45 protein-coding genes are annotated in these 43,011 nt (G+C 34.0%); 32 read left to right on the forward strand and 13 right to left on the reverse strand.

The genetic code is table 11. From position 1 onward, the window contains the following. Window positions 1-260 precede the first annotated feature (260 nt). The 19 genes from ABJF52_RS12030 to ABJF52_RS12120 all read left to right on the forward strand — a co-directional run bounded on the left by ABJF52_RS12030 (window position 261) and on the right by ABJF52_RS12120 (window position 17,858). A complete protein-coding gene (locus ABJF52_RS12030; protein ID WP_348150425.1) occupies window positions 261-1,316 on the forward strand; it encodes an ATP-grasp domain-containing protein in 1,056 nt (351 codons plus the stop codon). Between the two features lie 410 nt (window positions 1,317-1,726). Beyond that, window positions 1,727-1,870 carry a pyridoxal-phosphate dependent enzyme gene (locus ABJF52_RS12035; protein ID WP_348150428.1) on the forward strand — a complete coding sequence of 48 codons (144 nt, stop codon included), beginning with the start codon at window positions 1,727-1,729 and terminating at the stop codon, window positions 1,868-1,870. Window positions 1,871-2,291: 421 nt separating this feature from the next. Further along, on the forward strand, window positions 2,292-3,245 hold the full coding sequence (locus tag ABJF52_RS12040) for a 2OG-Fe(II) oxygenase (RefSeq protein WP_348150431.1): 954 nt from the start codon (window positions 2,292-2,294) through the stop codon (window positions 3,243-3,245). Further along, the gene (locus ABJF52_RS12045; RefSeq protein ID WP_348150434.1) at window positions 3,200-3,433 is read left to right on the forward strand and encodes a hypothetical protein; all 234 of its coding nucleotides are present in this window, start codon (window positions 3,200-3,202) and stop codon (window positions 3,431-3,433) included. The genes ABJF52_RS12040 and ABJF52_RS12045 overlap by 46 nt, the downstream gene beginning before the upstream one ends. Further along, the gene (locus ABJF52_RS12050; protein ID WP_348150437.1) at window positions 3,430-3,672 is read left to right on the forward strand and encodes a hypothetical protein; all 243 of its coding nucleotides are present in this window, start codon (window positions 3,430-3,432) and stop codon (window positions 3,670-3,672) included. Before ABJF52_RS12045 ends, ABJF52_RS12050 begins: the two co-directional genes overlap by 4 nt. A 755-nt stretch (window positions 3,673-4,427) precedes the next feature. Further along, window positions 4,428-5,264 (forward strand): class D beta-lactamase, encoded by an 837-nt coding sequence (gene blaOXA, locus ABJF52_RS12055; protein WP_348150439.1) that lies wholly within the window; start codon window positions 4,428-4,430, stop codon window positions 5,262-5,264. A gap of 277 nt (window positions 5,265-5,541) precedes the next feature. Beyond that, window positions 5,542-6,507 (forward strand): DUF5829 family protein, encoded by a 966-nt coding sequence (locus tag ABJF52_RS12060; protein ID WP_348150441.1) that lies wholly within the window; start codon window positions 5,542-5,544, stop codon window positions 6,505-6,507. A gap of 250 nt (window positions 6,508-6,757) precedes the next feature. Further along, a complete protein-coding gene (locus tag ABJF52_RS12065; protein WP_348150443.1) occupies window positions 6,758-7,504 on the forward strand; it encodes a YoaP domain-containing protein in 747 nt (248 codons plus the stop codon). 570 nt (window positions 7,505-8,074) lie between these two features. Further along, window positions 8,075-8,854, forward strand: coding sequence for a DUF3050 domain-containing protein (locus tag ABJF52_RS12070; RefSeq protein ID WP_348150445.1), 780 nt, complete (start codon window positions 8,075-8,077; stop codon window positions 8,852-8,854). Between the two features lie 421 nt (window positions 8,855-9,275). Beyond that, window positions 9,276-9,878, forward strand: a complete 603-nt coding sequence (locus ABJF52_RS12075) for a gamma carbonic anhydrase family protein (protein WP_348150446.1) — start codon at window positions 9,276-9,278, stop codon at window positions 9,876-9,878. Window positions 9,879-9,913: 35 nt separating this feature from the next. Next, entirely contained in the window at window positions 9,914-11,443 is a 1,530-nt protein-coding gene (locus ABJF52_RS12080; protein WP_348150448.1) for an alpha/beta hydrolase-fold protein, read from the forward strand. Between the two features lie 69 nt (window positions 11,444-11,512). Continuing rightward, entirely contained in the window at window positions 11,513-12,118 is a 606-nt protein-coding gene (locus ABJF52_RS12085) for a class I SAM-dependent methyltransferase (RefSeq protein ID WP_348150450.1), read from the forward strand. 79 nt (window positions 12,119-12,197) lie between these two features. Next, window positions 12,198-13,784, forward strand: coding sequence for a serine hydrolase (locus ABJF52_RS12090; protein ID WP_348150452.1), 1,587 nt, complete (start codon window positions 12,198-12,200; stop codon window positions 13,782-13,784). A gap of 198 nt (window positions 13,785-13,982) precedes the next feature. Then, window positions 13,983-14,816, forward strand: coding sequence for a leucine-rich repeat domain-containing protein (locus ABJF52_RS12095; RefSeq protein ID WP_348150454.1), 834 nt, complete (start codon window positions 13,983-13,985; stop codon window positions 14,814-14,816). 87 nt (window positions 14,817-14,903) lie between these two features. Further along, entirely contained in the window at window positions 14,904-15,338 is a 435-nt protein-coding gene (locus ABJF52_RS12100) for a DUF1801 domain-containing protein (RefSeq protein ID WP_348150456.1), read from the forward strand. Between the two features lie 12 nt (window positions 15,339-15,350). After that, on the forward strand, window positions 15,351-16,007 hold the full coding sequence (locus tag ABJF52_RS12105) for a hypothetical protein (RefSeq protein ID WP_348150458.1): 657 nt from the start codon (window positions 15,351-15,353) through the stop codon (window positions 16,005-16,007). A gap of 110 nt (window positions 16,008-16,117) precedes the next feature. Beyond that, on the forward strand, window positions 16,118-16,558 hold the full coding sequence (locus ABJF52_RS12110) for a thioesterase family protein (protein WP_348150460.1): 441 nt from the start codon (window positions 16,118-16,120) through the stop codon (window positions 16,556-16,558). A 121-nt stretch (window positions 16,559-16,679) separates the two neighbouring features. Next, window positions 16,680-17,336: a peroxiredoxin-like family protein gene (locus tag ABJF52_RS12115; protein ID WP_348150461.1), complete on the forward strand. Its 657-nt coding sequence runs from the start codon at window positions 16,680-16,682 to the stop codon at window positions 17,334-17,336. Window positions 17,337-17,369: 33 nt separating this feature from the next. Continuing rightward, window positions 17,370-17,858, forward strand: a complete 489-nt coding sequence (locus tag ABJF52_RS12120) for a GNAT family N-acetyltransferase (RefSeq protein WP_348150463.1) — start codon at window positions 17,370-17,372, stop codon at window positions 17,856-17,858. A 72-nt stretch (window positions 17,859-17,930) separates the two neighbouring features. Here the strand turns inward: ABJF52_RS12120 and ABJF52_RS12125 are convergent, their stop codons facing one another. Continuing rightward, window positions 17,931-18,365, reverse strand: a complete 435-nt coding sequence (locus tag ABJF52_RS12125; protein ID WP_348150465.1) for a cupin domain-containing protein — start codon at window positions 18,363-18,365, stop codon at window positions 17,931-17,933. Between the two features lie 72 nt (window positions 18,366-18,437). On the opposite strand from ABJF52_RS12125, the gene ABJF52_RS12130 reads away from it, so the two are divergent. From ABJF52_RS12130 to ABJF52_RS12160, 7 genes are all read left to right on the forward strand, one after another. Next, window positions 18,438-19,031, forward strand: coding sequence for a TetR/AcrR family transcriptional regulator (locus ABJF52_RS12130; protein WP_348150466.1), 594 nt, complete (start codon window positions 18,438-18,440; stop codon window positions 19,029-19,031). A gap of 16 nt (window positions 19,032-19,047) precedes the next feature. Then, the gene (locus ABJF52_RS12135) at window positions 19,048-19,587 is read left to right on the forward strand and encodes a GNAT family N-acetyltransferase (protein WP_348150468.1); all 540 of its coding nucleotides are present in this window, start codon (window positions 19,048-19,050) and stop codon (window positions 19,585-19,587) included. A gap of 107 nt (window positions 19,588-19,694) precedes the next feature. Beyond that, window positions 19,695-20,027 carry an antibiotic biosynthesis monooxygenase gene (locus tag ABJF52_RS12140; protein WP_348150471.1) on the forward strand — a complete coding sequence of 111 codons (333 nt, stop codon included), beginning with the start codon at window positions 19,695-19,697 and terminating at the stop codon, window positions 20,025-20,027. A 119-nt stretch (window positions 20,028-20,146) separates the two neighbouring features. Beyond that, entirely contained in the window at window positions 20,147-20,716 is a 570-nt protein-coding gene (locus ABJF52_RS12145) for a Crp/Fnr family transcriptional regulator (protein ID WP_348150474.1), read from the forward strand. 71 nt (window positions 20,717-20,787) lie between these two features. Continuing rightward, a complete protein-coding gene (locus ABJF52_RS12150; protein ID WP_348150477.1) occupies window positions 20,788-21,369 on the forward strand; it encodes a hypothetical protein in 582 nt (193 codons plus the stop codon). A gap of 212 nt (window positions 21,370-21,581) precedes the next feature. Further along, window positions 21,582-23,054 (forward strand): serine hydrolase, encoded by a 1,473-nt coding sequence (locus tag ABJF52_RS12155; protein WP_348150479.1) that lies wholly within the window; start codon window positions 21,582-21,584, stop codon window positions 23,052-23,054. A 236-nt stretch (window positions 23,055-23,290) separates the two neighbouring features. Beyond that, entirely contained in the window at window positions 23,291-24,517 is a 1,227-nt protein-coding gene (locus tag ABJF52_RS12160) for an adenylate/guanylate cyclase domain-containing protein (protein ID WP_348150481.1), read from the forward strand. A 73-nt stretch (window positions 24,518-24,590) separates the two neighbouring features. Here ABJF52_RS12160 and ABJF52_RS12165 read toward each other — a convergent pair whose 3' ends face one another. The 9 genes from ABJF52_RS12165 to crtI form a co-directional block, all read right to left on the reverse strand. Next, window positions 24,591-25,595, reverse strand: coding sequence for a DUF4056 domain-containing protein (locus ABJF52_RS12165; protein ID WP_348150483.1), 1,005 nt, complete (start codon window positions 25,593-25,595; stop codon window positions 24,591-24,593). Window positions 25,596-25,694: 99 nt separating this feature from the next. Next, window positions 25,695-26,453 carry a tetratricopeptide repeat protein gene (locus tag ABJF52_RS12170; protein ID WP_348150485.1) on the reverse strand — a complete coding sequence of 253 codons (759 nt, stop codon included), beginning with the start codon at window positions 26,451-26,453 and terminating at the stop codon, window positions 25,695-25,697. Continuing rightward, the gene (locus tag ABJF52_RS12175; RefSeq protein ID WP_348150487.1) at window positions 26,423-27,523 is read right to left on the reverse strand and encodes a glycosyltransferase; all 1,101 of its coding nucleotides are present in this window, start codon (window positions 27,521-27,523) and stop codon (window positions 26,423-26,425) included. The genes ABJF52_RS12170 and ABJF52_RS12175 overlap by 31 nt, the downstream gene beginning before the upstream one ends. Next, a complete protein-coding gene (locus tag ABJF52_RS12180) occupies window positions 27,520-28,113 on the reverse strand; it encodes a 1-acyl-sn-glycerol-3-phosphate acyltransferase (protein ID WP_348150489.1) in 594 nt (197 codons plus the stop codon). Before ABJF52_RS12180 ends, ABJF52_RS12175 begins: the two co-directional genes overlap by 4 nt. 23 nt (window positions 28,114-28,136) lie before the next feature. Beyond that, the gene (locus tag ABJF52_RS12185) at window positions 28,137-28,796 is read right to left on the reverse strand and encodes a carotenoid biosynthesis protein (RefSeq protein WP_348150491.1); all 660 of its coding nucleotides are present in this window, start codon (window positions 28,794-28,796) and stop codon (window positions 28,137-28,139) included. Beyond that, entirely contained in the window at window positions 28,797-30,257 is a 1,461-nt protein-coding gene (gene crtD / locus ABJF52_RS12190; protein WP_348150494.1) for a 1-hydroxycarotenoid 3,4-desaturase CrtD, read from the reverse strand. Continuing rightward, the gene (locus ABJF52_RS12195; protein ID WP_348150497.1) at window positions 30,254-30,952 is read right to left on the reverse strand and encodes a lycopene cyclase domain-containing protein; all 699 of its coding nucleotides are present in this window, start codon (window positions 30,950-30,952) and stop codon (window positions 30,254-30,256) included. The genes crtD and ABJF52_RS12195 overlap by 4 nt, the downstream gene beginning before the upstream one ends. A gap of 21 nt (window positions 30,953-30,973) precedes the next feature. After that, a complete protein-coding gene (locus tag ABJF52_RS12200) occupies window positions 30,974-31,810 on the reverse strand; it encodes a phytoene/squalene synthase family protein (protein ID WP_348150500.1) in 837 nt (278 codons plus the stop codon). Further along, entirely contained in the window at window positions 31,810-33,276 is a 1,467-nt protein-coding gene (gene crtI / locus ABJF52_RS12205) for a phytoene desaturase family protein (RefSeq protein WP_348150502.1), read from the reverse strand. Before crtI ends, ABJF52_RS12200 begins: the two co-directional genes overlap by 1 nt. Window positions 33,277-33,875: 599 nt before the next feature. Between crtI and ABJF52_RS12210 the strand changes: the two genes are divergently transcribed. The 4 genes from ABJF52_RS12210 (at window position 33,876) to ABJF52_RS12225 (ending at window position 37,816) form a co-directional block, all read left to right on the forward strand. Next, window positions 33,876-34,706 carry a hypothetical protein gene (locus ABJF52_RS12210; protein ID WP_348150505.1) on the forward strand — a complete coding sequence of 277 codons (831 nt, stop codon included), beginning with the start codon at window positions 33,876-33,878 and terminating at the stop codon, window positions 34,704-34,706. Between the two features lie 2 nt (window positions 34,707-34,708). Beyond that, window positions 34,709-35,632 carry a hypothetical protein gene (locus ABJF52_RS12215; RefSeq protein ID WP_348150508.1) on the forward strand — a complete coding sequence of 308 codons (924 nt, stop codon included), beginning with the start codon at window positions 34,709-34,711 and terminating at the stop codon, window positions 35,630-35,632. A 73-nt stretch (window positions 35,633-35,705) separates the two neighbouring features. After that, complete coding sequence (locus ABJF52_RS12220; protein ID WP_348150511.1) at window positions 35,706-36,530, forward strand: toll/interleukin-1 receptor domain-containing protein; 825 nt, start codon at window positions 35,706-35,708, stop codon at window positions 36,528-36,530. A 431-nt stretch (window positions 36,531-36,961) separates the two neighbouring features. Further along, a complete protein-coding gene (locus ABJF52_RS12225) occupies window positions 36,962-37,816 on the forward strand; it encodes a type II CAAX endopeptidase family protein (protein WP_348150514.1) in 855 nt (284 codons plus the stop codon). Between the two features lie 199 nt (window positions 37,817-38,015). Here the strand turns inward: ABJF52_RS12225 and ABJF52_RS12230 are convergent, their stop codons facing one another. Further along, window positions 38,016-39,032, reverse strand: coding sequence for an aldehyde reductase (locus tag ABJF52_RS12230; RefSeq protein ID WP_348150517.1), 1,017 nt, complete (start codon window positions 39,030-39,032; stop codon window positions 38,016-38,018). A gap of 134 nt (window positions 39,033-39,166) precedes the next feature. On the opposite strand from ABJF52_RS12230, the gene ABJF52_RS12235 reads away from it, so the two are divergent. Both ABJF52_RS12235 and ABJF52_RS12240 read left to right on the forward strand, forming a co-directional pair. Beyond that, the gene (locus ABJF52_RS12235; RefSeq protein ID WP_348150520.1) at window positions 39,167-39,604 is read left to right on the forward strand and encodes a helix-turn-helix domain-containing protein; all 438 of its coding nucleotides are present in this window, start codon (window positions 39,167-39,169) and stop codon (window positions 39,602-39,604) included. Window positions 39,605-39,745: 141 nt separating this feature from the next. Further along, a complete protein-coding gene (locus ABJF52_RS12240) occupies window positions 39,746-41,050 on the forward strand; it encodes an APC family permease (RefSeq protein WP_348150522.1) in 1,305 nt (434 codons plus the stop codon). A gap of 298 nt (window positions 41,051-41,348) precedes the next feature. Here ABJF52_RS12240 and ABJF52_RS12245 read toward each other — a convergent pair whose 3' ends face one another. Further along, the gene (locus ABJF52_RS12245; RefSeq protein WP_348150525.1) at window positions 41,349-42,095 is read right to left on the reverse strand and encodes a LytTR family DNA-binding domain-containing protein; all 747 of its coding nucleotides are present in this window, start codon (window positions 42,093-42,095) and stop codon (window positions 41,349-41,351) included. A 7-nt stretch (window positions 42,096-42,102) separates the two neighbouring features. Further along, window positions 42,103-43,011 (reverse strand): histidine kinase (locus ABJF52_RS12250; protein ID WP_348150528.1); only part of this gene is annotated, 909 nt, incomplete at its 5' end.

Genomic DNA, 43,011 nt, shown 5'->3' on the forward strand with positions numbered 1-43,011 from the left:
ATACGCCGCTACGGCTTATCAACGCTACATATCAAGTCGCTATACGCAATCCGGTTGTCGTTTTTTTATTCTCAATACCGTAAAATCCACAAGTCACGCCCCGTAGAAAAAACGGGGCTACTTGATAAACGATGAAATCGGAATCCATATTCATAATTAGTACTATTCCCGTTACATCGTTGATGGATTTTACTATATTTCCATAAAAAAAAGACCAACTGCCCATAGCGCTGCGTTACCTGCAAGCTGAACAGAACGAAATGAACAAATTAGCAATATTATGCCAAGCTCAACTTCCACCTGTAAAAGATGGAGTCCAAAAACCAATGAAACCAGGAGGTTATTCTGACAGCGGAGCAGATATTGCATTTGAACTACTGGAAAATAATATTGATGTAGTTACACCTGTTAAAAATCCAAATCAAAATAATGATAAAGATTGGGTTTTTCCTGATACAATAAAGGGGATTGAGCTGGCATTACATAAAGGTGCAAAAATCTTTTGGTTAAATACAGTTCTATATCAACACCATACCATAGAAAGTTATCTTGACAAAGAATTGGAAATAGTTGGACAAACACCTGAAATGGTTGATGTATTTGATGATAAAATGTTTACTAATAGTTTATTGAAATCTAATAATATTCCCATTCCAAAAAACGAGCTTATCACTATTGAAAATTACAAAAAATTATCCCTAGAATTGGCGTTTCCATTAGTTCTTAAACCCATTAGAGGAAGAGGAAGTCAAGGCGTTACTAAAATTGACAATCGAAATGACCTCAAAGAAAATTTGACCAAGATTTTTTCAGAAAAAAGTTACGGAAATGCAGCTTATGTTGAACAATATTTAAAAGGACAGGAAATTACAATTACAGTAATGCCTCAAGGAAATTATATAATTAATAACAACGAAGAATATTTTAATAGACCTTGGTGCTTACCCGCGGTTAAACGATTTAATCACAATGATGGGATCGCACCTTACAACGGAATAGTAGCTGTGATGGAAAATAGTGAGGTTTTGAGCGATTATGAGTTACAGACAAAAGAAATTCAAGAAGTATATGAACATTGTGTCAAATCAGCAGAGCTAATTAGAATTAAAGCACCAATTAGAATAGATTGTAGGGCAAACGAACAAGGAAAATACTTTTTATTTGACCTAAATATGAAACCGAATATGACTGGACCATCGAGACCTCATAGAAAAAAACAAGATAGCCTGTCCTTACTTTCTGCAAGAAAAATCGGGTGGGATTATTTTGATTTATTAAATAATATATTGAATCAAAAATGGAAAGCCAGCAGGTAACAATGTATTAAAATAATAGCGGTTTAATAGCTAAAACAAAAGTAAGTGAATACAAAAAAGGTCTGTGTTTAACCGAAAAGTTGGTGCGTGTAAATCCGCTACTATTCTTATACTAGACCGATGATGTAGCATTATTCATATCATTTTTATTGTTTTTAAAAGTATTCATATGTTCGCTGCGCTTGGAACGCTTGCATCGACCAAAATCCCTTCATCTCGTTTTTCCCCCGCTCCTACTCGCACACTGTTCACGCAGCTATCTCTAGGTCTTTTGGAAATGCTATGGCATCGCAACCTCGAAGTTTTATTCCCTATATAGTCCAAAGCCAAAATAGGTTTTCACTATATTTCCATATAAAACCGACGAATTATCTTTAGCGCTACGTTGCACGTAATTTGAGAAAACAAAAATGGAAGGAATTGGAAATACGCCCCTTGTCAAACTAAAACACCTTACAGGTGCTAATGCTGCTGAAATTTATGTGAAGGTTGAAGGAGCGAATCCTACTGGTAGTATGAAAGACAGAATGGCACTAGCTATGATTCAGGGTTGAAATACTTGAACGGAGATTTATATAAGTAAGAACTGCACATAATATGTGTACAAAACTGTGCTAAATAAATTTGAAGAATATGTAACGGAAACATTGTGCCTAACTCCCAAAGGGCCTATACTAAATTGAGTGTTACTTTAGGAATGTTATTTGGCATTATTCTAGGTGGTCTTATTGGTTCACGTTTGAGAGGTCATTAGGAATTTCTTTGGCAGTTCGCTGCTGTGTTTATTGGTCATTGGATGGATGCTCAAGATTAAGAGGTCGGGAAAGTCCTTTCATTAAGTTATTATAGTATCTCTTTTTGTTTTTGATGTAAAAGCTAGCCAAATCTTCGTTTTTTACTAAAACTTCCGTTTTTATTACCTAACGGCTACCATTCGCTAGTTCTACCTTTACACCATAATTAAAACATAAAAAAATGATACATAATAACACACTCGCACAAATTCGTGCAATCACCCCACCTTCTCGCGAAGCCATGTTAAATCGTGAAGCGTCAGTCACCCAATTTTGGAACAACAACCGAAAATCACTGGAAGAGGCATGGGCAGAATGGGAAATGGAAAACAAGAATGAATTACTAATTCCGGACGAAACACTTCTTGACCCACGTCTGCGACAAGCTGTTAACGACGCTTGGGAAAACCCAGAAAAAGAAAATGCTGTTGCAGATTTATGGGAAGAAATAATTCCTGGTGTTTATGCAATACAATTTTTTGACCTTGAACGTTTGGCGGAATTCCGTACCTATTTAGAAGCGGCAGCCAACTCCGGAATTCCAGCACGTCCACCATATGGTATTCAATTAAATCGTTATGGGTTTATGCTAGACCCTCGTTCTGAGGGGCATCTTGCTGCGCCTAATTTTCAAGCTTTTTATAACGATATAATGAACCGTTATATGCGTCCGGTTGCTCGTTTATTACTTGACACTTACGGTTATGACACCCAAACATTTGGATTTTCTATTCAGTACAATCCTGATAAAGACAAAGATTTGCAAGCACATACCGATGCTTCAGCTGCTACCTTAAATATCAACATAAATTTACCAGATGAAGAATTTACAGGATCACAAGTAGATTTTTATGATAAAAGCACTAGAAAAACGGTACAAACTATTTTTGAACCAGGTAAAGCAATAATCCACCGAGGTAATGTGCCACATGCTACACACCCAATTACCAGTGGACAGCGTAATAATTTGGTAGTTTGGCTATACGGTAATCGTATGCAAATACCAAGAGGTGGTAAAAGTAGTTACGGTAGTTTTGATAACCCAGCACCGACAGAAGATACTCCAGAAAATATCACTGCTCGTCAGCGTTGGAGTATACCAGAGGAACCGAAAGATACCGCTGCGCCTTTTTAAAATTTGGAATAGTTTGTACAGTTGGAACAATCGCCATTGCTCCTTTTAATGTTACCGATAAAGATTGGAAATTCTCGATTGACAACAAAATGATGGGACAGATTAACACTATAAGATTTGGAGAAGAATATGTTAATGATGGAGGTGCATTATTCTATCTTCAGGTGTACTTGCCCAACACCCAATGAAAGATGCTGGAATAGTAACTGTTGTTAATAGCGCCGTTAAAGGTGCAGTAAAAGCTTCCGCTGTTGAAAATGATAGCATTCGAATAAATATGGTTTCACCAGGTTGGGTAACAGAAACTTTAGTAATAATGAATATGGATACTGCACCTGGACTACCCGCTAAAGAGGTTGCAAAAACCTATGTTGAACTTATTACTAATAGTACTAGTGGAGAAATAGTTGTAGCAATGAAATCCTAATTTATCACTAAACAAATCAAAAAAGTACTGTTCATTAGCCTATGCTTTTGAGCAGTACTTTTTAACTTTATGTAGTTAGGTAATACATGACTCTTACAATTAAGAATAAAAAATAATTGTGAATAAACCAGCTCTGAGAGAACATCCAGTTACTACGTTTAATACCAAAATAAGTACTCATTCTTGTATGCAACTATTGTGAGCATTTAAGGCAACCTTTAATTAAAAAGTAAATCTAGTAAACAAAGACGTATCGGAGTGAAAAATAGCATTTTCCTTACTGTATTCTGAATTGTTTTTTTTCATGTTCAGATTCAAAAGATGGAGATTGGAATGACAATATAAAGCTATCTCAAAAGGAAATTCAGTTTTCTTATAAACCAAATTTTGCAGAAATAACAACTGAAGGAAGAGCTTGGTGGATTAACCAGATTTCTTTGGACGGGGAATTGAATAACTTCAGTAAAATTGAAAGAAAAAACGCCACCAAGATTTATATAGCAATGGAAGAGAACCAAACTGAATTGGAAAGGGTTTTGATAATTGGTCTTCAATCAGGAAACTATTTTGATGGCATAAAAGTTATCCAATCTGGAAATTAAAAATTATAGCGTAACTAACAAGCCAAAATTTAAATTAGCTTTAGACTTTACTTAAGTGTATTTTGTAAAATACAACAGAGTTTCGTTCAATATGGTTTCTACCATAGATTCCTAAAAAATTATGCTCCAAAACCTGAGTAACTTCATAAACAAATGAGAATATTAATAACATTGTTTATTATTCTTTGCTTCGCTTGCAAAGAGCAAAAGGAATCTTCAAATAAGGAACTAGTTGAAACGGCTAGTAATAAAGTCCACCAATCAGAATTTCAAACAATTATTGATTCCGCCAATGTTAACGGGGCAATATTAATTTATGACCTAAAAAAGGATATATATTATTCAAACGATTTTAATTGGTACAATAAAGGCAATTTACCCGCTTCTACTTTTAAAATTGTAAATACCATTATCGGACTCGAAACTGGGGTAATCGAAAGTGATAGCACTATTTTTAAATGGGATGGCAAAAAAAAGTGGTCGAAAAACTGGGAACAAGATTTAGTATTAAAAAATGCTTTCCAATTTTCCTGTGTTCCTTGTTATCAGGAAGTTGCTAAAAAAATCGGTGCCCAAAGAATGAATGAATACGTTCAAAAATTTAATTATGGCAATCTAAAGATTGACACAACAACTATTGATAAATTCTGGTTAGAAGGTGAATCTCGAATTAGTCAAATACAACAAATTGATTTTTTAAAAAGGTTTTACAACTTGGAACTCCCTATATCTGAAAGAACCCATAAAATAATGAAAAACATAATGCTCATTAATGAAACCGCACTTTATAAACTTAGTGGAAAAACCGGCTTATCAAATGAAAATGATGCATACAATGGGTGGTTTGTTGGGTATATCGAACAAAAAAATAACACCTATTTGTTTGCTACAAATTTAGAGCCAACTAAAGAATTTGATTTCAATTTATTCATTAAAAAAAGATTGGATTTAACTCTTGAAGCCTTTAAAAAGATGAATATTTTGCAATAAATAAAGGTGCAAATTAAATCCATAATTAATATGGACATCGAAGTGCAGTAAATGGAATTAAAAAACTAATGCATTGCCGAAAATATTCTAAACACCTAATCCCAAACAAAATAAAAGAATTCGACCAACTAGTTAGACGGGTTAAAAAATTGACAAAGGAAAAGCAGGAACTAAAGCAATAACTTATCCTGGTTTTATTGCTTCTGATTTCTTGCTAAATTTTCATATTGATTTTAAATGATAATTTGCCTGACTTAAAAATTGAGTTAACGAACCAATGGGCGAAAATCATGAAAATCTAGTATTGGACTATAAAACCGAACTAGCATTTAGTAGAGACAAAATTAAAAATGCCCATATCGATAATCAAAGACTTTATTCTGAATGGAAAATGAAAACTAAAATATTTCTACTAATACTATCTCTTTTTACGATAACTATGTTTGCACAAGACAATGAATTGAAGTTTAATCACATGTACTTCGTTGTCGATTCTGCATCATTTAGCAAACTTAAATACGATAAAAAATTAAATACTCTTGTCAATATAGATCAAGGTATTCCAGCTTTTAATCCGATTGATAGTGCAAGTACAACCCTTTATTTACGTGGAAAATCAACTTATGTGGAAATTATGGGTCCGGATAATAGATTTAAGGAAAAAGTAGGTGCTATTGGACTTGGTTTTTCTTGGGACACGCATGATACTATAAATAATAAAATTTCTAAAAAACTAAGAAAACCATCGAGGGAAGAATTTATTTCTTTTGATGCAAAATGGAACTTCGGCAGCAATGAAGTTAATTGGTATACCGCATTTTATACAGAGATGAAAGGATTCATCTCAACCTGGTATGCCTATTACAATCCACAATTTTTAAGCAACTTATACCAACAAGACTTTTCCATTTTTACCAGAGAATTGTTTTTGGAAAAGGCTTATGCGAAAAATAAACCTATTAATGACCTATCAGAAATTACACTCAATTGCACTGGAGATGATTTCAAAAAAATAACGACCGAATTAAGTTTATTTTTTTTTAAATCTAAAAAGATAAAAGCCAGCTCTGCCGTTTTCGATATTGGAACAGTAAAATTGAAATTGAATAAATCTATGGAAAACAAAAATTCTATTAAGCAATTAATATTTTCAACTAAAGAAGATATCAATGATGCAAGCAAAGACTTTGGTAGTATAGAACTTAGATATAAGACAGATAAAATCGAATTTAATTTCAAATAGAATTATACGAACGTCCTTCAAAATTTACACTATTACTGGCCTACTTTGTTTATGGTCCTCTTTTTTCAATCTCTGCCTATTCACCAACAATAATTCTCTTGCACACAACGAAATCATATCCGAGTAGTTGGCATAAATACCAGCAATGAATAAGATCAAAAAAAATATCGTGATTTAGATATATTCCGTTAGCTGATGATTATCATAGGAAAAAAAGCATGTCAATTTTATTTTTGACAAAACCATAAAAATGGAAATTCTAAAACTCACTGATAAAAATATTGAAGATGAACATATTTGCTGTGCAATAAGCGACAAGAAATGTAAAAGTGGATATATAAAGAAAAAAGAATGGCTAAAAAAAGAATTTAAAAACGGCTATAATTTTCAAAAGGTTGATGTTCGAGGAAAGGTGTTTATAGAATATGTACCAATAGAAAATTCTTGGCTCCCCTTAATCGGTACGAATTTTATGGTTATAAATTGCTTTTGGGTATCAGGACAATTCAAAGGAAAGGGAAACGGAGAAAAGTTATTGGAACAATGCTTATCGGATGCAAAAGGAATGGACGGAATTATCGCAATTTCGAGTGATAAGAAAAGACCGTTTATGACTGATCCAAAGTTTCTGAAACACCAAGGATTTGAAATTATTGACGAAGCAAAACCTTATTTCAAACTATGGGGATTAAAAACAAACACCAAAGTAGCATTTCCTAAAATTATGGAAAGTGCCAAATCCGGAAATTGTCCGAACACCAACGGAATTACCGCATATTATTCAAACACTTGTCCTTTTACGGAATATTACACCAATGAATTATTGAGAGCATATGCAAAAAAGAAGAATATTCCTTTAGAAATTAATCATATTAAATCTCAAAAAGAAGGTCAGAAAATGCCTATTCCATGGATTCTTAATAGCGTATTTTATAAAGGAGAATTAGTGAGTTTAGAAATGAAAGTGGAAAGACATTTAGAAAAACTAATTGGTTAAAAAATCTTCCAAAACATTTGTTATAGTTAGATTCAAGCTGGTGCTTATAGCGACAATGCAATTATACTTATAAAGGGTAGAAGTTATCCTCGATTGAAACATCTCAAAGCACAGTTTTAAAAAAGTTGATATTCGCATATATTTAGAATATTAAAGCTGGGCATGCAGCAATTAGAATGGAAGAAATACTAACCCATATGGGCGAATCTTATTTTTTATGAATAGGGGCTGCTAATTGCTCCAGCCCTTTTTAGTATAGTATTCATATTCCTGATGTTATGATAGCATTTGAACATCAAAAATCAATATATATGAAGGCAGTGTCCCAAGCTAAAAGCAAGCACATACAATTGTTAGAATTATAATTAGCAATTAACACCTATAATTAAACCAGAATATTAGGTGCAAGTGTTAAAAAATGAATAAACAATCGAAAATTTGTGAGGCTCTTCAAAGCTTTTAATTAGAAGCTTTATACCGGGTTTAATTGCTACATTTGACAACTTTAACAACATTACGATTATTACATATTCAGGCAGTTATACAATGGCCTAAAATACTCCAGCAATAATGACACAAATTCAAAAAATTGAAAATGAAATCTCATCATTAAGAAATAAATTGCAAAAGCATGAACTATATGAGAATTTAAAGTCTATTTCAGATGTAAGAACTTTTATGGAGTATCATGTTTATGCTGTTTGGGATTTTATGTCCTTATTAAAGGCTTTACAAATTGAGTTAACGAACGTTCATGTACCGTGGATTCCTGCAAAAAATGCAACCTTATCAAGATTCATTAATGAAATTGTGCATGGAGAAGAAAGTGATATTAATGAATTAGGGGAGCCTAAAAGTCATTTTGAAATGTATCTGGATGCAATGACCCAAATAGGAGCAAACACACTTGAAGTAGATAAATTTATTGAAAAAATTACATCAGGACAAAGCGTCTATTTGGCATTAAATGAATGCGAAATAAATGAAAAAGTTGTTGAATTTGTAAAGTTTTCATTTGCTATAATTGAGACCCAAAAACCTCATTTAATTGCTGCTGCATTTACCTTTGGGAGAGAAGATGTTATCCCTGATATGTTTATTGAAATATTAAAAAATGCCGACGCAGAAAATAAGCATTACAATAAACTAACCTATTACCTCGAACGACATATTGAGCTTGACGGAGATGAACACGGACCACTTTCACTGCAAATGATTGAAGAATTATGTGGTGAAGATGAAACGAAATGGAATGAAACTTTAATAGTCGCCAAACAATCTTTGGAGCAAAGGATTTTGCTTTGGGATGCTATTAATGAATTAATACAAAGGGAGGTCAGTATATTATAATGGTTGAAGTTTTACAAACTTCACTATACTATCGCTAGCTCTATAATTATTGTAAGGCTAAGGTTTTGCAATCACAAATAACTAAACACGAAGACTCGTGTAATTTCTTCCTTAAAATCAATACGATTTTTTGTTAAATTAGTGGTTTATAATACGCTACTAATATTATTCAAAAATTTTATTCATAGCACAAATCAGTTCTGAACTTACAATACGTAAAAGACTGCTTCCCCCTATCTTGTTACCTCTATTTATTAGCGCAACAGCATTGTTGGCAAGTATCAGAATAATGATTAGGCAGCAAACTAACATCTTGTATCACGCTAAAAAGTTAGTACAAAGCTGTGAACATCATTTATTTGAATAAACAAATGGTTGCTAAAAACTGTAACAGCAAAATTAAATACATAAACGAAATGCTATGCTAATTGAACATAATGGAAAAAAACCAAAAATAGACGCTTCTGCTTACATTGCACCAAACGCAACCATTTGTGGAGATGTTACCATCGGCCCTAATACCCGCATAATGTTTGGAGCCCAAATTATAGCAGAAAGCAGTTCTATTGAAATTGGTGGAAACTGTATAATTCTTGAAAACGCAGTAATTCGTGGAACAAAAGAATTGCCCGTAAAAATAGGAAACAATTGTTTGATTGGACCAAATTCGCACCTTGCAGGTTGCTGTATTGAAGAAAGCGTTTTTATAGCAACCGGAGCATCAATTTTTCACGGAGCACTAATTAAAAAAGGGGCAGAAATAAGAATAAATGGTGTTGTACATCTCAAAACAGTATTTCCTGAAAATGCTTTTCTGCCTATTGGATGGCTAGCGGTGGGAAACCCCATGAAAATGTTTCCACCTGACAAGCATGACGAAATTTGGGAAATGCAAAAAGAACTAAACTTTCCAAACTTAGTATATGGAATTGCCGAACGAGATAATTTAATGGATGTCAACAAAAAGCTCTGTACTATAATGTCAGAAAGATTAAGCGGCCACAAATCGGATCGTATACTGTAAGAAACAAAACATTAACCAACCAAAAACGAATACAAATGAAATTTAGAATTATAATATTTATTTCAGTTCTTTCATGGAACTTCTCATATGCGCAAAAGACTAGTTTTACTTTCGATGCAACTGTAGCAATACATGAATCTTTAAAAAAACAAATAAAAAGTGAAGGACGTTTATATGTATTCCTTTCTGAAAATATGGATGCGGAACCACGAACACAAATTTGGCCATCTCCAACAAAGCCTACCTATATTTTTGCAAAAAATATTAGCGGTCTTAAAGCAAGTGATAAACTAAAAATTACTAATGATGAAAATTGGATTAGCACTAGTAATTTTACTTTAGATAAGGTTCCTCATGGTGCGTATAATGTTCAAATAGTTTGGGATCAAGATTTTGAAGAATCTAGAATAGATGCTCCAGGAAACCTATATAGTGAGCCTAGAAAAATTAATAGTACTGAATCTATTTCGCTAGATTTTGAATTAAGCAATAGTATTCAAGAGCGAAAAATTACGAGCCACAACTTAGCTAAAGAAGTTGTTTTTAAGAGTGAATTACTTTCAGCTTGGTGGAAAAAACCAATAAATTTAAAAGCTTCTATTTTGCTTCCACATGGTTACGATAGTTCTAAAGCATATCCGATTCGTTATAATGTTGCAGGATATGGCGGGCGCTATACCAGGATAAAATATTTGTTACAAAATGAAGAGGCTATGAAGTGGTTAGACTCTCCAGAGTCTCCACAAATTATAAGTGTTTTTCTTGATGGAGAAGGTCCATTTGGGGATTCTTATCAATTAAACTCAGAGAACAGTGGCCCCTATGGGGATGCCTTAATTAAAGAATTTATTCCATATATCGAGTCGAAATTTAGAGGAACATCTAGTGCAGACACTCGATTTGTAGATGGCTGCTCTACAGGTGGCTGGGTGTCATTAGCCTTGCAATTATACTATCCTGATTTTTTTAATGGTGTATTTTCCTATAGTCCAGATGCGATTGATTTTGAGAACTATCAATTAATTAATATTTATCAAGACAAAAATGCTTTTACAAATGAATTTGGCTATTCGCGCCCTGTAATGAGAAGTAAATATGGTGAACCAATGTTATCCCTTAAAGATTTCATTCAGTACGAAAATGTTTTAGGATTCTCAAATACCTATCTTAATTCAGGAGGGCAATTTAGTGCACATACGGCATTATATAGTCCTAAAGGAAGCAACAATCTACCGCAACCATTATTTGATCCTTTAACCGGACAGATGGATAAAGAAGTTGCAGAACATTGGAAAAAATATGATTTAAAACTGTACACAAAAAAACACTGGAAAGAATTGGGGCCAAAATTAGCAGGTAAAATATTTATTTGGATGGGTGATATGGACGACTTTTATTTAAATCCGGCCACGAGAGAATTTTCAAACTTTTTAAACACTACGGAAAATCCCAAGTCTGACGCAGAAATAGTTTTTTCACCAATGGCAGGTCATTGTGCGGAGTATTCACATTTTGATGTATTATTAAAAATGCAAAATCGCGTAGATAGTTTACAAAAGAAATAAACTATTGGTCATAAAAATGGAGCAATTAGGTGCTAAATATTTCTTAGCATTATCATTAACACCAAGAAAATGAGCGAATTCTGGGAAGAAAATTTTATAAGCAAAAAAGAAATGTGGGGATTTGAACCCTCAAAATCTACTATTCTCACGAAAGACTTTTTTGTAAAAAAATCTGTAAAAAACATTTTAATTCCGGGAATTGGATATGGAAGAAATGCTCAAGTTTTTATAGAAAACGGCATAACAGTAACTGGAATTGAAATTTCCAAAACGGCCATTGATTTAGCTTATAAAAATTATGGGGCGGATATGGAGATTCATCATGGGTCTGTTACTGATATGCCTTTCGATACTCATAGATATGACGGCATATTTTGTTATGCATTAATTCATTTGCTTGATAAAAAAGAACGATCAAAACTGATTAGAGACTGTTATAACCAGCTGAAAACAAATGGGTATATGGTTTTTACTGCGATTTCGAAAAATGCACCAAATTATGGCAAAGGAAATAGAATTAAAAAAGATTGTTATGAATTTCACAGTGGAGCTAAACTATTTTATTACGACCAAGAATCAGTAAAAACGGAGTTTAATGACTTTGGACTCTTTGAATACGAAGAGGTGAATGAAAATCAGCCTATGTATTTAATAAAATGTAAAAAGAGCGCGTAATTTTCTGTAGACAAAAATAATTTCATAATCCCGAAATATAACCAGTTAAAGCTTTGTTTGCCAACAAAAAAATAGATTTATGAAAAATATATACTCAAAATTAACGCTCCTACTTATTCTTATATTAAGCCTGAAGCTTAGTAAGGTATCTTCTCAGGTAAGCTCACAAGAGATTGACGCTATTGTAGAGCGAGCTATGGATAATTTCACTGTAGCCGGCGCAGCCGTTGCGGTAGTAAAAGACGGTAAAATTATACATCAAAGAGGGTATGGAATACAGTCTATAGCTGGCAAACAAAAAGTAAACGAAAACACAAATTTTGGCATAGCATCCAACTCAAAAGCATTCACTACAACAGCATTGGCAATACTAGTTGAGGAGGGAAAAATATCATGGACAGATAAAGTAATTGAACATATTCCTGAATTTAAGATGTACAATGATTATGTCACTCAAAATTTCAATATACAAGATTTACTGACCCATAGAAGCGGACTAGGTTTAGGCATTGGAGATTTGATGTTTTTTCCGGATGGTTCAGACTTTACTATCGATGACATCATTAGTAGCTTTCAACATTTTAAACCAGTTTCAGCATTCAGAACAAAATTTGACTACGACAACCTCCTCTATTTGGTGGCGGGTGAAGTTATTTCAAGAGTAAGCGGTTTAACTTGGGAAGAGTTTATTAAGCAACGTATTTTTGAACCCCTTGCAATGGACAATTCTTATGCGTCTCTCACTTATATAACGGACAAAAGTAATGTTGCCTCACCCCACTTAAACAAAAACAAAGAACTATCTCTTACCAGTCCCGAAGAGTGGAATCCAAAAAAAATAAATGGAGCCGCAGGCAGTATCTATTCAAATGTTAACGATATTGCCAATTGGTTACTGGTGAACCTTAATAAAGGAAAATATGGACCTAATTTAGAAAAGCAGCTTTTTACAGAAGCCAGTCAACGAGAGCTGTGGAAAATACATACTACTACTAATGCAAATACAAATTCGCGCTACAATTCACATTTTGCTGGCTACGGATTAGGTTGGAAATTAACCGACGTAAAAGGAAATATGTTGGTGTCACATACCGGAGGCTTAATAGGAATGTTATCTAAAACAACTCTAGTTCCAGATTTAAATCTAGGAATTATTGTTTTAACCAACACCTACTTAGATGGTGTCGGAGTTTTCTCTGCAGTCACTCAAACAATTTTAGACAGATATTTAGAGTTGGATTATTTTGATTGGACAGAAACCTATGCAGAACGATTAAATAGACTAGATAATGTAGCGGATGAAGTAGTTGCTAAAATATGGGCAGTGGTAAAAAAAGCTGATAAAACTACTCTTGACCCAACAAACTATACCGGTATTTATAAGGACCCTTGGTTCGGTAAAATAGAGATTTATGAAAATGAAAAACAACTTTGGTTCAAAGCGTTACGCTCTCCAAAACTAACAGGACCTATGCACTATTACAAGGCAAACACTTTTGTAGTTAAATGGCAAGACACAAGTCTAATTGATGCAGATGCTTTTGTGATGTTTCAATTAGATGAAGAAGGTAAAGCTCAAGGTTTTAAAATGAAAGGTATATCACCAGCAATAGATTTTAGTTATGATTTTCAAGATTTAGACCTTAAAAGGATAAACGGGGACTAATTTCATATGGGAAAAAAAGGTGTAATGCTAAACAAAAGGTGAAAAATAATCCATAAAACTGTCCTCAATAAATCAATACAACAACGCATTATTGTCGCTTACAAATTAAAGCCAAGATCATATAAAAATAAATGCATATTTTGTACTTCTGTAGCAGCTGAGAATAGTCAGATTTAAAAATTTAAACTGAAAAATACTATGAGTAAAATAATATGGAACACCATCTTTTTGTTTGCATTTGTCTTTGTAGGCAGGTCGCAAACGCCTTATACCCTTACCGATTCTGATGTTACCGTAGAAAATGGAATACTTATTTCCTCAACACTTACAGACTCCCGGGGAGCTAATTATCAACCCAATATTATAATCCCGGAGAAGCTAGACGGTCAAATAATAAAAGTAATTGGGGAGGATGTTTTTCATGATAAAGGTTTAACCGATGTGGATTTGCCTGCCGGTCTTACAACTATTAAAAGAAATGCTTTTGCAACTAATAGCATAATCCGTGTGACATGGCCCACTGGCATTACAACAATTGAAGGTAGTGCGTTTAGAGATAATAGTTTAATTACAGTCGATTTGCCTGCTGGAGTAACATCCATAGGAGATTTTGCATTTCAGAATAACCGCATTATCAATTTAAATTTACCTGGCGGTCTTAAGACTATTGAAGAGAGTGCTTTCAATGTTAACTTTCTAATCAGTGTGGAATTGCCAGAAGGACTTACGACTATTGCTGCTAGTGCTTTTCGAGATAATCGTTTAATTAGTATAGTATTGCCTGCTGGTCTTAAAACTATAAGACAAAGTGCTTTTCTTGCGAATCGCCTAAGCAGTATAGACCTACCTGCTGGACTTACCTTTATTGGAGAGAATACGTTTAAAGTTAATAGTGATTTAGAAAGTTTTGCTTTACCAAAAGGTTCTAAAGCTCAGAAATGGGAAGCTAGCGATGGCACTATTTTAGATGCGGGTTATGTTGTAGTATCCGAAAATTTCGGAAAAAGCTATACGGCTATTATTTCTGAATAGGTGATCACTCATAAGTCTTGCGTAATTTAAAAAAGTCTCTAAATCTTATTCCCCGAAGTCTATTGAGACTTTTATCATAACAACAACATGGCTAAGAATAAAACAACACAAACTGAAGTCGATGTAATTGATTTTATCAATGCATATGTTGACAATGACCAAAAGAAAGCAGAAAGTTTCAAGTTAATTGAGTTAATGAAAGAATGGTCTCGTTTTGAGCCTAAAATGTGGGGGCCAACTATTATTGGTTTTGGAAGTTATCATTACAAATATAAAAGTGGACATGAAGGTGATGCTCCATTGCTTGCTTTTTCACCTCGCAAAGCACAATTTTCGCTCTACATTTATTCTAAAACAGAGCAAAGTGATGCATTACTAAAAGATTTTGGAAAATTTAAAATGGGGAAAGCCTGTATTTATATTAAAAAACTTGCGGATATTGACCTTTCAATTTTAGAAAAACTCTGTACTACTACAATTGCCTATCTCAATGAGCATCATGAATGTGCTTGCAGAAATTAAAATCGTCACCTAATGAGAATCATTTCCACCATTATTTTTATCCTAGTCATACACACCTGTGCAGTAAGTTATTCTCAAGAAGCGCATGAAACAGAAACTAAAATGACCAAAGAAGTAAAAGAGCTAATAGATTTAGGTGAAGACGCTATACTGAAGTTAGCATTAAAGTCGGTGGGTGAAAATGTATCAATTACTAATTTTACTACAAGTAGAATTACGACTAATGGCAAAGAGGTTTATGTCACTTTCAGTAATCAGTATAAGTACCTTCCGGTGAACTCCATTTTCTATTTTGATGTTGGTGTAAATTTGACCTTACAAACCACTTATAAATCGGCCATAGCAAACCCCATAGGTTATTCAGATGGAAAAAATATTCCATTTTTTCATCAAACTGAAACGATAAAGAAACATATTGACTTTGTTAAAGAGGCCATTAGCACCCATAAAAATGTAGATTTTGAAACTTTCGAAGAAGAAATGACCATTCGTGAGAATGAAGATTATTATGCCATTGAATTAGTATCAGCTAGTCAAGAATCTAGCTATAAAATTAAAAAAAGTACTGGTGAAATCCATGATGAACAACACGCACATCTCGAACCTGCTCCTATTGAAATCGACGATAGCCAATTCTTCGAAGTGGTAGACTTTTCCGAAATGAAATAAAAATTATAACACTTTTGCTTAAATCAAAAGGGAAAAATTATACATCAGGCAAAGCCATTTGAATTCAACCACTATTTAGTATTAATTTCGCTGTATACTAAAGACAATTTATGAGTACATCAAATTTGAAAAGGATCATGTATTGCGAGACTCCAATTCAGATACATAGTTATCACATAGACGGTATGAATATTGTGCACAATTCTATCTACGTGAAGTGGTTTGAAGAAATTAGAATGGTATTTCTAGACAAGTTTTTTCCATATGCGGCTATGTTAGCGGAAAACTTTTCACCGGTTATTGCTTCTACGGAACTAAGTTATAAGTATCCACTAAGGGTATTTGATAAACCTATTGGTAAGGGATGGGTAGAAAAAATAGGACGCGCTAAATGGATTTTGAATTTTGAGATTGTAACAGCTAACAAAGTTCATTGTACAGGTAGGCAAGTGGGTTATATGGTAGACCTTACTCGCTTAAAGCCAGTACCAATTCCCGAAAAACTAGTCGCTCAGTATGAACTAGAGAAAGCTGCCCAAAACGATTTGTAATTTTGTAAATTACAATTCGACTTAACTTTTTTAGTGCTAGAAATTCAGAATTAAACGAGCATATCTTTCCAGCTAATCAGCGATTTTGTGTAACGCAAATCGCATCTAAAAGAAAACTAATATGAAAACATTAAGGGAGCAAACTGACGCAAAAATTGCTGCAGGACGAAAAGCGAAACCAGACTTCATGAAAGGTGTGGATGAAATTATCGCTAAGGCGAAAGCTTTTCAACAAGGAGAAAACGCAATTAAAACAGGTCAAAAAGCACCAGATTTTAAGCTCCCAAATGCGACGGGAAATTTGGTTTCATTAGGTAGCTTACTTGCTGAGGGGATTGTTGTAATCACTTTTTATCGTGGAAGTTGGTGTCCGTATTGCAACTTACAGCTAAGAGCTTTACAAGCCAAATTACCTGAAATTGAAGCTTTGGGAGCAACTTTAGTTGCTATTAGCCCACAGGTTCCTGACGGGTCTTTAACAAAAGATGAAATCAGTGAGATGGAATTTACGGTATTATCTGACCAAGATGCCAAAGTAGCATCAGACTATGGAGTGGCTTGGGAAGTTCCAGAATTTTTACAAGATCACATGCGAGTAGATCGTGAACTTGATTTAGAAAAAATAAATAACGGTAATGATAGTATATTACCAATTCCTGCGACATTTATATTGGGTCGTGACGGTATTGTTCAATGGAACTATGTGAATGTAGATTATAGAACACGTTCTGAACCTGATGAGATTGTTGAAGTTTTAAAAAAACTTTTCCAAATCTAATTACGACCACAACTAAAAATAGCAATAGGTATTTTGAAAATTAGAAAAGCTATCGCATCTGATATAGATCAGGTTTGGGAAATATTCACTAAAGTTATTAAAACTGGAGACACCTATGTATTTCATCCGGATACACCCAAGAGTGATTTAGAAAAATATTGGTTTGCTCCGTATATGAACACATATGTAATTGAAGAAAACGGTATAATCTTCGGAACTTATATTATAAAACCGAATCAAATAGATTTAGGAAATCATATTGCGAATTGCAGTTATATGGTTAGTCCGAAAGCTCAAGGCAAAGGAATTGGCAAAAAGCTTTGCGAACATTCGCTTCAAATAGCTAAAGAAAAAGATTTTGAAGGTATTCAATTTAACATTGTTGTAAGCACCAATAAAGCCGCTATAGCCTTATGGGAAAAAAATGGTTTCACTATTATTGGAACAACACCGAGAGCCTTTAGGCATGCAAAGTTAGGTCTTGTTGACACCTATATTATGTACAAGGATTTAAAAATATAAGTATCTAATCAAAAGTGTTTAGTATTCATTATTAATATTGTCAATACTAATAAATGAAAAGAACTTAAAAACCTAACCTTTAATAATCATATCAAAATCTCCTGCAGTTTCAATCACTTTATGAATAATTTCAGGAGCTACAGATGCTTCTTGTGCATTTTCTGTTTCGTCTGATACACCCATTTTCTCAAAAAATGCTCTAAACCCTTTCGGACTATGAATATTTTCCCATTTACAATATTTATCACTTTTATTACTAAAAGTATGTGAGGTATTTGGTTGAATGTCTAAGGACTCTCCTGCTCCAAGATTTATAATTTCTCCATTAACAAAAAATTCCATCTCCCCATCTACTATTAAGAAAGATTCCTTAAAAGAATTATGTGAATGTGGTGACGGTCCTTGAACATGAGGTGGCGTTTCTGCAATCATTAAATCATAATCTCCTGAGGTATTATGAGCCGTAATTTTGTGACCTAACACCCATTTAGTGGTACTTTTTTCCATTTTATAAGATTTTTGTCTCATAAACATCATAGTTTTTTTTCTAATTTCAAAAACTTATAAGATATTTATCTCATGAGCGATAACTATATAAGTACAGGTAGAACAAATCAAAAACAAGAAACAAGAGACAGAATAATAGAAAGTGCTCAGTTTTTTCTAAAAAAGGGGATTAAATTCAACCTACATGATATCGCGAATAAAACAGGAGTATCAAGAGCAACAGTTTATAGATATTACTCAAATGTTCAAATACTGGCCGAAGAAGCCAGCTTGGATATAAATACACTGCATCCCGAAATAATTATCGAAAAACTAAAAGGTAAAAATTTTGAAAATCAAGTTCTAGGAATTCAGGACTATTTTAATACACTAGCCATAGAAAACGAGAATGCATTTCGAAAATATTTAAGTGTTGTTATTTCATCGAACCCAATAGAAATAAAAAGAGGTGCTAGACGTAAAAAAGCAATGGAATTAGCCCTTGAAAACACAAAATTAACACCGAAAGAAAAAAAAGATTTAACCAACCTCCTAATAATATTAATGGGAATTGAACCGCTGATAATAACAAAAGATATTTCGGGCTTAAATAATAAGGAGTCGATGAAATTGATGAATTGGGGAATACAATTAATTCTCAAAGGTTTTAATGCTTCTAAAAAATAAGTAATTAAAAAACTCTATGGATTTTAAATTTAGAAAAGCAAATTTTAAAGACATCGATGAACTTGAAAAGTTGATTGAAATATCCGCAAAATCAATTAATTCTTCCTATTATTCAGAACTTGAAATCAATGCTGCACTTGGAAATGCGTGGACAGTAGATAAACAACTTATTTTAGATGAAACTTATTGGGTTGTTGAAACTCAAAATGGAAAGCTAATTGGATGTGGAGGATGGAGCAAACGAAGATTATTATTCGGAAAATCTGAATCATTAAACTTTTCAGAATCTAAATTAAATCCAGATATTGAACCTGCAAGAATTAGAGCATTTTTTGTTCATCCTACGTATACCCGCATGGGTATTGGAAAAGGATTATTAAAAAAATGCGAAAATGAGGCTGAATTACACGGTTTTAAAACGTTAGAGCTTGTAGCAACTTTAAGTGGAGAAAAACTTTATTCTGCATACGGGTTTAAGGAAATAAAAACTTATGAAGTTGAATTGGGAAATGGAATTACAAATAAAGTTGTTGCAATGAATAAAACATTAGCATAAACTGCATATAAAAATGTACAAATAGAATTACACAATCTTGGGCTTAAGCAGAGTTCATAGTAATTTTTCGAAATCGAAATACATAAAAGAATTTAAAACTAAATATTATGAGTACTAAAACTAAAGTCATAAGAACCTGGAAAGGCTGGACAACTATAGAGAATGCACCTATCTATGAAAATATGCTAATCTATGAAGTATTCCCCACAGTAAAAAAGAATGGTGTGGCGGGATTGGAAAAAGTTAGTATATCAACCAAGGACGGAGATAATGAAATTGAATTCTTTTTAATGCTGCAATTTGATTGTATTGATTCAGTAAAAAAGTTTGCTGGCGAAAATTATGAAACTGCTTATATTCCTGAAAATGCAAAACAAGTATTATTGAGATATGAAAAAACTGCACAACATTATGAATTTAAAAAAGAATTAATCTTGTAAAAATCAATAATCCGAGTTTAACAGGTTGCGCAATTACTTACTTCAAACTCTGATTATAAAATAGAATCGAAAATTTGTAGCCGCACCATAAAAATTGAGTATTTGTTTAAATAAAAAAAATGTCCGATACAATTCGTTCCATCATTGCTACTGTAGCACCTATTTCAACAAAATCATTTCATAAATTAAATGACTTAATTAAATATGTACATTTTGATCAAGGTGAATTAATTACTTCAGTAGGACAACAGAATAATCTGGAATACTTTTTAATTAATGGAATCTGTAAAACTTTTCTTTATACACCAGAAGGAGAAGATGTAACCATTTCATTTTTTATGCCAAATTCTATAATATCCCCGAGCACAACACGAAATAAAGATGGTAAATCGCTTATAAACCTATGTGCTTTAACTGCAGTAGAAGTAGCAGCCATAGATGCCGAGGCGTTTGAAAAATTAATGGTAGAAGATCTTGAAATACGACATTTTGGAAATACCGTTTTAAGAAATGAATTAATGACGAAGGTCCAAAAGGAAATAGCTTTAGCATCACTTAAAGGAATAGATAGATTGCTTCTATTACGAAAGAACTACCCAAATATCGAAAACCGCATTCCGCACGCTGATATAGCATCATATTTAGGCCTTACAACCATATCTTTAAGTAGATTACGAACAAAATCATAGCCCTTAACATTTGTTAATGGAGTTACCATAAGAATAGGTCAATTTTGCTATCGAATTAAAAAACCTATTCCATGTCATTATTAAATTCAGTACTCCAACGAACTTCTTCTATAAAAAGCCTATTTGTGCTTTTTATAGTCAGCCATCTGGTTTTATTAGCTATGCTAGTATTCACTTTTCCGGTGATAAATAATCAAATTGAAACCAAAGCCTTTGACTTGCAAACTTTTGGATATTCAATGGCCACGGCGGAATCGATTGTAAACAATTTAGACGAACAAACTACAGGTTTATACCTGTTCCCTCAATTAACATTGCTAGACCTATTCTACCCCTTTTTATTGGCCTTATTTTTAGGTAGTTTACTATTTCGATTATTCAAAATTTCAGACGTAAAAAACAAAGTAGCATCAATAGTATTGGTGATTCCATTCTTGGCGATGCTGTTCGATTATTTAGAAAATATTTGTATTATTTTATTAATTACAAGGTCAGTTGAGGTATCTGAAACCATTGTACTTCTTGCAAGTACGTTTACGGTATTAAAGGGAGTATTGACATCTATTGCTTGGGTAACAATTGTAGTATATGCTATAAATTGGCTGATGCTAAAAATCAAAAAAAAGTCAGTTACGCAACCTAAAAAAATATAAACTTCGTGCTAAAACGAAATATAAAAAAGCTTTAATAACCGCTAGACTGGCCTTTAAAAAAGTTCTATATTGCAGTAATGCACCTATTGCTATCTCCCCCTACTTTTTAGTTTAAAAAAATATACGTTCTAGTTGCTTTATGCCTTGCTATTAAGAAATAAGCGCATTAGTACTTTTAGCCGAATGTTGTCCTTTATAAAAAGAGTAAATAAATGAAATTGTACCTGAATCAATCAATCTGGCTGGTGGTAATTACAATTTTTTTTACTAATTGTTCAACACAAATAGAGCCGCTACCAGACGATCTAACTCAGAATATCCAGAATCGAATCGAATACGGACTTAATGGTGCAATTGCCATCGGAATTATCGACCAGGACGGTATTCGTTATTATAATTTCGGAACACGAGATTCCTCTGGCGCAGCGGTTAATGAACATTCAATATTTGAGATTGGATCGATTTCCAAGACGTTTACTGCTACACTATTAGCGGACCAAACATTAAATGGAGATTTAAAATTAGAAGACCCTATCAATGAGCTACTTCCCAACCGTGTCGAAATTCCGGTTTTAGCTAAGCAACAAATTACACTTGGGCAACTCTCAGATCATACTTCAGGGCTTCCGAATATGCCTAGGAATTTTAAACCAGCAAACCAAAAAAATCCTTTTGCGGACTATACCCCACTACAGATGTATGAGTTTATTTCCAATTATACGCCAACGCGAGAGGCTGGTACTAACTTTGAATACTCAAACCTAGCTTTTGGATTATTAGGTCATACGCTGTCTCTGCATGTTGGCAAAACTTATGAGGATTTAGTTAGTGAGGTCATTACAGGCCCACTTGGGATGAAGGAAACAAAAATCACTTTCGATGAGCAAATGATAAATAATCTTGCGGTAGGTAAAAATGAATTTGGGCAAAGTACCGAAAACTGGAATTTCTCTACTCTTGCAGGTGCAGGTGCGATTAGAAGTTCGACTAGTGATATGATTAAGTACCTCTCAGCACAATTAGGGCTTACTCAATCCCCATTAATGCAGGCCTTTGAACTAACACAGCATAAGCGTCATGAAATGTACCGTGTGAGGAGGGGAGATAATCCTCTAGGTATGGGTTTAGGCTGGATAATCGACACAAATTCTGATGGTAATACTTATTGGCATGGAGGAAGTACAGGTGGGTATACCAGCTATATTGGTTTTAATAAAACAATGCAAAAAGGCGTGGTAGTTCTTGCTACTGGTCATGATCCAAGTGACATTGGTGCCTATTTAATGTATGCTGATTCCTTGAATGAAATTAAAAGATCTTTGTCAACTGAACTTGCACGAAAAATTGATTTAGTCGGTGCTAAAAAAACCAAAGCGTTTTTTGAAGATTCTGTAGTCAATAACCTAGAAGAATTCAGTTATGGCTCATTTCCACTCAACCGATTAGGCCGTATATACCTTGAAGAAAATAGTGATGCGTCTATTGTCATTTTCGAAATCAACATAAAGCTATTTCCTAATGATTGGAATACCTATAATAATTATGGGGAAGCGCTACGAAAAAAAGGTAGATTTGAAGAAAGCCTAGAAAGTTACCAGAAGTCCGTTCAACTTAATCCAGAAAACCAGACTGGTTTGAATTCAATTACAGAACTCAAAAAAGCAATGGGAATTGGTCAATACTAACCACTTTCGGAAAATAGCAATGGCTATAAGTAATTGCTTGTTTTCGCCTACTTGAAAAGACCGCCATATTTTTAGTCCGGGATTTCGGGAGGCTTTTTGAGAAAAACTAAAACTAAAGATTCTACTTAGCGCGTAGCTATAAATCCGATGGATAGCTGTGCCGCACTAATTATAGTCAAAACGTTGGCGACAATAAAAAAAGCAATCAATAACCTAAAGATAAAAAGAAGAACCACATGTCAATTAATGATAAAAACGAAATTCCGTTCTTTCAAAGTGTCCTTAATATTGGCGCTAAGAAAGAATATTCTATAACAGAGAAAAGGTATTTACGTGTCACAAACGTTGCAGCCATTCTAGGGGTTTTGTTTAATGTTATATGGATGTGCATTACAATTTACAGTTCAGAAGCCGCACTAATTTACGGAAGCAATGGATTAATGGGATTGATGTTTCTTATGGTCTTAGTGCTTAACAAGAAAGGTTGGCGCGTAGTAGCCTCCATATGGCTTGCTATTACATCCTATATTTCAGTGCTCATATTTCTTTATTTGTTGGGCTATTCGTCAGGGGTTACCACCATATTTTTCTTAATAATTATCTTGCCGTACATGACCTTTCCACGAAAGGCAAGGGTATTTGCCCATAGTTTCAGTTTGATAGCTTGCATTACATTAATCGCTACTGTTTTATTTCAATCAAAAATTAGTGCGCACTATGAAGGAATGGACTTTCTTTTATCACAAGTCGTCAATATCAGTATAACAGGATTAATTTGCCTCATACTTATTTGGAGTATGTCGGTGCTAATTGATCGGTCAGAAGATTCATTAATAGCTGAGCAAAAAAAATCAGATGACCTGCTACATAATATTTTACCAGCAAACATAATAAGGGACCTAAAAGAAAGTGGTAAGACAATTCCAAAAAGGCATAAGAATGTAACTATTTTATTTACTGATTTTGAAGGATTTACTGAGCTTGTAGCCTCCATCTCGGCAATTACTTTGGTTAATGAGCTCAATGAGATTTTTGGTAGATTCGATGAAATTATGGAGGAAATCGAAGTCGAAAAAATTGAAACAATTGGTGATGCGTATATGGCGGCATCTGGCCTTGAAGGAACTGTTACTAATCATGCCGCTAGGTGTGTCACCGCGGCACAAAAGATGCTAGCCTTTCTTGACGAGCGAAATAAGAGCCATGAAACCATATGGAGAATGAGAGTTGGTATACATACCGGAACTATAGTAGCTGGTGTGGTAGGCAAAAAGAAGTTTGCTTATGATCTTTTTGGAGACACCATTAATACAGCTAGCAGGATAGAATCTGCTGGTGAAGCTGGTAAAATCAATATCTCAGAATCTACTTATGAACAAATTAAAAACGATTTTACATGTCATTCTCGAGGAAATATTTTTGCGAAGGGAAAAGGAGAATTGGGCATGTATTTTGTAGAATAAACTGTAGCTACCAACGTATATGGCGCGCAGTTACACCAATTATCGCCGAGCCATTATCCAAGTGCAAAAATCTTCACTTAGTGTCTGCCGTAGCCTTTTGCTCCACAGCCTGCATATCAGTGGTAATTTTATGTAGTAACACACCAAAATCATCTTGGTTGATAAGCCTACCATCTTTATTAGGGAAAATTTCTTTAACAGGAATTCTGTGATTAAGGTCAATGGTAAATTGATAGTAGTTGGTAAGCGACTCACCATTCGCAGTTAGCAACGGTACCGCTAAAATAATTGGCGCATCACTAGTTCCTGTCTCCAGCGGCACTATCCATGGCCTGCTAGAAGTAAGCACATTGGGATCTCGTTTTAGCGTAACTTTTGAACGAGGTATTCGTTTTTTATTCGTGTACCACAAACTATTTACGGCATCATAAGCGTCATAGGTTTCTTGTGCTGTTTGTACAACGGCTAAACTATCTAGTGTGGTTTCAATATTCGTAGTTGCTGTTTCATTAAAAGGAAGTTGGGATCGTAAGGTTTTCATACCGATATGAATCCCCAGTAAGTTGGAGTAAACATCTTCAACCGAAAAACTAGAAAATTTTTCTGGCATTATCGGAATGGTTGATGCTCCAAACCAGGTAGAAATTTCATGCCAAAGCGAAAGGTCATAGGTTATTTTACCAGCTAATAAAATACAATCGTTACTTTCTAGCGCTTCAGGAACATTCAAATACAACGTCTTGCGACCCGCCTCGTTACGCAGGTTTAAAATTACTTCGCCTTTACCCCTACTATCTAATATGGTGGTGTATAAATAGCGTGTCCAATCTATTTGATCACGCATATGACCAATATCAATAAAGCCACCTTTATTCGTATAAATTGTACCTGTACCTTCACGCTTATTGCCCATGTAGTGATGTTCACCTAAATCGGTTACACTTATCACCTGGTCAACATTAACAAACGGCACCCCCCATAATTTTAAATCATAACCAAACGCACAACACGCCCGTATAATACGCGGTGGAATTTTATCCAAATTAACGTCTGCAACAGCTGCTGTTTGTGCACGCATTGTTATGGGGCTAAGCACAAGACCTAAGAGTACAAATAGTGTGATACTATTTAATGTTGATTTGAAGCTATAAAATTTCATTATTGGTAGTGCTAAATTTTATAGCTGGTGGCGTTTCAGCATATCCGGATAGAGTTCATCTTCAACCCACATAAAATTCGGAAAAATGCGAATTATTTTTTCATAACACAATTTAGCTTTCTGTATTTGATTGGTAGCTTCGTAAGCCTGTCCCAAAGCCGTCATCGTATTTATATACATCCAATTATTAATTACCAAACCTTGTTTTTCAAAGCTTTCAACTGCCTTTATATAGTATTCAATGGCTTCATCTTTATCCCCTCCAAAAGCTGATGGACGATAATACATAGAGTTTCCTTTTTCTATATTACCTTGGATATTTTCGGGGTCTAATTCTATAGATTTATTGATATACCGCATGCTTTTCGGACCTAAGTATATCGCCTTTAAATTAGAAATACCAATCGTAAAAGCAATGTACGCTCCTTTGTATGCTTGTAGTGTTGCATCTTCAGGTGCGTCTTCTAATAACCTATCAATAATTGCCTCAGATTTATCAATATAGACCTCAGCCGTATCGTGTTTTTCTGCACCGATTAACCAAGCGGTATATCCGTAGTAATAACTGAGTAATTCCATTTGCTCCGCTACGTTATCATGACCTGCACTTTTTTCACAAGCATTCATGAGTACCAACCACTTATCCATATGACCACGTGAATAGGCTTTGTAAATGGAATCTCGGTAGGTTATGCTTTGAGAAAAACCAAAGTGCATTGATAGCAACAACGTCAAAATCCCCAGAACTAGTCTTGTAGTATGTTGCGGCCTTTCCATATTAATTTCTTCTGTTGATCATTAATTAGTCCTTTTAGTATTATCCCTAGAAATACTAGGTGTTGTGGCACTGTTAATACTACATTTTGAACGACCGATTGTTGGCTCGCCAAACTTACAAAAATTCGTATTGCCACTACGCCAGCAATATATGCGACTGACCACCCAATACCCATATAAAAATATAGGATGAATGGCGCTATTGTGGTAACAATTCCAAAGGCAATAGTGGTGATAATACTATTGCCAAAGAATTGAAATATATTTTTTGTAAATCCTTCTATAGCATCATTTAGTCCAAAATACATTCGGCATGATATTGCATCATCTCCCAATAGTGTATCACTAGCAAGACCTTTTTGTTTAAATAATCTTAAGATAGCGATGTCTTCTACACGGTGCGACTTACATTTTTCATGCGGCCAAATAGCTTTATATGTAACTGCATTAAACATCATAAATTGTCCGTTTGCTGCTGAAAACGCTACATTTTTTGACCTTCGAATTAGCGCTAGTGGCAATAAGCTTAGCAAAATCCAATTCATTAGGGGTACCGATATTTTTTCTCCTAGGGTGGCCACTATTTGCTTTGGAAAAATAGAAAGCAAGTGCAGCTCGTATCTCTGAAAGTGACTAATACTACGTTCAATTACATCTTCTTTCACACTCACATCGGCATCTAAATAAAGTAAAACTGTCCCTGTTGCTGCTTGGGCTAATTGGTGACAAGCATGATTCTTACCCAACCAACCTTTCGGTAGTTTTTCACCATTAATCAATTGTAATGCAGGCATTCGCGCAGCCCAATCACGGACAATACTTTCTGTTTTATCCTCTGAAAGGTCATTATACACAATGATTTCTAAATTAACGTATGCTAACTTTGAAATTTCTTCTAGTAGATTGCCAATATTTTCCTCCTCATTACGCGCAGGAATTAATATGGAAACCAAAGGCTTATGGGCTACTGAAATTACTTTTGGTAAATACGAAAACGAAAGATAGTTAACCAGTGCTACAAGGAGTCTGATGAACAATAAACCTATAAGAAAATAGCAACAGTATATCATGTCGCACCTTGTTTTGAAAAACATGTTTTTGCAAAACGATTAAATGCCAATTCCAAATCCTCAGCAGTGGTCGCTTCATTTATGTCTTGCGTTTCATAATAGGCATAAATATCTGGTCTCAGATTGGTGCCGTATTTAATAAGGTTGATATTAAACACCAATTGAAAATCTGTTCTTTTATTTTCTAAAATATGGGTCAGCAAGCCTTTTTCAAAAGTAAAATCCCTTGTGTATATGCTTTGTATTTTACCTTGTGGGAAAAACAAAAACATGTTCTCTTTATCTTCTAACACTTCAACAGCATAATCCAGACTTTCTAAACTAGAACGTTTGCCTTTACTAATTGAACATGCACCGAGTTTAGTTAATAGCATGTTTTTACGAAGCTCTTTCTCAAGCATCATAAAGTGAAGTCTTCGCTTGAATACTTTAAGGTTTAATAAGATCTGGATAAAACCATCGTAAAACGAGAAATGATTACTAATCATAAGAATTGGAAGTCCCTTATCCTCATAATCACCGATGTTCTTAACACTATTAAAAAAAAATCCAACTAAAATCTTCGTATAATAATTCGAAAATATAATCATGAATTTAGTATGCTTGGCTCGTATCATTTTTGAAAATATAAGTTGTGAATTATTATAATTACAAAAAAACCAAATTGCACAAAAAACAACCAGCGCGCCGGTCTATTATGTGTGTTTACTTTAAAATATTGAATAGCTGCATTGAAAATTAAGGCTAGTAAAAACCAGACCACATAATTACTTATGGGCGGATTATTTTCTGAGAATTGCCACATATCCATTAGAGGCGCTACTTTTTCCAATATAATATCGTAAACAATCATTAGTGTTGCTGCGCCGATAATAATCGGAATATTTTTAGAGGTGTATTTCGTAATAATACTATTTGAGGTATACACCAAGAAAACCCAATTAAGACCAATAACAATAGGCACCTCTGCTATTTTGTAACCAAGTCCGCGCCCATATTCATAAACACCAAACAATTTACCGGTAGATACACCAATAATTTCGACTACGATACTCACCACAAAAATACTTACTAAAACTATAATCGTTTTAAGACTCCATCCATTATGGTGCGAAAAGATTGCCCCAGTAACTAATACCAAGGTATAGGGTGTAACTAGTTTAAATAATTCATGGGTAAGCGGTGAAAAGAATAAAGCCAAACCAACACAGTAAAAAACCACAAAAGTTAAGGGTAGTCCATCGTTAACTAAGTATTTTATGGTCCGGTTCATCTATGATGCAGGTATTTCGTTAGCAACAATTTTAGCACTAGCTAAACAAAGTGGTATTCCCCCACCTGGGTGAACACTACCGCCTACAAAATATAAATTTTGAACACTTTTAAGAAAATTTGGATGTCTTAAAAAGGCAGCGAATTTAGAATTAGAAGAATTACCATACAATGCTCCTCCTTTACTAAGTGTATTTTGCTCAATAGTTATCGGCGATGCTATTTTCTCGCATGCTATATAATCTTCAATGTTTGTTTTAAGTGATTCGTTGATTTTATTAATAATGTTTTGTCTGGTAACACGAATAAGCTCGTCCCAATCTTCCGTACTATTCGCTGGAGCATTTACCATAACATACCAGTTTTCACAGTTTTTTGGTGCATCATTCTCAATCACTTTAGAACTGATAAAAATATAAATGGTTGGGTCTTTATCTATAGTTTTCGCTTCAAACAGATTATTAAATTCCGTTTTATAATCACTACTAAAAAGAATGTTATGTAAATCTAATTCTGGAAATTCTCTAGTAACTCCCCAATAAAACACTAAGGCCGAAGATGAAGGTTCTAAGCTTTTAATTTGTTTTTCTTTGGGGTGATCCATCAGGTTATTAATCACATAATTAATGTCTGAATCGGATACAATTTTATCGAAAGCATGTTGGGTCTCCCCTACCGTTATTCCCACCGCCTTTTTATTTTTTATATCGATGGAAGTTACCAACGAATTAAAATTAAAACGCACTCCTTTTTTAAGGGCGAGTTCATAAATATGTTGTACAATGGTATACATTCCTTTATCAGGAAAATAGGCTCCCAAATTATTTTCGAGATGTGCTATCACATTTAAGGTAGCTGGTGCTTTATACGGATTAGAGCCATTATAGGTAGCATACCTATCAAACAATTGAACCAACAGCGGACTTTTAAAATTGCGTTTGTTGGCCCCGTGCATGGTTTTATAAAATCGAATCTTATGCACCTGAAGCAGCGATTTTAAAACAGAAAATTTCATTAAATTTTTAACCTTGTGCAACGAGTTAAAAAGAAAAATGTCTGCAGTGATTTTATATATTAAGGAGGCACTTTTTAAATATTTAGTAATACTCGCTGGGTCTTCGCCAAACTTTTGAACGCATTCATCCGTAAATTTTTGTTGATCAGACCAAGCATTAAGTCGTTCACCACTATTGTAAAAATACTTACACAGTACCTCTAGTTTTTTATAAGCAAAACTGGAAGGTATGGGCTCATTAGCTGCGGCATATAGTTCGGTTACTAATTCTGGTAATGTAAATAGCGATGGACCAGTATCAAATCGATATCCATCCATTTTTATCTCACTAATTTTTCCACCGGGAGTAGCATTTTTTTCAAATACCGTTACGTCATGTCCTTTAGAGGCCAATCTACATGCTGCCGCCAAACCACCAATGCCAGAACCGATAACTGCAATTTTCATAACGCCTTTGATGTTTTAAATCGCTTTTCGAAAATATGAGTTAATGCCAAAGGAGATAACAACAACGAGAAATTATAAAACATATCTTCTAATGGTACTGAAAGTATGCGAACACCCAGAATTACATCAGGGTTATAATCAAAAACAGCTTGTTCAATTCCCGTACCTGTTAGCACTCCGTTTACGATAAAAAATGGAATTAACAATATCGGATAAATGGCTAAATAATATTCCACTACGTCCTTGGCAAAAATATAACTCAATAAAAGAATTACAGCCAGTATAAGAAAATTAATAGAAGTATAGGTAAGGTCGCTATATACAACTGAAATTATAAGGGACGTTCCAACAATTATATAGGTTAGAATTTTTGTCCATTTCGCATTGAACTTAAATTTTGGAAAATGAAATTGCACGGCATAAAATGAAAAGGCACAGGCATACGGAATAGCTATAAAAAAAAGATATTCTTCTAAAGGAAGCTTATTAATATAAATGCCCGAATTATATCTTGGGTTAAAAAACCAACAGCCTATATCCGTAAAGATGATATCCCAAGCAACAAAAAACACCATTGTAATTAAAATCGCCGGAAGCAGAAATTTCCAACGTTTATAAAGTCTAAGATTTTTCTCAAAACTCATCGCCAGTGGCCCAGCTATTGAAATAATAAGAATAATTAAATAGAGTGACATCGTTTGTAATTTTCTTATGTGCTATGCCAGCGAAAATTTATTAGTGGTGTAAATAGATATTAAAGCCCACATTTTTACCCTATTCGGAATTCGAATTCGCTCATTAAGCAATTTCTCTACTGGGGTACATTTTATTTTGGTAGTTAGTTTACTGTAATACAAATATGCCGCATAAACACCGCTTCTAGAATTACTAGGCAGCTGTTTAATACCTTCTAAAGCGACACTAAAATCTTCATCAATATCTTTAATTATTACTTTCTTTATGTCTTCGGTGAGTTCGTTATTTCTTAAAATCGGAAAGTAGATACGGTGTAACTCATTAATATCATTATTAATATCACGCAAGAAATTTACTTTCTGAAAAGCAGATCCCAAACGCATAGCAGCAGGTTTTAAAGCCTCGTAACGTTCGTTATCTCCATCAACAAAAACCTTAAGACACATGAGTCCCACAACATCTGCCGATCCATAAATATATTCTTCTATTTCTGCATCTGTAAATTCGTTTTTAGATAAATCACTACGCATACTTTTTAAGAACGCTTGTATTAAAGCATCATCAATATTGTATTTACGAACGGTCAATTGAAACGAATTAAGTATTGGATTTAGACTTATGCCGCGTTCATAGGCACGGTAGTACTCTTCTTCAAAACTCGAAAATAAAGTAGCCTTATCGTAATCATGAAAGGTATCTACGATCTCATCGGCAAAACGCACAAAACCATAAATACTATAAATGCTATCGCGTATCGATTTATCAAACAGTTTTATACCCGCTGAAAATGAAGTGCTATAATTTCGTGTAACAATTTTACTGCACTTAAATGATACCTCATCAAATAATTCCTTCATTACTGCTTTTTTAGTTTTTCGAGCGTAAGATCTGCTGCAATCTTCCCGGATATAATTGTAGTTGGAACACCTGGGCCGGGAACAGTAAGTTGTCCTGTGTACACTAAATTCTTCACTTTTTTATTTTCCATTTTTGGTTTTAAAAACGCTGTTTGCATCAACGTATTAGCTAAACCATAGGCATTTCCTTTGTATGCATTATAATCAGTTACAAAGTCATTAACACCAAACGATTTTTTAAAAAGTATATTGTCATTTAAACTTTGGTCGGTAATTCGCTCCATACGTTCAATTAATTTTTTAAAGTATTCTTCGCGTATAGCTTCAGAATCTTTCAAACCAGGTGCTAAGGGAATTAAAAATATACCCGCTTCTTTTCCTTCCGGTGCCATAGTATCGTCAGTGATACTTGGAAAGCTCGTATAAAATAATGGCGCTGATGGCCACGAAGGTTCCCCGTAAATAGTATCAATATGTTTATCGAAGTCCGTATCAAAAAACAAGGTATGGTGGTTTACGTTTTTCAGCTTTTTATCAAAGCCCACAAAAAACAATAATGCAGAAGGTGCAAAGGTCTTTTTCTCCCAATACTTTTCGTTGTAATTTTTGTTGGGTGTATCCAACAAGGTCTCGGTATGGTGGTAGTCGGCACCAGAAATAATAAAATCGAATGGTAGTGATTCGTTGTTTACGCGTAAACCTGTAGCTATATTATTATCGACTTCAATTTTTTCTACAGGGGCATTGGTTTTAATTGTTACACCCAATTCATTTGCCAGTTTTCCAAAACCTTGAATTACCTTGTAGAAGCCACCTTTAGGATGCCACGTTCCCAAAATCATATCGGCATAATTCATAAAGCAATAGAAGGTGGGAATATTTTGTGGTTTAGCGCCTAAGAAAATAACCGGGAATTCTAGTATTTTAATTAAACGCGGACTCTTTACATTCTTACGAATTGTTTTACTGATGGAGGTCGCAAATTGATTTAAACGACTCACCGTTGCAAAAGTCACCAGTTCTAGCGGTGATTTCCCCGGGCGATAAATTACTTTATCCATTGCGGCATTGTAATTAAACTCAGCCATTTTCAAAAACTTTTTTAAAAACTTGCTGCTACCTGGCTCTTCTTTTTCAAAAGCTTTATACAAAAGATCGAGACTAACAGACACCTCTAGAGCATCGTCTTTATCGAAATATACTTTGTAGCCAGGATCTAATCTAGAGAGTTCGTAGTAATCGGAACTATTGCGATTAAAATCAGAGAAGAAGCGCTTAAATACATCGGGCATCCAATAAAAAGTTGGCCCCATATCAAAGGTAAAACCGTCTTTTCTAAATTGACTCGCTCTACCACCAATCGCTTCGTTTTTTTCAAATAGGGTAACGGCATTACCTGCTTGTGCTAAATAACACGCAGCAGACAAACTCGAAAATCCAGAGCCTATAATAGCAATTTTCTTCATGCAATTTCACGTTGATGCAATACAATCACTACTTAAAAGCATTAATTCGGGTTACAAGCCTGTGTTAAAGGTGTTTTTCCGAAAGCTGGTTAGGCGTTAAAACTATTTAAAAAGCTGTATGATTTTTACTTCTTGTTCCGTTGAATTTTTGACACTAATTTATCTTTTGCAAAAGTAATAATCTTTTTGAAACTCGCCTATTTTTCAGTTGGACGCCTGTTGCGGTACATTTTTACGTACCTCGTATAGTTTCATTGCAATTTGAAAGTAAGCGGATAAAAAATTAAGGCTAAATTATTCAGCTATTTCGGTACAATACGTTGTAGGTTTTTAGTGATAGTATCACGCGTTTTATGAGTAAGAGGTGCACACTAACGCAAATTGAAAATTATTGTAGCACAAAAAAACACACCTACCAATTAACTACAAGTACCGCTCTATTTTCTTACAAAAAGTTTTATATTGCAGTAGCATTTATAGTGCAACCTCCCCCGATAACTTAGTACAAAAAAATATTTAAGCACTAGTTGCTTTATACAGCTTTATTGCGAAATAAGTGTATTAGTGTGTATGGCCATTTGTTGTGTGCAATTTGAATTATGACAAAAAGAAATCCAAATCACGTAAGTAATGAATTAAACAGTTTGTTTATAAATTACAGACGTAGTATCATAAATACTTGGAGAGATTATAATTATTTAGACTATTCAACAGAAGAACTGAAAAGAACCTGTGAAAAAGACCCGAAAAGTGTTAATCTTACCATAGGAAATTTGTATAATAAAGGCACAAAGACATTCTATTCAAAGGATATTTGGGGGATGACAGAAAGAATCCTGAAAAACTCTATTCCATCTAGAACACTAATTCAGGCCGTTTCACAAACGGAACACTTTCTTCAAGATTTAACTAAAATAGTCTACAAAGAATTTCCCGAAAAAATAACAAGCCGAGACTCTGTAGAACAAATAGGTCAACAGGTCAAGCTTATGAGTACCATAATGGGAAGCGATTCTAAAGAAGAGATGATTGACAAATTGATTGAGGAAAAAATTAGAGGGATATTTTATGGAAAACCAACAGATTTTTTTGAAAAAGACAAAACTAAAATAGGATTAGGTAGTGTTTTTAAAGAAGACTATTCCAATGCTTTATCACAGTACTTAGAAATTACAGGTCGAAGAAACATTTGGATTCATAATAGTGGTAAAGTGGACAGGAAGTACAAAAGAGAAAACCCAAGTTCGACAGGTAATCTAGGCTCAAAATTAAACATTGACAGAGTATATCTTAAAGAATCTATTATTCTATTAAAAGATATTTCGGGTATGACTACAAAGCTTGTAATGACCAATAATTTTGGTGCTACAAAATTCCACAAGTTCTTAAATAGTTCGGTCAATCAGTTTGAAAAGAAATTTAAAAACTAAAAATGAGTGATTTGAATGTATCGGTTACAATACCATTGGATGAAAACGGAATGATGGGACGAGAATGTTTAGAATGCGAACAGTATTTTAAGCTAAAACCAGGTACAGGTTTAGAAACTGACCATTGCCATTGTCCATATTGCGATTACGAAGGAAATGCTGATACCTTTTGGACTCAAGCACAATTGGAATATGCTCAGAGTATAGCAATGCAACAGGCTTTTAATAAAATTGTAAAACCGCAACTTGACAAGCTAACTAATTCATTTAAACAGCTCGAGAGAAACTCACGAAATAGTTTTATTCAATTCAAAGTAAAGACTTCTGGAAATAACATAAAATTCCCAATAAAATACTACTCTGAAAGTGAACTGGAAACAATTCTGACTTGTGACAACTGTGGCCTTCATTTTGCCATTTATGGTGTTTTTTCAAATTGTCCAGATTGTAATAAAACTAATGCTTTTCTTATTTATGAAAAGTCACTAGAAGTAATTAAGAAGAAACTTGCAATTTTTTCTAAACCCGAAATTCCTAATGATATTATTGAAATTTCATTAAGCTCAATTTTAACATCTTTAATTTCCACATTTGATGGACTAGGAAAAGAATTACGAAATAAAAAACCCGACCACTACCCTTCAAAACCAAGAAATTTATTTCAAAATATTTATGTGCTTAATGAGAAAATGAACAATTTCATTTCGGATAATCATACTAATTTTGATGGACTTATAAAGTACTTTCAAATTCGACATATTTTTGAACATAATATGGGAGTTGTAGATACTGATTGCGTAAAGAAAGTCCCTGAATTATCTAACTTGAGCGGAAGAAAATACATGCTGAGCATTAATGAGTTAGATGAGTTTATTAAACTAATGAGTGAACTAGGAAATATAATTAAAGAGGATTATAACAAGTAAAAACAGCACACAATTACTTATAAGAAAATAGATAATTTTGCAATAAAAATTCGAAAAATTACGCAGGAATTAAATGATTAATAAAAAAATATTCTTAAGTCATTCTTTCAATGACAGAAAAATAGCAGAAAGGATTATTGACAAGCTACTTGTTGAAACAATAAAAATCAATAAGTCTGAAATATTCTTTACATCTAAAAGAGAAACTGGAATTAGGTCTAGTAAAGTATGGCGAGAACAAATAAGGGAACAGCTTCTGAACTGTAACTTGTTTATAGCCCTGATAACCCCAAGCTATCATCAGAGCCAAATGTGTCAGGCGGAATTAGGAGCTGCATGGGTTAATGGGAAAACTATTTATTGTTTATATCTACCTCCAATAACCACTAATAATTTCTCCGTAGTTATAGCAGACCGCCAAGCAGACAACCTACGAAACAAAGAAGAAGTAAAATCATTTATAGAACAGATAACTGACGATTTGAATACTAAGTATAATCGAAAGTTGAATATATCAAATTTGGATGATGGACTTAAGAAATTCTATAAATCTTTAAGGGCATACTTGAGAAAAAATGCTTCTAATTTAGGTATCGAATACAATGAAAACTCCAAAGAAAAATTAGATAATCATCAAATTTTGATTCCTGAAATTGATATGGAGTCAATTAAGAAAAATGCAAAATCTGAATATGCAGATGATTTTTCGATGCAGGAGTATACAATTAATGAGCAGGTTGATTCCTATGCGGAACTTGAGAAAATACTAAATAATAATAGTCACAGAAGTGAATTAAAAGTAATTATAGAAAAAGCCTTTAGAGAATGGGATAAAAATTATTCAATGATAGTCTATACAATAAAGGAGCAGCTTGATTCTTTAGATAGACTGGGATAAAAACTGCACACAACAAGACCTATAGCAAATAGGACGTTAAGTGCTATATTTAAAGGTTTTTCGTATTTGTTAAGGCCGCCATATCTTTTGGATTTGGCAATAAAAAAAGGAAAATTAATTACAAAACAAAAAGCTTTGGCTACGAGCTAAACGGAAAGGTAAGTGCTTATCAACCGCCCTACTTTTCATATACTAACCGATGATGTAGCATTATTCATATCATTTTTATTGTTTTTAAAAGTATTCATATGTTCGCTGCGCTTGGAACACCTGCGTCGACCAAAATCCCTTCATATCGTTTTGCCCCCGCCCCTTCTCGCACACTGCTCTCGCAGCTGTCGCACGGTCTTTTGGAAATGCTATAGCATCGCAGTGCTATGTAACAAAACTGCTATCTCGTCGTCCTCTATAACAAACCAATCATTAAATCAATGTTAGCAAACATAGCAGAACGAAAAGAAGCGTGGAAAACAATATTTTTGTTTCTTGTATTAGTTGTTATTCTTACTTCGCCTTTCCATTATGCAATAGTAAATTTATATCCTTCACGAATATATGTTGGGGCTATAATGTGGTGTCCTGCAATAGCTGCGTTTATAACCCTAAAAATAAAAAGGCGTAAAATTTCATCTCTAAATTGGAATTGGGGCGATTGGAAATACATTCGATTGTCTTATTTTATTCCAGCTTTAGCGGGTATAATTACCTATATACTTATCTGGATTTTTGGATTTGGAAATTTAGCAAATACAGAAGTTATTACTGAATGGGCTAATGAACTTCAGCTAATGGGAATAGGAACTTTAGACACCATACCAATTGTAGTAATAGCCATACTCTTGTTAGGAACTGTTGAAGTAATTAGATCAGCCGCAACCACTTTAGGAGAAGAAATTGGATGGAGAGGTTTTTTTATTTATGAATTAAGAAAAGTGCTTTCTTTTACAAGTGTTTCTGTTTTTAGTGGAATTATTTGGGCAGCTTGGCATTGGCCGTTGTTCGTTTACTATAGTAATAATGCAATATTGGAATTTTTAGCCTTTTTGACAACTTGTATTTTTATGTCGTTTACTTTGACATACTATACTTTTAAATCTAAAAGTCTTTGGCCAGCGGTAATTTTCCACGCAGTAAGTAATGTTTATATACAAAAAATAATGCCTCCCTTAACGACAAAAATTGAAGGAACAGAACATTGGCTTGGAGAAAATGGAATTATGTTTACAATTATTACTTGTGCTTTTGGAATTTACTTTTGGAGAAAAGCAATTAAAGAAAAAATGTAAATAAAAAACACAGCGACTAACAAAGCCTAAAATTCATTGCTTGCGGATTTCCTAAACGGAAATCACGCGCAAAAAATTATCTTTAGGTCCCGCTGGATTGTCCTCTTGACGAATCACAGCAACAAACCTTAACCCAACCGTTGGCATTTAAAAAATCACTCGAACTTTGATTAAAATTCGAGTGATAAATGAAAATTAACTAATTGTTTAATCGTTGTTTTACAGATTGAACGGTGTCTAAAATAGATTTTTCAAAAGAAATTGGCTTCCAATTAAACACTTCCGTTGTTTTGCTAATATCGGCGTTATACGTGTTTCCGATAAAAGGTTTCATACCTTTTAAATCGCTATTAAAATTAGACATGAATTTTAATAAGAAATTGGGACCTTCTAAAGTACTTACTTTATCATTTCCATTTGATTTTAAAATTTGTGCCATTTCTTTAAATGAATATGGATTTTCGGTGGCAACCACAAATCGTTGTCCATTCGCTTTATCATTCTCTAAAGCCTTAACGTGTATACGAGCAATATCTCTTACATCTGACATATTAATGCGCACTTTGGCAAGCATTGGCATTTTACCTGTAATCATATCCTTAACGATATTCATTGATTCACCAGAGAGTTTATCTGATAAGGTTGGCCCCCAAATAGGACCTGGATTAATCACAACCAATTCCAACGTATTATTTCCTTTTTGAGTTTTAATAAAATCCCAAGCACTCTTTTCGGCAAGGGTTTTACTTTTTACATAGGCAGACATATTTTTCGCATTTGGATTTGTCCAAGTATCTTGTTTTATGTTTAAGGACTTATTGGCATCACCAAACATTGCAACGATAGAGGAAGTTAAAACCACTCTCTTAACACCTGCGTTTTTAGCAAAACTTAAAGCACGTTGTGTACCTTCAATAGCAGGCTTTATCAGCTCGTTTTCATCTTTAGGCTCACTTGCAACATAAGGCGAGGCAATATGAAGTACATAGTCACAATCTTGCATTGCCTCCATCCAACCTTCATCTTTTAAGAGATCAAGTTCACAAAATTCTAAATTACCATGAGGTTCAACTTCATTTTGAATTGCTCGTGTTAATTCATCTGTTTTAGATAAGTTTCGTACGGAACCTTTAACCGCATATCCATTTTTCAATAATTCTACTGCTGCGTGCAAACCAACATATCCTGAAATTCCGGTTACTAATACTTTTTTCATTTTATATATTTTATTGATGTCAAATTATTACTTGCTAATTGCAAGCAAAGATAGAATATTACTTTTGTTTTGCAAGTAATAAATAATAAAATCGTATTTTTACAGCATCTTATTACGATTATATCACATTAAAAATGGAAGATAAATTTAGATGCAACTGCCCCATTACCAGTGCTATTGATGTTATTGGAGATAAATGGTCTTTAGTAATTATTAAGCAAATGCTGACTGAAGAGAAAAAAACATTCAAAGATTTTATGGAGAGTGAAGAAGCTATTGCCACAAATATTTTGTCTTCGAGATTAAAAATGCTCGAAGAATTTAAACTAATAATAAAGGGTAAACTTCCAGAAAACAAAAAAACAAACATCTATACTTTAACAGAAAAGGGAATTGCACTGACACCAATAATTGTAGAACTATTAATTTGGAGCGATAATAATCTACGGGAATTTCATTCAGATTTATATGCAGGAGAACAGTTGGAAATGGTAAAAAGTGACAAGGAAAAGTTCACTAAACATATCATAGAAAACTATAAGAAAAATAACGGGCTACAACACGCTATATAAAAAATTACGGTATTATGTATGCGTCATAAAAGGTCGTTGCTCCCTTACTATGTCTGAATTTCCGTTGGTAATTCCTTGCACGCAAACCCGCAACTATTTTTATACCAGACCGTTGCCACAATTTAAGAAACTAAATTTTCTATGAATAAAAAAATAGGTTTAAAAGAAGCAATTTCCATCGGAATAGGTGGAATGGTGGGTGGTGGTATTTTTGCAGTTCTGGGTCTGGCAGTATCTCTCGCCAAAGGTGGCACACCCATAGCTTTTTTATTTGCTGGTATTTTAGCATTAATAACGTCTTATAGTTATGTTAAGCTATCAAAAAAGTATCCTGACCGAGGTGGAACCGTTAAATTTATCAATCAAGGTTTCGGAAAAACAGTTTTTAGTGGCGGAATTAATAATCTATTGTGGATAAGCTACATCATTATGCTTTCTCTTTACGCTTCGGCATTTGGATCTTACGCACCGAATTTATTCGAGCTAACTCAAGACAAAATTATGGATGCACACATTTATGCAAGTGCAATTATTGTTTTAGCTACAGCGATTAATTATTATAGTATTGCGGTAGTAGGCAAAATAGAGTCGTACGCCGTAATTATTAAATTGGTAATCCTAATTTCATTTATTTTTATTGGTGCGTATGGTTTAATGGGCAACCCAAATGTTGCTCAACTTGCCATATCTAATTGGGAAGCACCGATTAAGTTATTTGCAGGCGGAATGGTAATTTTCGTTGCGTATGAAGGATTTGAACTTATCGCTAATGCAGCACCAGATATCATTAATCCTGAAAAGAATATTCCACGAGCGTATTACTATTCCGTAATTTTTGTGATTGTGTTATACATCATTATTGCCTTAGTAACTGTAGGCTCACTTCCTTTTACCGAGATTGCAACTGCAAAAGATTATGTGTTGGCAGAAGCAGCAAAACCTATGCTAGGTAAGGTTGGTTTTACAATAATTACAATAGCAGCATTAATTTCTACTTTTTCCGCCATTAACGCATCGCTTTATGGCGGAAGTAAAGTCAATTATGAAATTGCGCAAGACGATGAATTACCACATCACTTTTTAGCAAAACTTTGGAATCAACCCATTGGCTTACTGATTACAGCAGTGGCCACACTAATTGTAGTAAACGTACTTAAACTAGAGAGTATATCAACAGCAGGCAGCGTTGGTTTCTTGCTCATTTTTGGTGTCGTTAATCTTGTTGGATATCGCCTATCTAAAGATACCGGTAGTTCTAAAATAATTCCGTTGGTAGGTTTTGTACTCTGTATGATTGCTACAGTAATCTTAATTAACCAACAATACAATTCAAATACCATTGGAGTTATAATTTCAATAGCCATTATTAGTATATGTTTTGTAATGGAGTGGATTTATAAAAAGACAGAGAAGAAGAAAACTACGCCGAACAATATAGAACTGTAATAGCGTAAACGCCTGCTGATAGCATGGTTTGGACTATTCAAGTATGGCGCAAGGTTATGGCGCATTAGTTGAAGAAAAGAGGTGTAGCATTACTCATATCATTTTTATAGTTTTTTAAAGATATTTATTTGTTCGCTGCGCTCGTGACGCCTGCACCAACGAATATCCCTTGATCTCGCACCGGCGGAAAGTATTAAATAGTGGTATTAATCTATACAGAAAACAAACTTAAAATTTAGCTACAATTACCACTAGGTAAACAATATAAATTTATTCTAGGCCAGGAAAATATACCATTCTAAGCCCTTAATTTTTGCAACAGTTCGTCTTTTCTTCTCACGGCAACCTCTATTTTGGTTTTATCTGACAAGGTTATGTAGCCTCCTTTTCCTTTGGTGTAGGTTTTTATATAACTCAAGTTGACGAGGTGCGATTTATGGACTCTAAAAAACATGTTTTCGTCTAGTATGTCCTCAAAATATTTGATAGTTTTTGAGGCGGTTATCTTTTTTCTAGATAAGGTATGTATATGGGTATAGTTTGTATCCGATTGAAACCTGATGATTTCTTTGGTATCCATCATGGTAAAACCGTCTACCGTTGGTATCGCTATTCTTTTAGAGGATGGTTTGTTCTCTTTAAAATTATGAAACAGGACATCTATTTTTTTTGAAGCTTCTTTCAGGCTTTTTTGTTGCCTTAACTTTTGAAGGGCATTGTCAAGCTCTGTATTATCTATAGGTTTTAACAAATAGTCCAAGGCAGAGAATTTTATGGCCTTTAACGCGTATTTGTCATAAGATGTGGTGAAAATTACTTCAAAATCTATACTGTTTAATTGTGATAGAAGGTCAAAACCAGTCTCATTTCCCAGTTGTACATCCAAGAACAGTATATCTGGGGTTATTTTGGCAATTTCCTTTTTTGCCTCACCAATTGTTTTACAAAGGGCTATTATTTGTATGTTGTGTATACTTGATTGTAACAATCGCTCTAGTCGGTCGATGCAGTGTTGTTCATCATCAACTATTAATGCTTTTAACATGCTGTTCTTAAAATTGAAGTTCTAAGGGAAGTGTTATTTCAACGCGTACCCCTTCTGGTTTATCCATCAAATTAATGGATCCCTTTTTGTTTTTTATATGGCTCAGAATATCGATACGACTTTTTGTAATCTTAATACCAAAAGATCCGTTCGATTTTTTCTCCCCCATATTCTTTTTGAGTTGTCCTACACCGTTGTCATCCACCACATATTTTAGCATATCACCCTCTTTTTCAATTTTAATAGCAATGTGTCCATCTCCGTTTTTAGGGGCGATCCCGTGCCAAATACTATTTTCTATAAAGGGCTGCAAAATTAGTGGGGGAACCAGTGTGTTGTTGGGTTCAATATCTTGGTCGATTGTAATTTTATGGTGCAATTTATTTTCTAAACGTATGGCCTCTATCTGCATATAAAGTTCCATCAGTTCAAGGTCCTCGTTTAAGGTAATCGATTTTTTCTCAGAGTTTTCGAGAATTGCCCGTGTCAGCTTAGAGAATTTGACCAGGTAGTCATCTGCTTGTTGAATATCGTTTTTAGAAATAAATTCACTGATGGAATTGAGCGAGTTAAAAATAAAATGGGGGTTCATTTGTGAGCGTAACGCCTTAAGTTCCGTCTCCGATACCTTGGCATTGAATTCGGCGCTCTTCTTTTTTTCCAGCTCATCGCGTCTACGCTTGTAAATATAATAACCAAGGATGGACAGCAGCACTAATAAAATGGCTCCAATCAAATAAATATTCTTTACCAGTTGCTGCCGTTTGATCTCTTCATTGGCGACCGCTTGTTGGCGCTCCATCTGAAATTGCATTTCCTTACGGGTCAATTCCGATTTCTTTTCTTCATTTAGTACGCTGTCTCTTAACTTTATATGCTTTTTGTAGGCATTCAAAGCCTCGGCCATTTTACCATT

It is taken from the genome of Aurantibacter sp., from assembly GCF_039941195.1.
Lineage (GTDB): Bacteria > Bacteroidota > Bacteroidia > Flavobacteriales > Flavobacteriaceae > Aurantibacter_A.

What these genes read in the sequence shown, in the direction of transcription:
- ABJF52_RS12140 (WP_348150471.1), top strand. Translation starts at nt 19,695, where the DNA reads ATGAGTACTAAAACTAAAGTCATAAGAACCTGGAAAGGCTGGACAACT.
- ABJF52_RS12100 (WP_348150456.1), top strand. Translation starts at nt 14,904, where the DNA reads ATGGCTAAGAATAAAACAACACAAACTGAAGTCGATGTAATTGATTTT.
- ABJF52_RS12175 (WP_348150487.1), bottom strand. Translation starts at nt 27,523, where the DNA reads ATGATATACTGTTGCTATTTTCTTATAGGTTTATTGTTCATCAGACTC.
- ABJF52_RS12235 (WP_348150520.1), top strand. Translation starts at nt 39,167, where the DNA reads ATGGAAGATAAATTTAGATGCAACTGCCCCATTACCAGTGCTATTGAT.
- ABJF52_RS12240 (WP_348150522.1), top strand. Translation starts at nt 39,746, where the DNA reads ATGAATAAAAAAATAGGTTTAAAAGAAGCAATTTCCATCGGAATAGGT.
- ABJF52_RS12210 (WP_348150505.1), top strand. Translation starts at nt 33,876, where the DNA reads ATGACAAAAAGAAATCCAAATCACGTAAGTAATGAATTAAACAGTTTG.
- ABJF52_RS12155 (WP_348150479.1), top strand. Translation starts at nt 21,582, where the DNA reads ATGAAATTGTACCTGAATCAATCAATCTGGCTGGTGGTAATTACAATT.
- ABJF52_RS12115 (WP_348150461.1), top strand. Translation starts at nt 16,680, where the DNA reads ATGAAAACATTAAGGGAGCAAACTGACGCAAAAATTGCTGCAGGACGA.
- ABJF52_RS12030 (WP_348150425.1), top strand. Translation starts at nt 261, where the DNA reads ATGAACAAATTAGCAATATTATGCCAAGCTCAACTTCCACCTGTAAAA.
- ABJF52_RS12195 (WP_348150497.1), bottom strand. Translation starts at nt 30,952, where the DNA reads ATGTCACTCTATTTAATTATTCTTATTATTTCAATAGCTGGGCCACTG.
- ABJF52_RS12185 (WP_348150491.1), bottom strand. Translation starts at nt 28,796, where the DNA reads ATGAACCGGACCATAAAATACTTAGTTAACGATGGACTACCCTTAACT.
- ABJF52_RS12245 (WP_348150525.1), bottom strand. Translation starts at nt 42,095, where the DNA reads ATGTTAAAAGCATTAATAGTTGATGATGAACAACACTGCATCGACCGA.
- ABJF52_RS12230 (WP_348150517.1), bottom strand. Translation starts at nt 39,032, where the DNA reads ATGAAAAAAGTATTAGTAACCGGAATTTCAGGATATGTTGGTTTGCAC.
- ABJF52_RS12225 (WP_348150514.1), top strand. Translation starts at nt 36,962, where the DNA reads ATGTTAGCAAACATAGCAGAACGAAAAGAAGCGTGGAAAACAATATTT.
- crtD (WP_348150494.1), bottom strand. Translation starts at nt 30,257, where the DNA reads ATGAAAATTGCAGTTATCGGTTCTGGCATTGGTGGTTTGGCGGCAGCA.
- ABJF52_RS12090 (WP_348150452.1), top strand. Translation starts at nt 12,198, where the DNA reads ATGAAAAATATATACTCAAAATTAACGCTCCTACTTATTCTTATATTA.
- ABJF52_RS12150 (WP_348150477.1), top strand. Translation starts at nt 20,788, where the DNA reads ATGTCATTATTAAATTCAGTACTCCAACGAACTTCTTCTATAAAAAGC.
- ABJF52_RS12085 (WP_348150450.1), top strand. Translation starts at nt 11,513, where the DNA reads ATGAGCGAATTCTGGGAAGAAAATTTTATAAGCAAAAAAGAAATGTGG.
- ABJF52_RS12215 (WP_348150508.1), top strand. Translation starts at nt 34,709, where the DNA reads ATGAGTGATTTGAATGTATCGGTTACAATACCATTGGATGAAAACGGA.
- blaOXA (WP_348150439.1), top strand. Translation starts at nt 4,428, where the DNA reads ATGAGAATATTAATAACATTGTTTATTATTCTTTGCTTCGCTTGCAAA.
- ABJF52_RS12080 (WP_348150448.1), top strand. Translation starts at nt 9,914, where the DNA reads ATGAAATTTAGAATTATAATATTTATTTCAGTTCTTTCATGGAACTTC.
- crtI (WP_348150502.1), bottom strand. Translation starts at nt 33,276, where the DNA reads ATGAAGAAAATTGCTATTATAGGCTCTGGATTTTCGAGTTTGTCTGCT.
- ABJF52_RS12160 (WP_348150481.1), top strand. Translation starts at nt 23,291, where the DNA reads ATGTCAATTAATGATAAAAACGAAATTCCGTTCTTTCAAAGTGTCCTT.
- ABJF52_RS12130 (WP_348150466.1), top strand. Translation starts at nt 18,438, where the DNA reads ATGAGCGATAACTATATAAGTACAGGTAGAACAAATCAAAAACAAGAA.
- ABJF52_RS12105 (WP_348150458.1), top strand. Translation starts at nt 15,351, where the DNA reads ATGAGAATCATTTCCACCATTATTTTTATCCTAGTCATACACACCTGT.
- ABJF52_RS12200 (WP_348150500.1), bottom strand. Translation starts at nt 31,810, where the DNA reads ATGAAGGAATTATTTGATGAGGTATCATTTAAGTGCAGTAAAATTGTT.
- ABJF52_RS12170 (WP_348150485.1), bottom strand. Translation starts at nt 26,453, where the DNA reads ATGGAAAGGCCGCAACATACTACAAGACTAGTTCTGGGGATTTTGACG.
- ABJF52_RS12040 (WP_348150431.1), top strand. Translation starts at nt 2,292, where the DNA reads ATGATACATAATAACACACTCGCACAAATTCGTGCAATCACCCCACCT.
- ABJF52_RS12165 (WP_348150483.1), bottom strand. Translation starts at nt 25,595, where the DNA reads ATGCGTGCACAAACAGCAGCTGTTGCAGACGTTAATTTGGATAAAATT.
- ABJF52_RS12050 (WP_348150437.1), top strand. Translation starts at nt 3,430, where the DNA reads ATGAAAGATGCTGGAATAGTAACTGTTGTTAATAGCGCCGTTAAAGGT.
- ABJF52_RS12180 (WP_348150489.1), bottom strand. Translation starts at nt 28,113, where the DNA reads ATGATTATATTTTCGAATTATTATACGAAGATTTTAGTTGGATTTTTT.
- ABJF52_RS12060 (WP_348150441.1), top strand. Translation starts at nt 5,542, where the DNA reads ATGGGCGAAAATCATGAAAATCTAGTATTGGACTATAAAACCGAACTA.
- ABJF52_RS12220 (WP_348150511.1), top strand. Translation starts at nt 35,706, where the DNA reads ATGATTAATAAAAAAATATTCTTAAGTCATTCTTTCAATGACAGAAAA.
- ABJF52_RS12135 (WP_348150468.1), top strand. Translation starts at nt 19,048, where the DNA reads ATGGATTTTAAATTTAGAAAAGCAAATTTTAAAGACATCGATGAACTT.
- ABJF52_RS12065 (WP_348150443.1), top strand. Translation starts at nt 6,758, where the DNA reads ATGGAAATTCTAAAACTCACTGATAAAAATATTGAAGATGAACATATT.
- ABJF52_RS12145 (WP_348150474.1), top strand. Translation starts at nt 20,147, where the DNA reads ATGTCCGATACAATTCGTTCCATCATTGCTACTGTAGCACCTATTTCA.
- ABJF52_RS12075 (WP_348150446.1), top strand. Translation starts at nt 9,276, where the DNA reads ATGCTAATTGAACATAATGGAAAAAAACCAAAAATAGACGCTTCTGCT.
- ABJF52_RS12110 (WP_348150460.1), top strand. Translation starts at nt 16,118, where the DNA reads ATGAGTACATCAAATTTGAAAAGGATCATGTATTGCGAGACTCCAATT.
- ABJF52_RS12095 (WP_348150454.1), top strand. Translation starts at nt 13,983, where the DNA reads ATGAGTAAAATAATATGGAACACCATCTTTTTGTTTGCATTTGTCTTT.
- ABJF52_RS12035 (WP_348150428.1), top strand. Translation starts at nt 1,727, where the DNA reads ATGGAAGGAATTGGAAATACGCCCCTTGTCAAACTAAAACACCTTACA.
- ABJF52_RS12125 (WP_348150465.1), bottom strand. Translation starts at nt 18,365, where the DNA reads ATGGAAAAAAGTACCACTAAATGGGTGTTAGGTCACAAAATTACGGCT.
- ABJF52_RS12070 (WP_348150445.1), top strand. Translation starts at nt 8,075, where the DNA reads ATGACACAAATTCAAAAAATTGAAAATGAAATCTCATCATTAAGAAAT.